The sequence below is a fragment of the Roseomonas haemaphysalidis genome (assembly GCF_017355405.1).
Lineage (GTDB): Bacteria > Pseudomonadota > Alphaproteobacteria > Acetobacterales > Acetobacteraceae > Pseudoroseomonas > Pseudoroseomonas haemaphysalidis.
Genome location: NZ_CP061178.1, coordinates 339046 through 394656, shown reverse-complemented (window position 1 = coordinate 394656; position 55611 = coordinate 339046). Strand labels below are relative to the sequence as shown.

Here is a 55611-nt window from a genome sequence, read left to right as displayed (position 1 = left end):
GGTCCCTTTCTGGCATACAGCCGCTTCATGGACCGGGTGAGCGGCGCCTTCGGTCTGGTCGCCGACTGGATGGTGCTGCTGGCCTGCCTGATCAGCGCCGGCAACGCCACCATGCGCTACACCGTCAACTACAGCTCCAACGCCTGGCTGGAGGTGCAGTGGTACCTATTCGCCGGCATTGTCATGCTCGGCGCCTCCTATACGCTGGTGCGCAACGAGCATGTGCGCGTGGACCTCGTCTACGGCAGCATGGGCCCGCGCGGAAAGCTGTGGATCGATGTCTTCGGCATTATCCTGTTCCTGCTGCCCGCCATGGCGCTGCTGACCTGGATGACCTGGCCCTTCTTTCTCGACGCCTTGCAGCGCAACGAGCATTCCTCCAACGCCGGCGGCCTGCTGCGCTGGCCGGTGAAGCTGCTGCTGCCGCTGGGCTTCCTGCTGCTGACGCTGCAGGGGCTGGCGGAACTGATCAAGCGCATCGCGCTCCTCCGCGGCATTCAGCCGTCGGGCGAGGTGGTGGTCGAATACGTACGCCCCGAACAGTAAGATCCCGGAAGACCACGCCCGATGCTGTCCCTTGAGGTGATGCCGCCGCTGATGTTCGGCGGCCTCGTCGTGTTCCTGCTGATCGGCTTTCCGGTCGCCTTCTCGCTCGCCGCGGTGGGCCTGTTCTTCGGCTTTCTGTCGATCGAGCTGGGCTTCTTCACCACCGCCTATCTAGGCAACCTGCCGCTGCGCGTCTTCGGCATCATGTCCAACGACCTGCTGCTGGCCATCCCCTTCTTCACGCTGATGGGCGCCATCCTGGAGCGATGCGGGCTGGCCGAGGACCTGCTGGAAGGCACCGGGCAGCTCTTCGGCAAGGTGCCGGGCGGGCTGGCCTATGCCGTCATCCTGGTGGGTGCGGTGCTCGGCGCCATCACCGGCACCGTCGCCGCCTCGGTCATCGCCATGGGCATGATCAGCCTGCCGATCATGATCAAGTACGGCTACGACATGCGGATCGCGACCGGCGTCATCGCCGCGTCCGGCACCATCACGCAGGTGATCCCGCCCTCGCTGGTGCTGATCATCCTGGGCGACCAGCTCGGCAAGTCGGTGGGTGACATGTATGCCGGCGCCATCGGGCCCAGCATCATGCAGGTGCTGCTGTTCATCGGCTTCATCGCCGCCGTCTCCATCTTCCAGCCCAAGCGTGTGCCGCCGCTGCCGGACGAAGCGCTGGGTCCTAGAGGCTGGCCGCTGATCTGGCGCGTGCTGAAGGGCATGGTGCCTTGCATCGTGCTGATCTTCCTGGTCCTCGGCACCATCTTTCTGGGCCTGGCCACGCCGACGGAGGCGGGCGCCATGGGTGCCGTTGGCGCCGTGGCGCTGGCCGCCGTCAACCGCCGCCTGACCTGGCCACTGATCAACCAGGCCATGCAGAACACCATGCGGCTGACCGCCATGGTGATCTTCATCCTGGTCGGCTCCACCGTCTTTTCCCTGGTGTTCCAGGGCGTCGACGGCGGCTTGTGGATCGAGCACCTGTTGTCGCACCTGCCGGGCGGTCAGGCGGGGTTCCTGATCTTCGTCAACATCTTCATCTTCTTTCTGGCCTTCTTCCTGGACTTCTTCGAGATCGTGTTCATCGTCGTGCCGCTGCTGGTGCCGCCGGCGATCAAGCTGGACATCAACCTCGTCTGGTTCGGCGTGCTGCTGTGCGTGAACATGCAGACCAGCTTCATGCACCCGCCCTTCGGCTTCGCGCTGTTCTACCTGCGCGGCATCGCGCCCAAGACCGTCCGCTCGCGCGACATCTACTGGGGCGCCATTCCCTGGGTGGGGCTGCAGCTTATCCTGGTCGCCATCGTGATCTTCTGGCCGCAAAGCGTCACCTACTGGCTGGAAGAGGGCAATGGCGTCGATCCGAGCACGGTGAAGATCGAGATCCCGATGTCCGACATCCCCGAGGACAACGCACCGATCACCTTCAAATGACCGGGCGGCGCGCCAGCCGCATCCACAGCGCGGCCAGTGCCGGCGTGGCGAAGACCGGCAGGGCGGTCAGGGCCAGCAGCAGGTTCGCCTGGGGCGGCAGCGCGGCGCCGCAGGCCACCCACACCAGGGTGACGTTGCGGTAGCCACCCATCAGCAGCGCGTCCGGCACCCGCCGGCCGCGCTGCGCCAGCAGCACGGCCACGGTGCCCGCCAGCCCCGGCAGGCAGGCGAGCCCCAGCAGCCTGAGCGTCCCCGCGGGATCGCCGAGCAGCAGGGGGGCCAAGCCGCTCATGCGCCCCATGGCGGTGACGGACAGCGCCACCACCGTCAGCCCCGCGCAGCCACGCCGCGCGCCCACGCCCGACAGCGGCGGCCAGCGGCGCAGCGGCAGTGCCAATAGCGCCGGCAGGGCGGTCAACATCCAAAGCCGCCCCGCCAGGGCTTCCGGCGCCAGCACGCCGCCGGCCCCCAGCAGCATGGCCACCACCGGCAGCAGCACCGGCGCCGCCGCCGTGCTGGCCACCACGCCCAGCAGGCTGCGCCGGCCATCCAGCCCCAGGGCGGCGGCCAACCCGATGGCCCCCGCGCCGGCCGGCGCCGCCGCCGCCAGCGCGGCGGCAATGCCGAGCGGGGCCTCCGCGCCGCTGACCTCCGCCATGCTCCAGGCCAGGGCGGGTGCGCCGAGCCCCAGGCACAGGGCCAGCAGCAAAGGTTGGCCGAGCCCTTCCCGCAGCGGCAGGCTCTGGCCGTCCTTCCAGCCACGCGCCGGCAGCGCCAGCACGCCCAGCAGGGTGGTCAGCGCCAGCAGCGGCGGCGCCAAGACTGCCGCTGCGGCCGCCAGCGGCGGCAGCAGCAACCCGAGCGCCATGGCGCCGACCGGCAGCAGCGCCACCACCCGCCGCAGCGACGCATCGCCCCTGGGCATGACATCCCCGCCGGGGCTGGCCACCACCGCTACCACGGCCGCCCCTCCGCCGCCGGGGCCGGTTGCGCGGGCGGAACCTGGGGAGGCGGTGCCTGGCGTATCCAGGCACCGGCCGGTGCCGCCACGGGGCGGCCGCCTTGCCCCGGTTGCGGCAGGGTGGCCGCGGCCAGGGGCAGCCCGGCCAGCAGCAGAAAGAGGGGTGCGGATTGCATGGGGAGCCTCCGGCCTGCGCCGGCAGGGGTGCCGGCAGGCCGCATGCCACACCCGCGCGGCGCTTTCGGTCCTGAGAAGGCGGTGGATTCCGTCCGAAAGATCGCCGAAATTGTTGCGATCCGACACGAAAGGTACAGCGCCATGCCCCCTGGCGCCTTTCCCTCGCCGTCGCTGCCGGTCGGCGGCTTCACGCTGGACGAGGCCCAGGCCACGCTGCTCGCCCCGGACGGGGCCCGGGTGCCGCTGCGGCCCAAGACCTTCGCGCTGCTGCGGCTGCTGGCGCGGCACCGGGGGCACGTGGTCGAGCGGCAGCAGATCCTGGACGAGGTCTGGGCGGGGCTGACGGTGACGGATGACAACGTCACCCAGTGCATCGGCGAGATCCGCCGCGCGCTGGGGGAGGAAGGCGGCCGCCTGCTGCGCACGGTGCCGCGCCGGGGCTACCTGCTGGCGGCGGAGCCGGCGCCCCCGCCGCAGCACGCCACGGCGGCGCCCCCCCGGCGCACGGCGCGGTGGGCCTGGGTGGCGGTGCCGGTCGTGCTGCTGGTGGCGCTCGGCGCCGGCGGCTGGACCACGCGCCAGCGCCTGGTGGAACCCGCCCCCCTGGCCTTGGCCGGCGGCAGCGGGGCCGAAGCCCGGGCGCTGTTCGACCAGGGCAGGGCCATGGCCTATCGCGGCCAGGGCGGGCGCGCCGACAACTGGCTGACGGCGCGGCGGTTGTTCGAGCGTGCGATCGCCGCCGACCCGCACTTCGCGCAAGCCTATGTGGAAGCGGCCTTCACCTATACGAACATGGCCACCAGCGGCCTGAGCACGGACCCGGCCGGCGACCTGGACAGCGCGGCCGCCCTGGTGTGGGATGCGGTGCGGCTGGCGCCGGACCTGGCCGTGGTGCGGGCTGCGGAAGGGGCCGTGCTGCGGCTGCAGCGCCGCCCGGCGGAAGCGTTGCAGGCATACCGGGAAGCGGTGCGGCTGGACCCGCTGCAATATCCGTCCCGCGCCAATGCGGGGCTGATGCTGATCCTGGTGGGGCGGCCGCAGGAGGCGGCGGAGCCGGTGCTGGAAGCCATGGCGCTGGCCGAAAGCAACCACAGCTTCACCGGCACGTGGCTGACCTACCTGGGCATCGCCGAGCTACAGATGGGCGTGGGCGATTTCGGTGCCGAGCGCTTCCGGCGATCGCTGGAGCGGCAGGCCTTTCTGGCGCCCGACACCCGCCGCCTGTTTCTGGCCGCCGCCCTGGCGCTGCAGGGGCAGGCCGAAGCCGCCGGCGTGCTGGTGCGCGAGGTGCTGGCCCGGCAGCCGGCGATGACGGCCACGCGGCTCCGCCAGGCCGAACTGTCCGACGACCCCGCCTATCTGGCGAACCAGGCCAATCTCTACCGGGGCCTCAAGCTGGCGGGGCTGCCGGACTGACGGCAGGGCTACATGGAGCCGTCGCTGCCGGCAGACCCGCCGTCGCCGTCGCCGCCACCATCGCCGCCGCCGCTGCCGTCATCGCCCCGGGGCTCGTCCAGCTTCTTGCGGATGGTCTTGAGTTCGTCGCGCAGCTTCCGCAACTGGTCGTGCAGGCTGTCGACCTCGGTACGGGTGACGGCCTTGTCCTTGGGCTGCGGGGCGGGCGGTGCGGGAGCGGCCATGGCGATCCTCCATCCGGCGATGGATGGAATGATAGCGAAACGATGGCCGCTGTCACCCCCGATCAATAGGTGCTGAAGATGCGGGCGATCTCCGCCGGGTCCCGCGTCACGGTCAGGGCCATGGCCAGCAGGATCCGGGCCTTCTGCGGGGTCAGGTTGTCCGCCACCAGAAAGCCCAGCTCGCGCAGCCGGGTGCCCTGGAACACGCGGCCGCTGCCGGCCCGGGTGGCCTGCATGACGATGACGCCGTCCTGCACCGCCTGCCGCAGCGGCTCCACCTCGCCCGGGCCGCAAAAGCCGGGGGCGAAGCCGGCGGATACGATGCCCTGCGCGCCCGCTTCCAGAAAGGCGCGCACCGCCGTGCCGTCCGCGCCCGCGTAGGAATAGCTGATGTCGACGCGCGGCAGGGCGTCCAGCCTGCGGATATCGAACTCGGTGTCCGGCGCGCCGCGCCGCAGCGGGCGGCGGTAGAAGGCGATCGTGTCGCCATCCGCGTGGCCCAGCGCGCCGAAGTCGGCGGTGCGGAAGGTTTGCATGCGGAAGGTGGAGGTCTTGGTGACGTCGCGCGCCGCCATGATCTCGTCGTTCAGCACGGTCAGCACGCCGAGTCCGCGCGCCTCCGGACTGGCGGCGACGCGGATGGCGTTGGCGAGGTTCATGCCCGCATCGGTCGACAGGGCCTGCGCCGGGCGCTGCGAGCCCACCAGCACCACGGGGATGGACACCTTCAGCGCCAGGTTCAGCGCGTAGGCGGTTTCCTCCAGCGAGGCGGTGCCATGCCCGATGACGATGCCGGCCAGCCCGGGGTCCCCGGCCACCAGCCGGTCGCAGATCAGCACCAGCTCCTTCCACTCGGTGAAGCCGATGTTGGGGCTGGGCACGGCGCGGAAGCGCACCGGCGTGACATCCGCCCAATGCGCCACGTCCGGGAAATAGGCCAGGATCTCGTCGGCCTGCATCAGCCGGCCCGTCGCGCCGTAGTCCAGCGTATCGAACGGCCCGGCGCCGAGCGAGGAGATGGTGCCGCCGGTGCCGATAAAGGCGACGCGGGGTTTTGCCGATGCGGCCATGGCTGCGCTCCGAAACTGGGGAGCGCAGCCTAGATCGCGGCGGCGGGGGCGCCTACCCGGTGTCAGACGCGCTCGATCACCATGGCGATGCCCTGGCCGACGCCGATGCACATGGTGGCCAGGGCGTAGCGTGCCTTCCGGCGGTGCAGCTCGGCCACCGCTGTCAGCACGATGCGGGCGCCGGACATGCCGAGCGGATGGCCCAGCGCGATGGCGCCGCCATTGGGGTTCACGTGCTCGGCATCGTCCGGCAGGCCGAGGTCGCGCATCACCGCCAGGGCCTGCGACGCGAAGGCCTCGTTCAGCTCGATCACGTCCATGTCCGCCAGCGTCAGCCCCGCCTTGGCCAGCACCTTTCTGGTGGCGGGGGAGGGGCCGAAGCCCATGATGCGCGGTGCCACCCCGGCGGTGGCCATGGCCACCACGCGGGCGCGCGGGGTCAGGCCATGGCGGCCGGCTGCAGCCTCGCTGGCCAGGATGATGGCGGCCGCGCCGTCGTTGACGCCCGAGGCGTTGCCGGCGGTCACGGAGCCGCCTTCCTTGCGGAACGGCGTGCCGAGCTTGGCGAGCCCTTCCAACGTGGTTTCGGGACGCGGGTGCTCGTCCTGCGACACGATGGTGGGGTCGCCCTTGCGGCGGCGGATCTCAACGGGAACGATCTCCTCCGCGAAGCGCCCGGCCTCCATGGCCGCCTTGGCGCGCTGCTGGCTGCGAAAGGCGAAGAGGTCCTGGTCCTGGCGGGAGATCTGGAAGTCCTGCGCCACGTTCTCGCCCGTCTCGGGCATGGAATCGACGCCGTACTGCGCCTTCATCAGCGGGTTCACGAAGCGCCAGCCGATGGTGGTGTCGTAGATCTCGGCGGCGCGGCCGAAGGCCTCGGTGCTTTTGCCCTGCACGAAGGGTGCGCGCGTCATGCTTTCCACGCCGCCCGCCAGCATCAGCTCCGTTTCGCCCGCCTTGATGGCACGGGCCGCCATGCCGGTCGCATCCATGCCGGAGCCGCACAGGCGGTTGATGGTGCTGCCCGGCACGCTGTCCGGCAACCCGGCCAGCAGCGAGGACATGCGCGCCACGTTGCGGTTGTCCTCGCCGGCTTGGTTGGCGCAGCCGAAGATCACGTCCTCGACCGCCGACCAGTCCACGCCGGGGTTGCGGGCCATCAGCGCCTTGATGGGAATGGCACCCAGGTCGTCCGGGCGCACAGCAGCGAGCGCGCCGGCGTAGCGGCCAATCGGCGTGCGGATGGCGTCGCAGATGAAGGCTTCGGTCATTCTTCGTGTTTCCTCGTCGGCTCAGGCGGCGCGGGTCAGCGGGGCGCCGGTCTGCGCCTGCAGCGCTTCCAGCGTCAGACCGGGGATCATGTCCACCACCCCGAAGCCGGAGGGTGTCACCTCGATGACCGCCAGGTTGGTGTAGATGCGCGTCACGGCGCCCAGCGCCGTCAACGGGTAGGAGCATTCCCGCACCAGCTTGGGCTGGCCGTCCTTGGTGGTGTGTTCCATCAGCACCCACAGCCGCTTGGCGCCGGCGGACAGGTCCATGGCGCCGCCCACGGCGGGGGCGCTGTCGGCGGCCGAGGTCGCCCAGTTGGCGATGTCGCCGTTCTGCGCGACCTCGAAGGCGCCCAGCACGCACAGGTCCAGGTGGCCGCCGCGGATGATCGAGAAGCTGTCCGCCTGGTGAAAGAAGCTGCCGCCGGGGTGCAACGTCACCTGCTGCTTGCCGGCGTTGATCAGCCAGGGGTCCGCCTGCTCCGGCGCCGGGGCGGGGCCCATGCCCAGCAGCCCGTTCTCGGAATGGAAGATGACCTCCCGCTCGCGCGGCACGTAGTCGGCCACCAGCGTCGGCAGCCCGATGCCGAGGTTGACGTACCAGCCTTCCGGGATGTCGCGCGCCATGCGCTCGGCCATCTGCTTGCGGGTCATGGGCTGCACGGTGGTGGCGCTCATGCCGCCTGCTCCTGCGCGTTGTCGACGGGCACGTGCACCACGCGCTTCACGTAGATGCCCGGGGTGATGACGGCTTCCGGCGGGATGCCGCCGAGGTCGACGATGCGGTTGGCCTGGACGATGGTCAGCGCCGCCGCCGTGGCCATCACCGGGTTGAAGTTGCGGCCGCTGGAGCGGAAGGTCAGGTTGCCCCAGCGGTCCGCCAGCTCGGCCTGTACCAGCGCCACGTCGCCCTTCAGGGCGGTTTCCAGCACGCAGCCGCGCCCCTCGAACTCGGCGGAGGGCTTGCCCTTGGCGAGCAGCGTGCCGAAGCCGGTGGGGGTGTAGAAGGCCGGGATGCCGGCGCCGGCGGCGCGCAGCCGCTCGGCCAGCGTGCCCTGCGGCACCACTTCCAGCTCGATCTCGTTGTTGCGGAACAGCTCCTCGAACACCACCGAGCCGGCGCTGCGCGGATAGGAGCAGATGATCTTGCGGACACGCCGCAGCTCCAGCAGCTTTGCCAGCCCGACGCGCCCGGCGCCGGCATTGTTGGCCACCACCGTGAGCCCCTTGGCCCCTTGCTCGATCAACCCGTCGATCAGCGCGTCCGGCTGCCCGACGGAGCCGAAGCCACCGACCAGCACCGTGCTGCCGTCCCGAATGCCGGCCATGGCGTCCGCCATGGCGCGCACCGTCTTGTCGATCATGCCGTTCTCCCCGTTTGGACCGGAGCTTGATCCCCTCGGGCGATCCGCGCAACACTGTGCGATATGCGCACAGAATTCGGCGATACCCTGGGTGGCCTGGCCCGTGGCCTTGCGGTGATCGAGGCTTTCAATCCGCTGCGGCCCCGCGCCACGATCGCCGACATCGCCCGGGCCACCGGCCTGACGCGCGCCGCCGCCCGGCGTTGCCTGCTGACGCTGCAGGGCCTGGGATACGCCGAGTTCGACGGCAAGTTCTTTACGCTGACGCCGCGCGTGCTGCGCCTCGGCGGTGCCTACCTGTCAAGCACGGCCCTCCCCGACATCCTGCAGCCGGAGCTGGAAGCGGTGCGCGAGGCTACGCACGAGTCCTGTTCCGCCGCCATCCTGGACGGGCCGGACGTGATCTACGTGGCGCGCAGCGCGGCGCAACGCATCATGTCGGTTTCGCTCGGCGTCGGCAGCCGGCTGCCGGCGCATTGCACGTCGTTGGGGCGGGCGGTGCTGTCCACCTGGGGCGATGCGCGGCTGGACGCCTTTCTGGCCACGGTGCCGGACGGCGCGGCGGCGCATACCCGCGCGGCCGTGCTGGCCGCACGTGCCGCCGGCCATGCGTTGGTGAACGAGGAACTGGAGCCGGGCCTGAGGTCGGTTGCCATGCCAGTGCGGGACATGCGCGGGCGCTGCGTGGCGGCGATCAACATCGGCGCCCATGCCGGGCGGGCGACGGACGCGGTGCTGGAACAGCTTTACCTGCCCGCCCTGCGGCTGGCGGTGCAGCGGCTGGCGCAGCGCATTCCCGGATAAGAAAAAGGCCCGGGCGTTGCCGCCCGGGCCGTGTCGGTCAGGCCAGGAAGGACCGCAGCGCGCGGCCCCGGCGGGACTGCTGCAGCTTCTTCAGCGCCTTGGCCTCGATCTGCCGAATACGCTCGCGGGTCACATTGAAGGTGCGGCCCACCTCTTCCAGCGTGTGCTCATTCTCGGCGCCGATGCCGAAGCGCATGCGCAGGATACGCTCCTCACGCGGGCTGAGGCCGGACAAGACGTTGGTCGCCGCGTCGCGGAGCGAGGAGCGGGCGGCCGCGTCGAACGGCATCACCGCGTTCTCGTCCTCGATCAGGTCGCCCAGGCGGCCGTCATCCTCTTCGCCGATCGGCGCTTCCAGGCTGATCGGCTCGCGCGCCAGGCGCTGCACGGTGCGCACCTTGTCGGGCGACATGCCCAGCTCGCCCGCCAGCTCTTCCGGCGTCGGCTCGCGGCCGGCCTTCTGCGCGAAGCGGCGGCTGGTACGCGCCACCTTGGCCGCCGTCTCCGTCATGTGCACGGGAACGCGGATGGTGCGCGACTGGTCGGCGATCGAGCGGGTGATCGCCTGCCGCACCCACCAAGTGGCGTAGGTGCCGAACTTGAAGCCACGGCGCCAGTCGAACTTCTCGACCGCGCGCATCAGGCCGATGTTGCCTTCCTGGATCAGGTCACCAAACATCAGGCCACGGTTGCGGTAGCGCTTGGCGATATGCACCACGAGGCGGAGGTTGGCCTGGACCAGTTCCTCCTTCGCGCGACGCATCTGGCGCTCGCCCTGGGCCACGGCGTTGCAGACATCGCGCAGGCGCTGCGCGGACAGGCCGTTCTCTTCTTCCAGCAGCGCGATGCTGCCGCGCACGCTGGCCAGCTCGCCCGCCAGATCCACGGCGGGGGCGCCACGGCGGCGGGGCTTTTCCAGCTTCAGCACGGGGGCGATGGCCTTCTCGCTGCCATCCCACAGCCGCAGGAACTCGGCATGCGGCACGCCGGCGGCCTGCGCGGCGCGCGAGGCGCGGCCGTCCAGCGCCATCAGCTTGCGCTTGGCCTCCCGCACCGTGCCCACCAGCACGTCCAGCCGCGCCGGGCGCAGGTGCACGTTGGCCAGCAGGCCGGCCAGCTCCAGCCGCAGCGCTTCCACGCCGGCGGCATCCAGGGTCGGCAGCGTGGCGCGGGCGGCGAACAGTGCCTCGAAGGAGGCAAGCACCTCCGGCTTCATCTTCTCTTCCAGCGTGGAATGCACGCCGGGCTCGGCCTCGTCGCCCTCGGGGCTGGCTTCCACGGACTGCGCGGCGTCGGCGGCGGCCATGGCCTCCACCTCCACCATGTCACGCAGCGGCGCCTGGCCCTGCACCATGGCGTCGTACCAGGCGGTCAGCAGGGTGAAGGTGGCGGGGTGCTCGCACAGCCCGGCCATCATGTCGTCGCGCCCGGCCTCGATCCGCTGGGCGACGGCGATCTCCGCCTCGCGCGTCAGCAGGTCGGTGCCGCTCATCTCGCGCAGGAACATGCGCACCGGGTCGTCGGTGCGGCTCATCGTCGCTTCGTCGACGTTGCCGTCCGAACCGGCGGCGTCGCGGGCCACCACCACGCCGTTCTCGTCGACGGTGGGCTCGGCGCCGTCCTCGCCATCCTCTGCATCCGGGCGCTCGGCATCCGGCTCCGGCTGGCCCTCGTCATCTTCGCCGACCCAGGCGCTCGGCGCCGCGGCGGGGGCATCGCCCTCGCCACGCCGGCCCCAGGCCCCGTCGTTGAAGCCCTCGAAGCCGCCCGTCCGCGCGCGCAGGGCGGGCTCGTTCTCTGCCTCGTCCTGATCCATTGCTGCCTGCGTAAACATCCCGTCCATGCTCAGCCCTGCGCTCCTTCATTGGGGTGCGGAGGACCACTCCGCTCCGCCGCCGGCACGCCGCCCCCCAAAACACAACAGGCCGCCCGGGTCACCGCGAAAGCGGAGCTGAGGCGACACGACGTTGGGAGGGCGCGTTTCGGCTGCCAGGACCTTACATAGGCAGTCCCACGGCGAAGCACACCCTAAAACTGTCATGAAGACCGCGGGTTGCCGTTGGGCAGTCATGCAAAGAAGGCGTGCAGCGGCCAGGCACAGCCCCGGGAACAGCGCGGAGGCATGCTGCCAGGGTCTTAGGCGGAGCCATGGCGGACGCGCAAGAGCGGCGCACTCGAGGTGAAAATGGCGCGGGATCGGCCAGAATGCCTGCGAGGCAGTCAATCGCGTCCGTGGCATGAGAGAAAAGGTGGCAGGGCGGCCAGATCACCGCTTGCCCCTTCCCGGGGGCAGGGCGGACAGTAAGACCTCCTTCCCCGAACTTCCCATTGAGCGAGACGCGTGCCAGCCACCGCCGAGAACGACAGCAGCCTCCGTACCCTGTCACGCGCGTCCAGCCTGCTGCGGCACCTAGCTGGCGCGCCAATGCGCTGCTGGCGCCTGACCGACCTCGCCGCCGCGTCCGGGCTGCACAAGGCCACCGTGCACCGGCTGCTCGGCGGGCTGATCGCGGAAGGGCTGGTGCAGCCCATCCCCGGCGGCTACGCGCTGGGCGCCCAGTCCTGGCTGATCGGCCGCGCGGCGGCGCAGCGCTTCGACCTCGGTGGCTTCGCGGCGCCCCTGCTGCGCAGCATCGTGGCGGAAACCGGCGATGTGGCGCTGCTGGGCGTGATGGCCGGGCACCACGCGCATTGCGTGGCGCGGGAGGAAGGCGATTCCCCTATCCTGCCCACCTCCATCCGCGTCGGCGCGGTGCGGCCGCTGGGCTGTGGGGCACATGCCCTGGCGCTGCTGGCCGCTTTGCCCGACGCCGAGGTGCAGCGCGCCATCACGGCAACGGCCCCCGAACGGACCGGCCGCTACGCGGCGATCACCGATGGCTACCTGGCCGACAGCATCGCGGAAACGCGGGCGCAGGGCTATGCGCTCAACGAAGGGGTCATCGTGCCGGGCATGACGGCCATGGCGATGGTGGCGCGCGATGCCTGGGGCAGGCCGATCGCCGCCATCAGCTGCTCTGCCGTGTCCGACCGGATGCTGCCGGCGCGGCGCCCGGAAGTGCTCGCGCTGCTGCGTCAGGAGGTCGCCAAGCTGGAGCAGCGCCTGCGGCCCAACGGGGAGGCCTGACACGGAGGCCTCGGCACGGCATTCCACGGCAGCGCTCAGGAGATATCTTCCGGGGTGCCTTTGGAAGCACGCCCCCCAAACGTTGATTGACATTTGCCGCGCGTGGTTTGAACCTAATGGCACGTGAAAACGTGTCAAATGGGACACTGTCCCGGAGGGTTCGCCGATGCCGCACCAGCTTCCAGCCGCCCCGACGGCCCGGGCCTGACCATGTCCCTGGCCCTGGCTCCGCCCCCGGCCGATGCCACCCTGCGCGCGCTGTCCGCCGGCTTCGCGGCCCGGGCGGCCCTGCACGACCGCGACGCCAGCTTTCCCCACGAGAACATTGCCGAGTTGCGGCAGGCCGGGGTGCTGGCCCTGACCGTGCCGCGCCGCTGGGGCGGCCATGGCGGCGGGCTCGCCGAGGCGGCGGAGGCCGCCGGGCTGGTGGCCGAGGGATGCGCATCCACCGCGCTGGTGCTGCTGATGCAGCTGACGCAGCAGGCAGGCTTTCTGGGCAACCTGCGGGTGGCCGAGGCGCTGCGCGCGCGGGTGGCGCAGGATGCCGTGCGCTCCGGCGCCTTGTTGAACGCGTTGCGGGTGGAGCCGGAGCTGGGCTCGCCGTCGCGCGGCGGCCTGCCGCAAACCATCATTCGCCGCCAGCCGGACGGCGGGTGGCGCCTGGATGGGCGCAAGATCTATTCGACCGGTGCGCCGGGCCTGAGCTGGATGCTGGTCTGGGCCCGCGACGACGCCGAAAGCCCGCGCGTCGGCCTTGTGCTGGTGCCGGCGGCGGCGGCGGGCGTGCGGATCGTCGAAAGCTGGGACCATCTCGGCATGCGCGCGACCGGCAGCCACGACGTGGTGTTCGAGGACGTGGCCCTGCCGGCGGACTACGCCGCCGACCTGCGCCCGCCCGCCGAATGGGGGGCGCCGGAGGCCACCCAGGCCAGCTGGAACGCAGCCGGCCTGGGCGCGCTGTATTCCGGCATCGCCCGCGCCGCGCGCGACTGGACGGCACGTTTTCTCCGCGAACGGGTGCCGACCGGTCTCGGCGCGCCGCTGGCCACCCTGCCGCGCATGCAGGAAAAGCTGGGCGAGGTGGAGGCGCTGCTGGCCAGCAACGCCCGCCTGGTGGCCTCGCTCGCCGCCGACCATGACGCCGGCCGCCCGGCGGCGCCGGCCGAGGCCAATGCGCTGAAGTCGGTGCTGGTGGAGAACGCCATCCGAGCCGTGGAAACCGCGGCTCAGCTGGCCGGCAACCATGCCCTGAGCCGCGCCAACCCGATGGAGCGCCACCTGCGCGACGTCCTGTGCGGCCGCGTCCATGTCCCCACGGCCGAGGCAGCGCATGTCGCCGCCGGGCGCGCCCTGCTGCAGTCCCGCTGACGGAACCCTGCCATGACCCATTCCCTGCAGTTCATCGGCTTCACCTCGCATCGCGCGGGGTCGGAATCCCAGGCGCCCAGCGGCCCGTTTCTCGACCCCGGCTATGTGGTGCGCATGGCGCAGCTGCATGAGCAGGCGGGCTTCGACCGCGCGCTGATCGCCTGGCATTCCAACGCGCCGGACCCCCTGCTGCTGGCGCAGCTGGCGGCGGCGCAGACCACGCGGCTGGGCTTCATGGTGGCGCACCGGCCGGGCTTCATCGCACCCACGGTCGCGGCCCGGCAATTCGCCACCTTCGACCAGCTCAGCCAGGGCCGTGCCGCCATTCACGTCATCAGCGGCGGCGGTCCGGCCGACCAGCAGGCGGATGGCGACTGGCTGAGCCACGACGAGCGCTATGCCCGGACCGACGAATACGTGCGCGTGCTGAAGCGCGTCTGGACCGAGGACAAGCCCTTCGACCACGAGGGGCCGCACTACCGGGTGAAGGGCGCCTTCTCGGCGATCAAGCCGAAGCAGGCGCCGCACCCGACGGTGTTCTTCGGCGGCTCGTCCGAGCCCGCCATCCGCTTCGCCGGCCAGCACGCCGATGTCTATGCCTTCTGGGGCGAGACGCTGGACCAGGCGCGGGACACCATCGGCCGCGTGCGCCGCGCGACCGCCGAGGCCGGGCGCGACCCGGCGTCGATCCGCTTCAGCCTGTCCTTCCGCCCCGTGCTGGCGGGAACGGAGGAGGCCGCCTGGGCGCGCGCCGACCGCATCCTGGAACAGGTGCGGGCGCTGCGTGGTGGCCAAAGCGGGGCGGCCGACAACAGCAAGCCGGAAAGCGTCGGCTCCGCCCGGCTGCTGGAAGCCGCGAAGGGCGGCCGGGTGCGGGACACGCGGATGTGGACGGAGGTTGCGGCGGCGGTCGGCGCCGGCGCCAACACCACGGCGCTGGTCGGCACGGCCGAGCAGGTGGCGGAATCGCTGCACGCCTATCGCCTGCTGGGTGTCGACACCTTTCTGATCCGGGGCTTCGACCCGGAGGCGGATGTGGTGGAATACGGCCGCGACCTGCTGCCGGCGGTGCGCCGGCTGGACGCGGCGCGCCTGCCGGCGGCGGCCGAATGAGGGCTCAGCCCTCCTCCGGAGCCTGCGTCGCCGCGGGGGGGGGCGGGCGGCGCCAGTACTGCACCACGCGATAGCCCAGGTACAGCACCACCGCCACGCCGATCGATCCCAGGGCGTAGAGGGTACCCTTCTCGCCCAGCCAGCCGACGATGTACCAGCCGGCGGCCACAAACGACCCCGCCCACAGCCCGGCGGCGATGAAGTTCAGCGCCGCGAAGCGGGACCAGGGCATCTTGGCGATGCCGCAGGCCGCCGAGGCGACGTTGCGCACGCCGTACACGAAGCGGAAGGTGAGCACGAACAGCACGCCGTAGCGTTCCAGAAAGCCGATGGCGCTGGCCAGCTTGCGCTCGGCGCCCGGGATCTTCTGCACGGCCTTGCTGCCGTATTTGCGCCCGAGCGTGAACCAGAGCTGGTCGCCCAGGAACGACCCGACCCAGACCGAGAGCATCAGCAGCCAGGGGTCGATGGCACCCGTGGCGCGCCCGGCGGCCGCGGCCAGCAACACGAAAGTCTCGCCTTCAAAGAACGCCCAAGCCGCGGCGGCCAGATAGGCCACCATTCCCCAGTCTGCCCAGAACTCCGCCACGCGTCATGATCTCCCCGGCCAAAGCGGCAGACGGGGGAGGATGACCGAAACGGCGGTGCAGAGGAACAACGGACTCTCGCTCCGGTGCGCCTTTCGACAACAAGATGCCTTTTTTATACCGGCGCGTGAAGCGTGGGGGAGCGGCGGCGTTCGTGCGGTCGACCCGGCGTGTCAGGTCAGTTGCATGGATTGAAACTCATCGCACCCGATATCCCGGCTGGCGCGAATCGGCTCTGAAATTCCGGTCCTGCATCGCTTCCAAACAAATTTTGCCCGGTCATTGGGCGGCTTTGGCGCCAAGATAGGCGAAAATCGTTGTCGGCCAGGTTGCGGCGGCCGGAACTGGCCGAATACCGGGTTGCCCCTGGCGCACCGGCTTGACCATGATGCCGCCATGACCAGCAACGGGGGGCTTGGATGACCAACTGGATGCGGGCGGCGCTGGGCGCCGCCGGGCTGAGCGCCGCGGCGGCCGTGCCCGCGATGGCGCAGGCGCCTGGCCAGATCACCTTGATGACCTATGCGGACAGCATCTTCCGCGACAACTATTCCGCCGCCGTGGTGCAGCCCTTCCAGGCCGGGGGCGGTGCGTCCGTGCAGTACTTCTCTTCCGGCAACAGCGCGCAGATGCTGGGCACGCTGCGGGCGCAGAAGGCCGACCCGCAGGTGGACGTGGTGATCATGGACACCACCACCGCCGCCCTGGCCTGCGCCGAGGGGCTGGTGGAAAAGGTGACCCCGGCCGCCATGCCGGTGCTCAACGAGATCGACAAGCTGGCGCGCGACGCCGGCGGCGAATGCGGGCCCGGCGTCACCTACGACAACCTGGTGATGATCTACAACGCCGAGACGGTGAAGCCCGCGCCCACCCGCTTCGCGGACATGGCCGGCGCGCAATGGCGCGGCCGCGTCGGCCTCGGCGCGCCGCCCAACATCCAGGGGCTCGCGCTGACCGCCATCCTGGCCCACGCCAATGGCGGCCAGTGGACCAACTTCGCCAACGCGCTGCCGACGCTGAAGAGCATCGCGGCCAATGTGCAGACCTTCGACCCCAAGCCCGACAGCGTCACCGCCGTGATGAGCGGCCAGGTGGACTTCACCACCAACTGGAACGCCCGCTCCCAGCTCACCAACATGCAGTCCGGCGGCAAGCTGGGCGTGGTGCTGCCGCAGGAAGGCACGGCCTTCCAGATCAACACCATCAACGTGGTGGCGGGCAGCAAGAACGCCGCGCAGGCGCGGGCCTTCATGGCGCATGCGCTGGGCGCCGCCGCGCAGAAGGCCTTCACGGAGCGGGTCTTCTACGGCCCCACCAACACCACCGCGCAGATCGCGCCCGAGGCCCTGGCCCGCACCGCGCTGGCGCCGGAATACCGCAGCCGCATCGTCGCCATCGACTGGGCGGAGATGCAGAAGCTGCGCGAAACCTGGAACCAGCGCTGGCGGCGCGAGGTCATCACGGCGGCGCCTTGATGAGCGGCCAAACCATGCCGCACCTGCGGCTCGACGGGCTGGTGCGCCATTACGCGGGCGCCCCCGCGCCGGCGGTGGACCGGGTGTCCCTGGACCTGCCGCGCGGTGCCTTGCTGGCGCTGCTCGGTCCTTCCGGCTGCGGCAAGACCACCACGCTGCGTATGATCGCAGGGCTTGAGACGCCGGATAGCGGGCGCATCGTCGTCGGCGGGCGGGACGTCACGGCGCTGCCGCCGCACCAGCGGCACATGGGCGTGGTGTTCCAGTCCTATGCGCTGTTTCCGCACATGACGGCGGCCGGCAACGTCGGCTTCGGGCTGCAGATGCACAAGGTGCCGCGCGCCGAGCGTGGCCTCCGGGCCCAGGCGGCCCTGGAGCTGGTGGGGCTTTCGGCCCTGGCCGGCCGCAAGCCGCGCCAGCTGTCCGGCGGCCAGCAGCAGCGCGTGGCCCTGGCCCGCGCCCTGGCCATCGAGCCCGAGCTGCTGTTGCTGGACGAGCCGCTGTCGGCGCTGGACGCCAAGCTGCGCGAGGGCGTGCGCGACGAGATCCGCGCCCTGCAGCAGCGGCTCGGCACCACCGCCGTCTTTGTGACGCACGACCAGACCGAGGCGCTGGCCATGGCCGACCTGGTGGCCGTGATGAATGCCGGGCGGGTGGAGCAGCTGGCCGCGCCGGAAGACATTTTCGAGCGCCCGGCCACGCGCTTCGTCGCCACCTTCGTGGGCCGCGCCGCGCGCATCGCCGGCCGGCTGGAAGGTGGCAACGTCTTGCGCACGGCCGATGGCAGTGCCCTGCGCACCGCCGGCGGCCCGGCCGCCGGCGGCAGCGTGGAAGCCTTTCTCCGCCCGCACCGCGTGCGCCTGCTTGGCGCGAGCGAGGCGGCGCCGCCCGGTGCAGAGAACCTGCTGGACGGCACCCTGACGCGCCGCGTCTACACCGGCGAGATCGTGTCCCTGGAAGCCGCCACCCCCGCCGGCCCGGTGACCGCCGAGGTGCATGCCGGCGCCGATGGCGCGTGGCGCGACATGCGCGCGGGCGACCCGCTGCGGCTGGCGTTCCGCGCCGCCGACCTCCTGGTGTTTCCCGCATGATCGGCTGGCTGCTCGCCCTGCCGGCGCTGATGATCTTCGCGCTTTCCTTTGTCTGGCCGCTGGCCGCGCTGTTTCGCATCAGCCTGAACCGCACGGCCGAAAGCGGCGCCATGGAAGTGGCCGTCACCGGCGAAAGCTACACCCGGCTGCTGGGCGACGAGTTCACCTGGCAACTGGCGCGCGACACCGTGGTGCTGGCCGGCACCTCCGCCGCCGTGGCGGTGATGCTGGCCCTGCCGGTGGCCCTGATGGTGCGCGCGGCCTCGCCCCGCTGGCGTGGGCTGCTGGCGCTGCTGGGCATCGCGCCGCTGCTCATCTCGGGCACCGCGCGGCTGGTGGGGTGGATGGCGATCCTGGGCGACCAGGGCATGATCAATGTCATCCTGTCCGGCCTTAGCCTGACAAACGGGCCGCTGCGGCTGATCAACAACTGGACCGGCGTGCGCATCGGGCTTGTGGAAAGCCTGATGCCCTATGCGGTGCTGGTGCTGCTGGCCGGCCTCGGGCGGCTGGACGCGCGGCTGGAGGAGGCTTCGGCCACCCTGGGCGCCAGCCGGGCGCGGACCTTCGCCTATGTCACCCTGCCGCTGGCGGCGCCGGCGCTGCTCGCGGCCTGGCTGCTGACCCTGGTGCTGGGCATCTCGGCCTTTGTGACGCCGCGCCTGATGGGTGGCGGCCGCGTCTTCGTGCTGGCCACCGAGATCTACAACCTGGCGCTGGAAAGCGTCGACTGGCCGGCCGCCGCGGCCATGGCCATGCTGCTGCTGGGCGGGCTGCTGGCGCTGATGCTGGCCCGCGCCGGCATTGTCTGGCTGGGGGGTAGGCGCGCATGAAGCCCACTCTCACGCTGCGCGTCTTCGCCGCGCTGGGCTACCTCGTGCTGCTGTCCCCGGCGGCGCTGGTGCTGGTGCTCAGCTTCTCGGCGGGGGATTACCTGACCTTTCCGCCGCCGGGTTTTTCCACCCGCTGGTATGCCGCGCTGCTGTCCAACGGCGTGATGATGTCGGCGCTCGGCACCAGCGCCATCCTGGCCGCCGTGGTGTCCGTGGTGGCGCTGCTGGCGGGCGGCCCAGCGGCCTATGCCATCGCCCGGCTGGACTTTCCGGGGCGCGGCTTCCTGGCCGCGCTGCTGGCGGCGCCGCTGCTGCTGCCGACGCTGGTGCTGGGCCTCGCCCTGCTTCTGGTGCTGCAGCCGCTGGGGCTCACCGCGTCCTGGCCCGGCCTGGTGCTGGGGCACTGCCTGGTGGCCATTCCCTTCGCGGTCCGCATCATGACCACGGCCTTCGAGGGCGTGCCCAAGGAGCTGGAAGCCGCCGCCTGGACGCTGGGCGCCACGCCGTTGCAGGCGGCGCTGCGCGTCACGCTGCCCAACGCCGCGCCGGGTGCCATCGCCGCCGGGGTGCTGACCTTTCTCGTGTCCTTCGACGAGACGGTGATCAGCCTGTTCCTGGTCGGGCCGCGCCTGACCACGCTGCCGGTGGAAATGTTCCGCTATGCCGAGCACCGCACCGACCCGCTGGTCGCGGCGCTGGCGATGAGCCTGATCCTGTTTGCCGCCGTGATGGTGCTCGTGGTCGAGCGCCTGATGGGCTTTTCCAACGCCATGGGACGCAAGTGATGAAGAAGTACGTCGTCGAGAAGATGCCCGGCCAGATCAGCGCCGAGGTGATCACGCTGCTGGAGCAGACCGAGACCGCGACCGTCGGCCACTGGCGCCACTGGGGCTTCGTGAACCGCGGCATCCAGGGCGTGCTGCGCCGGCGCGTGGCCGGCACCGCCGTGACGCTGCAGATCCCCGGCCCGGATTCCACGCTGCTGCACCACGCCCTCGGCCTGCTGCGCCCCGGCGACATCCTGCTAGTGGACCGCCTGGGCGACGACCGGCACGCCTGCTGGGGTGGCGGTGTCACCGTGGCGGCCAAGGCCGCCGGCGCCAAGGCCGGCGTGGTGGACGGCCCCTGCACCGACATCGAGGAAATCGAGGCCTCGGACTTCCCGATGTGGTGCCGCGGCATGGCCCCCATCACCACCCGCATCTACGACCTGGGCGGGCGGATGAACGTGCCCGTCTCGATCGGCGGCGTGGTGGTCAACCCGGGCGACGCGGTGCTGTGCGACGACTGCGGCGTGCTGGTGCTGCCGCCGGACGAGGCCGAGGCCGAGGCGCGGGCCGCGATCGCCAAGCAGGCGGCGGGGCTGAACACCCAGGATCTGGTGGCCAAGGGCGCCAAGCTGGGCGAGCGCTCCGGCGCTTCCGCCAAGGTGATGGCGGGCATCTGACGGCATTGGCCCGGGGGAGCGGTCCCCCGGGCCTTCCGGGGCGTTAGCCCCCTTCGCCCTTTTCGCGTTGCCGCATCGGCATGGTGTCCACCAGCGCGATGGCGTCCTCCAGGTCGGTCGGCTTTTCGGTGCGCCACTTCACCTCGCCGTCCTTGCCCACCAGCAGCACCAGGAAGCCCTGGTCGGCGGGCACCTTGAAGCGGGCGCGGATGGCGGCGGCGTCGCTGTCGCCGCGTTCCTCGCCGAACCAGTGCTCCACCTTGTCGGCGACCACGGCGACCACGGACATGTCCCGTTCGGCCAGGGCTTCCTCGGCCGCCTTGGTGTGGGTGCGCTGTTCGGCCAGGGTGGCGGTGTCGCGGGCCGCGAAAACCAGCACGACGCGGTCGCGCCAGGTATGCTGCTCCAGCGCATGGGCACCGGACGCGGCGAAGACGCAGAAGGTGAGGGCGCCGATAAAGGGGCGCAGGCGCATGGCGGAAAATCCTGGCTCTGGTTCGGTGCCTGCAACGCTGTGGCACGGTGGCAGGATGCGCGGGGCGGTGTAGGGAGGACAAGATGTCCTTTGTGCTGCTGCCCGCCTTGTTGCCGCCCCTGCTGGGGTGGCTCGCCTGCCGCAGGGTGGCGCGGGCGGCGGGTACGGCTGCCTTGTGGCTGGATCTGCTGTTTCCGCTGGGCCTGCCGTTGCTGCTGCTCGGCCTGACGGGGCTGCCCTGGCTGTCCGGCGTGCTGGCGGGCTTGCCGCTGGCCGGGCTGGCCCTGGCGGATGCCACCAAGCGCGCCGTGCTGCAGGAGCCGGTGGTGTTCAGCGACGCCGCCATGCTGCCGCTGGTGGTGCGCCACCCCGGCCTGTACCTGCCCTTCGCCGGCACCGGCTGGGTGCTGGGCGGGGCGGCGCTGGGCGCGGCGGTGCTGGCTGTGCTGGCGGGGCTGGAGCCCGTGGCGCTGCGGGGCACGCCGCGCGTGGTGCTGGCGGTGCTGGGGTTGGGGTTGCTGCTGCTGCTGCTGGTGCCGCCCGCCCGGCTGCGGGCGGCCCTGGCGCGCGAGCCCTTTGCCGATACCCGGCGCTTCGGCACCCTGGCCACGCTGGCGCTGTTCCGCGCCGTGGCCTGGGCGGAGCGGCCGGCGCGGCGGGCGGCCTTTCCCGCCGCCGCCCTGCGCCCGGCGGCGCCGGCGCCGCACGTGGTGCTGGTGCAGATGGAATCCTTCTGGGACCCGCGCGGCACGCTGCCCGGCGCGCCGCCCCTGCCGAACTGGGACCGTCTGGCCGCCGCCGCGATCGGGCAGGGGCGGCTGCGGGTGCCGGGCTTCGGCGCCAACACCATGCGCGCGGAATTCGCCGTGCTCACCGGCATCGGCGAGGGGGCCCTGGGGCTGGACCGCTTCAACCCGTATTTCCGCTTTGCCCGCGCGGGGCTGCGCAGCCTGCCGGGCGGTCTGGCCGCGGCGGGTTATGCCACCGTGGCGCTGCACCCCTTCGACCGGCGGTTCTTCGGCCGGCACCGGGTGCTGCCGGCCCTGGGCTTCGGCCGGTTCGTAGCGGCCGCCGGCTTCGCCGGGGCGCCCCGTGCCGGCGGATATGTGGCCGATGCCGCCGTGGCCGCGCGCATTCTGGACGAGCTGCGCGCCGCGCCGGGTCCGGCCCTGGCCTTCGCCATCACCATGCAGGCGCATGGCCCATGGCCGGGGCACGATCCCCGCGCCCAGTGGCTCGGCCACCTGCGCGATGCCGACGCCATGCTGGGCCTGCTGGCCGATGCCGCGCCCTCGCTCGGCCGGCCGCTGGTGCTGTGCGCCTATGGCGACCATTTGCCGGCCCTGCCGGACACCGCGGGCCTTGGCGACCGCCGCAGCTCCTGGCTGCTGTGGCGGAGCGACGCGGCGGGGGCGGGGGCGCGGCGAGACATCGGGGCGGAGGAGCTGTTTCATGCCCTGGGCGCCGCCCTGACCGGCCAGCCCTGGCGGCCGGCGCCGGCCGACCCCACGTAACCGGGTGACGCGGCAGATGCCGCACTCCACTGCCAGGGGGTTCCCCTCGATGATTCCGTTTTCCGTCCTCGACCTCGCGCCCGTGCCGCAGGGCTCCGACATTTCCCGCGCCTTCCAGAACAGCCTGGAGCTGGCGCAGACCGCCGAGGCCGCCGGCTTCAACCGCTACTGGCTGGCCGAGCACCACAACATGCCCGGCATCGCCAGCGCGGCCACCGCCGTGGTGATCGGCCACGTTGCGGCCGGCACCAAGACCATCCGCGTCGGTTCCGGCGGCATCATGCTGCCCAACCACGCGCCGTTGATGATCGCGGAGCAGTTCGGCACGCTGAACGCACTGTTCCCCGGGCGCATCGACCTGGGCCTTGGCCGGGCGCCGGGCACGGACCAACGCACCGCGCGCGCGCTGCGCCGCAACCTCGATTCGGATGGCGACAGCTTTCCGCAGGACGTCGTGGAGCTGCAGGCCTATTTCCAGCCGGCGGTGCCGAACCAGGCGGTGCGGGCGGTGCCCGGCGCGGGCATGGCCGTGCCGCTGTGGCTGCTCGGTTCCAGCCTCTTCAGCGCGCAGCTCGCGGCCATGCTGGGGCTGCCTTTCGCCTTCGCCTCGCATTTCGCGCCGGAAATGCTCCTGCAGGCGCTGAGCCTGTACCGCGAGGGCTTCCGCCCCTCGGCTACGCTGGACGAGCCCTACGCCATGGTGGCGGCCAACGTGGTGGCCGCCGACACGGACGAGGAGGCGCGGCGGCTGTTCACCTCGCAGCAGCAGCAGTTCGTCAACCTGCGCCGCGGCACCCCCGGGCTGTTGCCGCCGCCCGTGGCGCGCATCGAGGACTATGCCGCGCCGCATGAACTGGCCGGCGCGTCGCGCGCCCTGGCCCGTGCCATGGTCGGCTCGCCCGCCACGGTGCGCCGGGGGATCGAGGGCTTTCTGGCCGAGACGGGCGCGGACGAGCTGCTGGTCACGGCACAGATCCATGACCACGCGGCCCGCCTGCGCTCCTTTGAGCTGGTGGGCGGGCTACGCCAGGAGCTGGCGGTCGCCGCCTGAGGGCTGCGGCTCCGGGTTCCACAGCCGCTCGACGGCGCGGTCGATCAGCCGCGGGTCGAGCGGCTGGACCGCGCGCTCGGCCACGGGCTGGTGCAGGGCGGCGGTGCGGTGCGCCGCCATCAGCGCGACAAGGGTGGCGGTGCCGATGGACCGGTGGTGTTGCATGGCTTCTGCTCCGGGTTGCGGAGACATCTGAATGCGAATGAGACAGATTCGCAAGTAGTCATCCACAGGCTGTGCGGAACTGTGTGACGCGGGGATAACGGCGGATCCGGCGCATTCTGGGATTCACCCCCGCAAAACAGCATGCTAGCGTGCCGCCATGCCGATCCGCCCGGACATGCGCCCGTTCTACCCCGCCGACTGGCCCGCCATCAGCACCGCCATCCGCTTTGGCCGTGCCGGCGGCTGCTGCGAATACTGCGGCAAGCCGCACGGCGCCCGCGTGCGCCAGTTGCGCGACGGCCGCTGGACCGCGGGCGACGGCACCTGGCGCGACCGGCGCGGCCGCACCGCCCGCGCGCCGGACATGCTGGCCTATGGCGAGGCCCGGGCCTGGAAGCGCCCGGTGGTGCTGGCCTGCTGCCATGCCCGCCATGACCCGCGCGACAGCGACCCCAGCCTGCTGGTCGCGGCCTGCAACGCCTGCCACCTGCGGCTGGACCGCGAATGGCACCGGCGGCAGCGTTGGGTGACATGGCGGTCCCGCTATGCGATCGGCGACCTCTTGGAAGGGCTGTACGAAGGCATGCGGCTGCCCCGGCCGCGCCGCCGCAGGGTTGCCGCCGCCGCCTAGCCCGGCAGACGGCGGCGGCGCGATGTGGTTGATTGCCCCGGATCGCTCAAGGATGCCCCGCCCATGGATGCCGAAACCCCGTCGCTGCTGGCCGCCCGCTATGGCACCGCGCCGGACACCGCCCTGCCACTGCCCGCCAACCCGGTGATCGAGGCGCTGCTGGCACACCGCTCCGTCCGCGCGTTTCTGCCCGATGCCCTGCCGGCGGGCACGCTGGAAATCCTGGCGGCGGCGGCGCAGTCGGCCTCCACCTCCTCGAACGTCCAGGCCTGGAGCTTGGTGGCGGTGACAGAGCCGGGGTTAAAGGCGCGGCTGGCGGAGCTGTCGGGGAGGCAGGCGTTCATTGCCCGCGCGCCGCTGTTCCTGGCCTTTGTGGCCGACACCTCCCGCCTGCGCCGCCTTGGCGCACGCCATGGCAACCCGATGGAAGGGCTGGACTACCTGGAAGCCTTTATCGTCGCTTCGGTGGATGCCGCGCTGGCGTCGCAGAACGCGGTGGTTGCGGCGGAAGCGCTGGGCCTCGGCACCGTTTATGTAGGCGCCCTGCGCAACAAGCCGGAGGAGGTGGCGGCGGAGCTGAACCTGCCGCCCGGCGCCGTGGCGCTGTTCGGGCTGTGCGTCGGGCGGCCGGACCCCGCGGCACCCGCCTCGGTGAAGCCGCGCCTGCCGCAGGCGGCGGTGCTGCACCGCGAGCGCTATGATTCGGCGGCGGAGGAAGCCGCCGTGGCGCAGTATGACGAGACGCTGAAGGCTTTCTCGCTGTCCCAGGGCATCGGCCCGGCCGGCTGGGTCGGGCGGATGCTGTCGCGCATGGCGGACGCCGCGGCGCTGCACGGGCGGGACGGCATGAAGCCGGCCCTGCGGCGCCTCGGCTTTCCGCTCCGCTAGGCTAGCTGGCCACGCTGTCCGCCATGGCGGCCCCGCGCGTGCCCATGGGCAGCGGGGGGCCGGTGGTGCTGTCCTGCGCCGTCTGGTGCTCCATCTCGGCGTTCAGCTCGGCGCCGACCAGCACCACGATGGAGGACAGCCAGATCCAGGTCATGAAGCCCATCACCGCGCCCAGCGAGCCGTAGGTCGCGTCGTAATTGCCGAAGCGGGCGACGTAGAAGGTGAAGCCGGCCGACACCAGCGACCACATCACGGCCGCGAACACGCCGCCGTAGCTGACCCAGCGCCAGCGCGCGCGCTGCCGGCTGGGCCCGTAGCGGTAGATGACCGACAGCAGCAGCGTGATGGCCACCAGCAGGATCGGCCAGCGGGCGATCTTCAGCAGCAGCTCGGTGCTTTCGCCCAGCCACAGGAAGTTCAGCACCACCGGCAGCACGACGATCGCCCCCATGGCGATCAGCACGAACAGCAGCGCGCCAAAGGTCATGGACAGCGACAGCGCGGTCAGCTTCAGGAAGGAGCGCTTTTCCTTTTCCTCGTAGACGATGTTCAGCGCGTCCACCAACGCCTTGGTGCCCTGGTTGGCACTCCACAGCGCGGCCCCCAGGCCGATGACGGCCCCGATGCCCAAGGCCTGCTGCGGGCTGGCCAACAGGCGCTCCAGCTGGTCGTTGATGATGGTCATGCCCCCCTGGGGCAGAAAGCCGGCGATGTCGCCCAGGTGCTCGCGCATGGTCGCGCGGTCCGCGAACAGGCCATACAGCGACACCAGCGCCGTCAATCCGGGAAACAGCGACAGCAGGGCGTAGAAGGTGATGCCCGCCGCCTCGGTCATCACCCGGTCCTGGTTGGCTTCCGTCACCGTCCGCTTGGCGATGGCCCACCAGCCCCGGCGGGGGATCTCGGTCGGCGTCGTGGCGTTGTGGCCCGCGTCCGTGGGCACGCCGGCGGCGGCGGGTCGGCCGGGCGCTCGATCCGCCGTCTGCTCGCCGGTGACGCGGTCAAGGCGCTCGCGCAGGGAATGCTCAATGCTGGCGGTTTTCTGGCCCATTGCCAAAGGTCCTTCTGCGCAATCGCTCGTGCCCGGGAAACGCTCTGCTTGCGCCTGGGTTCCATCCCTGCGCAACCGCTTCACCGCCCGGTGTGTTGCTGCTGCAACGAAAGGTTCTCCCATGACCGTCACCTTGCCTGGCCGCCCCACAGCGCTGCCGCCCCTGCCGGCAGCCCGGCAGGTGGCTGAAGCGGCGCGTCGCCGGGGCGCCGCGCTGGACGCCGATGGCGCCTTTCCGGACCAGGAGATCGTGGCCCTGCACCACGCCGGCCTGATGGCGGCGCCCCTGGACTGGCTGCGGCAAGGCGAGGCGGGTGCCGCCACCCTGGCGGGGGTGCTCTGCGCCATCGGCGCCGGCAGCCTGCCCCTGGGCCGGGTGTATGAAGGCCACGTCAATGCCCTGGGGCTGCTGCACCGCCTGGGCGGCGCGCCGCAGCGGGCATTGCTGGAGCCGGAGATCCGCGCGGGCCGCCTGTTCGGCGTTTGGAACACCGATGACCGGGCCGCGCCGCTGCGGCTGGAGCGGCGCGGCACCGGCGGCATCCTCCGCGGTCGCAAGATCCTCGCATCAGGCGCCGGCTGGGTGGAACGCCCGCTGGTCACCGCCGCGACGCCCGAGGGTGCCGTGATGGTGCTGCCCCACCTGCGGCAGGGCGAGCGTGCGGATCTGTCGTCCTGGCAGGCATCCGGCATGCGGGCTTCCGCGACCGGCGCCGTGGACCTGGACGGCATCGAGCTGAGCGAGGGCGAGATCCTGGGCGCGCCGGGGGACTACCTGCGGCAGCCGTATTTCTCCTCCGGTCATTGGCGCTGCCTGGCGGTGCAGACCGGCGGCATGGCGGAGCTGCTGTCGCTGTTGCGGACCCATCTGGTCGGGGCCGGCCGGGACGGCGACGCGCAGCAGCGCGCCCGCGTGGCGGATTGCGCCATTGCCCTGGAAACCGCCCGCCTGTGGGTGGACCGCGCCGCGCGCATGGCGGCCGAGCCGCTGGAAGACGAGGCCGAGGCGCTGGTGGCCTACGTGAACTTGGCGCGCGGCGCCGTGGAGCGCGGTGCGGCGCGGATGATCGAGGACGTGCAGCGCTCGGTCGGCCTGGCCGGGCTGATGCGGCCGCATCCGATCGAGCGCCTGTCGCGCGATCTGGGCACCTATCTGCGCCAGCCGGCACCGGACTACGCGCTGCAATCCGGCGCCGCGCATGTGCTGGGCCAGCCGGGGTGGTGACCACCGCCGGTGCGTTTCTGGCTGCGGCGGAGGCATTGCCGCTGGCGGGCTTCGAGGCGGTGGACCGGCCCGGTGGGCTTCTGGTCGTGGTGCCGCACCCGGATGATGAAAGCCTGGGCTGCGGCGGGTTGATCGCCGCAGCCGTGGCGCGCGGCAAGCGGGTGGGCGTGGTGATGGTGAGCGACGGCGTCGCTTCCCACAACAATTCGCGTCGCTTTCCCCCCGATGCGCGGCGGGCGCTGCGCCGGGCCGAGGCCGAAACCGCCTTGGGCCTGCTGGGCCTGCCGCCCGGCGTGCTGCTGTGCCTGGACCTGCCCGATGCGGCCGTGCCCAGCGGCGGGCCGGTGTTCGACGCCGCCGTGGCCGCCATCGTGCAGGCGGGGCGGGACATCGATGCCGGCCTGGTGGTCACCACCTGGGGCCACGACCCGCATTGCGACCATCAGGCCAGCTTCCGCATGGCACGGGCGGCGATGCCGGGGCTGCCGGGCGCGGCGTTGTTCAGCGTGCCGGTGTGGGCGCATACCCTGCCGCCCGGCATGGCGCTGCCGCTGGACCCGCCGCGTGGGCTGCGGCTGGACATCGCCCCCTGGGCCGGCGCCAAGCACGCCGCCGTGCGGGCGCATCGTTCGCAGCTCGGGCAGGTGATCGACGACGACCCCGAGGGCTTCGTGCTGCCGGAAGCCATGCTGGCGCATTTCGACCGCCCCTTCGAGATCCTGCTGGAGGAAGCCGCATGAACCAGCCCACCGGATCGTTGCCCGCCAGCTATTTCGAGGCGCTCTACGCCTCCAACCCCGACCCCTGGGCCTTTCGCACCAGCGAGTACGAGGCGGCCAAATACGCCCATACGCTGTCGGCCCTGCCGAAGCCCCGCTACGGCAGCGGGCTGGAAGTCGGCTGCTCAATCGGCGTGCTGACCAAAATGCTGGCGGAACGCTGCGACACGCTGCTGGCGCTGGATGCCTCGGCCCGCGCGGTGGGCGAGGCGCGCAAGCATTGCGGCAGCATGCCGGGGTTGTCGGTGGAGGTGCGGGAGGTGCCGCGGCAATGGCCGCGCGGCCGCTACGACCTCCTGCTGCTGTCCGAGGTGGTTTATTACTGGGACGAGGCGGACCTGGCCCTCGTGGCGGAGCTGGCGCGGCGCGACGTGGCGCCGGGCGGCGACGTGCTGCTGGTGCACTGGATCGGCACCACGGACTACCCGCTGTCGGGCGACGTGGCGGTGGAGGGCTTCATCGCGGCCACCGCCGACATCATGCGCGTGGAGCGGCAGGAGCGGACGGAGCGCTACCGCCTGGACCTGCTGCGCCGGAACTGAGCGCCTATTCCGCCGGCGCGGCCGCGCTCACGGCGGGCCGGCGGCGGCGCCAGCCGTCGAGCGCCAGATACACCACGGGCGTGGTGTAGAGCGTCAGCAACTGCGACAGCAGCAGCCCGCCGATGATGGTGACACCAAGCGGCCGGTGCAGCTCCGCCCCCGCGCCGGTCGCGATCGCCAATGGCACGGCGCCGAACAGGGCGGCCAGCGTGGTCATCAGGATGGGGCGGAAGCGGTCGCGGCAGGCTTCCAGGATGGAGGTCATGCCGTCCGCGCCATGCTCGCGCTCATGCTCCAGCGCGAAGTCGATCATCATGATGGCGTTCTTCTTGACGATGCCCATCAGCAGGATGATGCCGATCAGCGCGATCACTGACAGTTCCATGCCGGTCACCAGCAGGGCCACCAGGGCGCCGATGCCGGCGGTGGGCAGGGTGGACAGGATGGTGATGGGGTGGATGAAGCTTTCGTACAGCACGCCCAGCACGATGTAGATGGTCAGCAGCGCGGCCAGGATCAGCAGCGGCATGGAGCTGCCGAAGGCCTGCGCCGCGGCGGCGTTGCCGCCGTACTGGCCGCGGATGGTATCCGGCATGCCGGCTTCCAGTTCCGCCTGCTGCAACAGCGGCGGTACGTCGCCCAGCGCGATGGAGGGGTCGAGGTTGAAGGAGATGGTGGTCGCGGGATACTGGCCGCGATGCGTGACCCGCAGCGGCGCCACGTCGCGCTGCACGCGGGCCAGCGCCTTGAGCGGCACCATGGTGCCGTCCGAGGCGGGCACGAACACATGGTCGAAATCCGTGGCGTCCTGCTGCAGGCCGGGCGTGATCTCCAGCACCACGCGGTACTGGTTGCGCGGGCCGTAGATGGTGGACACCTGCCGCTGGCTGAAGGCATCGTTGAAGGTGTTGCTGATGTCGTCGATGCCGACGCCGAGCCGCGCCGCCGCGTCGCGATCAATGATCAGCCGGTTGACCAGCCCCGTGCGCTCCTGGTCCGAGGACACGTCGTTGATGCCGGACACGGTGCGCAACTTGTCCACCATGCGCTCCGTCCAGGTCCGCAACTCGTCGAGGTCGGGGCCGAGCAGGCTGTAGCTGTAGGCGGCGTTGCCGGGGCGGCCGCCGATGTTCAGCTCCTGCTCCGCCCGCAGGAACACCTGCGCGCCCGCGATACGCGACAGGGGCCCGCGCAGCCGCGCGATGACATCGTTGATCGGCGGCCGCTCGCCCAACGGCTTCAGGGTGATGAAGAACTGGCCGGAATTGGTGGAGCTGTTGAAGCCGCTGCCGATGGAGCCGCTGATGTTCAGGATGGCGGGGTCGGCGCGGATGATGTCGGCGGCGCGGGTGTGCAGCGCCAGCATGGCGTTGAACGACGTGTCGGAAGCCGCCTGCACGGTGCCGCGCAGCAGCCCCGTGTCCTGTTCCGGAAAGAAGCCCTTGGGCACCACCACGTAAAGCCACACCGTCAGCCCGACCAGCCCCAGCGTCCCCACCAGCATCAGGCGCCGGAAGCGCAGCACGGTGCCGAGGCTCCGGAGGTAGCCGCGCTGCAGCCAGCCCAGCACCGCCTCGAAAAAACGGCCGAAGCGGCCGGGGGGGCGGTGCGCGTCGCTGGCCAGGCGGGCCGCGACCATGGGCGTGACGGTGAGCGAGATCACGGCGGACAGCACCACGGCGGTGGCCAGCGTGACGGAGAATTCGCGGAACAGCCGGCCGATGATGCCCGGCATGGCCAGCAGCGGCAGGAACACCGCCACCAGCGACACGGTGATGGAGACGATGGTGAAGCCGATCTCCCGCGCGCCCTGCAGCGCCGCCTGCAATGGCGGCATGCCGCGCTCACGCAGCCGCGCCATGTTCTCGATCATGACGATGGCGTCGTCCACCACGAAGCCGACGGAGATGGTCAGCGCCATCAGCGAGAAGTTGTTGAGCGAATAGCCCAGCCACCACATGACGCAGAGCGTGCCGAGCAGCGACAGTGGCACGGAGATGCAGGCCGCCAGCACGGAGGACTTGCGGCGCAGAAACGCGGCGACGACGAGGATGACCAGCGCGATGCTGATCAGCAGCGTCTTTTCCACTTCATGCACGCTGGCGCGGATGGTGCGGGAGCGGTCGTTCTGGATCAGCAGCCGGGTGCCCGCGGGCAGCAGGTTCTCCAGTTCCGGCAGCATCTCCTGTACGCCGTCCACCACCTCGATGACGTTGGCGTCCGGCTGCTTGTAGACCTGCAGCAGCACGGATGGCGTGTCGTTGTACCAGGCTGCCTGCCGGCGGTTGCGGCTGCCGTCCGTCACGCGGGCGATGCCGGACAGGCGGACGATGCCGGTGTCGGTAGACTTGACCACCAGGGTCGCGAACTGCTCCGCCTCGCTCAGCCTGTCGTTCAGCGACAGCGCGGCGGACTGCCCCGCGCCTTCCACCATGCCGATCGGCGAGGTGACGTTGGCGGTGTTGATGGCGGTCCGCACCTGTTCCAGCGAGATGCCGGCCGCGGCCGCCGCCGCCGGGTCCACCGCCACGCGCACCGCCGGCTGGTCGGCGCCGCCCACCTGCACCTGCGCGATGCCCTGCACGCGGGACAGCTGCGGGGCCACGATGCTGTCGGCCAAGTCGTAAAGCCCGGTGGTGGGCAGGCGGTCGGAGGTGAGGGCCAGGATCATCACCGGCGCATCGGCCGGATTGAACTTGCGCACGCTGGGCGGGTTGGGCAGACCGGACGGCAGGTCCTGCCGCGCCGCGTTGACCGCCGCCTGCACGTCCCGCGCCACGCTGGCCTGGGTGCGGGCGATGTCGAACTGCACGATGATGTTGCCGCTGCCGGTATTGGCGAAGGACGTCATCTCCGTGATGCCGGCGATCTCGCCGATGCGGCGTTCGAGCGGCGCGATCACGGTGGCCGCCAGGGTTTCCGGGTTGGCGCCCGGCTGGCTGACGGAGACCAGCACCGTCGGCAGGTCCACGCGCGGCAGGGCCGAGACCGGCAGCTCGAAGAACGCGGCGATGCCGGCCAGCGCCAGCCCCAGCGCCATCAGCAGCGTGGCGACGGGCCGGCGGATGAAGGGGGCGGAGATGGAGAACATCGGCTCACTCCGCCGGGGCGGCGGCGGGGCGCCGCCAGCGGTCGACGCGGGCGCGGGCGCCCTCCATCGCCAAGTAGATGGCGGGCGTGGTGAACAGCGTGATAATCTGGCTCAGGATCAGCCCGCCGACGATGGAGACGCCCAGCGGCTGGCGCAGCTCGGCCCCCGTGCCGGTGCCGAGCATCAGCGGCAGCGCGCCCAGTAGGGCCGCGGCCGTGGTCATCATGATCGGACGGAAGCGCAGCAGGGCCGCCTCCCGGATCGCGTCGGGCGGTGCCATGCCGTGCTCGCGCTGCGCTTCCAGCGCGAAGTCGATCATCATGATGGCGTTCTTCTTGACGATGCCCATCAGCAGGATGATGCCGATCAGCCCCACCACCGACAGGTCCATCCCCGCCAGCTCCAGCGCCAGCAGCGCGCCGATGCCGGCGGACGGCAGCGTGGACAGGATGGTGATGGGGTGGATGAAGCTCTCGTAGAGCATGCCCAGCACCAGGTAGATCACCACCACCGCCGCCAGGATCAGCCAGGGCTGGCCGGCCAGCGAGCTGTCGAACTCCGCCGCGTCGCCCACGAAGCGCCCGTTGATGGTGCCGGGCATGGCGAGGTCGCGTTCCGCCGCGCGCACGGCGGCCACCGCGTCGCCCAGCGCGGCGCCGGGGGCGAGGTTGAAGCTGAGCGTGACGGCGGGGAACTGGTTTTCCCGCGTGACCAGCAGCGGCCCGTTGGTGCGGGTGATGGCGGCGATCTCGGCCAGCGGCACCTGCGCCGTGCTGCCGGTGATGCGCAGTTGCCCGACGGCCGAAGCATCGGTGCGGATGGCATCACTGGCTTCCAGCACCACGCGGTACTGGTTGCTTTGGCCGTAGATGGTGGAGATCTGCCGCTGGCCATAGGCATCGTACAACGCGTTGACCACGGCCTGCATGGTGATGCCGAGCCGCGCCGCGCGGTCGCGGTCCACGCGGATCTGCAGCCGCAGGCCCCCGTCCCGCTGGTCGGAAGCGACGTCGCGCAGTTCCGGCTGGTTGCGCAGCCGGTCCAGCAGCTGCGGCGCCCACTGCCCCAGCTCATCCGCGTCGGTATCCGTCAGCAGGTACTGGTAGGCGGTTGTGGCGGTGCGGGTGCCGATCTGGATGTCCTGCACCGCCTGGGCATAGGCGGCGATGCCGGGCACGGCGGCCATGCGCGGCTTCAGCCGCTCGATCACCGCGAAGGCGTCGGCGTCGCGCTGCTCGCGCGGCTTCAGCACCGCGGTGACGCGGCCGGTGTTCTGCGCCGGGTTCAACGTGCCGGAGCCGGCGACGGAAGCGACCGAGGCCACGGCCGGGTCCCGCCGCACCACCGCCGCCAGCGCCCCCTGCATCTCGGCGAGGCGGGCGAAGGAGGTGTCCTGCGGCGCCTCGGTGGTGATCAGCAGCAGGCCGGTGTCCTGCTGCGGCAGAAAGCCCTTGGGCATGACCACGTAGAGCCAGCCGGTCAGCACCACACTGGCGGCGGCGACCAGCAGCGTCGCCACCTGGTGCCGCATGGTGAAGGCCAGCGCGCCGGCGTAGCGGTCGCGCAGCCAATCGAAGCCCCGGCCGGTCCAGCGCGCGGCGAGGCCGGGGTTGTCGTGCGCGCCGGCGCGCAGCACCAGCGCGCACATCATCGGCGTCAGCGTCAGCGACACCACCATGGACACCAGCACGGCGGCGGTCAGGGTTTCCGCGAACTCGCGGAACAGCCGGCCGACCACGCCCTCCATGAACAGCAGCGGAATGAACACCGCGATCAGCGACACGGTCAGCGACACGATGGTGAAGGCGATCTGCTTGGAGCCCTCAAAGGCCGCTTGCAGCGGCTTCATGCCCTTTTCCATCAGCCGCACGATGTTCTCGATCATCACGATCGCATCGTCCACCACGAAGCCGGCGGCGATGGTCAGCGCCATCAGGGACAGGTTGTCCAGCGAATATCCCATCGCCGCCATCACGCCGAAGGTGCCGATGATGGACAGCGGCAGCGACACCGCCGGCACCAGGGTCGCGCGCAGGCTGCCGAGGAACAGGTAGATGACGCCCACCACCAGCGCGATGGACAGCACCAGGGTGAACTGCACCTCATGCACGCTGGCGCGGATGGTTTCGGTGCGGTCGCTCACCAGGGCCAGGCGCGCGCCCGCGGGAATGGCGGTGCGCAGCTCCGGCAGGATGGCCTGGATCTGCGCGACGGTGCTGACGATGTTGGCGCCGGGCTGGCGCTGCACGTCGATCAGGATGGCCTCGTGCCCATCGTGCCAGGCGCCGTTGCGGGCGTTTTCCAGCGCTTCCACCGCCGTGCCGACGTCGCGCAGCCGCACGGGCGCGCCGTTGGCGAAGGCGATCACGACATCGGCGAACTCGGCCGCCGTGGTGATCTGGTCGTTGGCCAGGATGGTGGAGGATTGCCGCGGCCCGTCCAGCGAGCCCTTGGGGGAATTCAGGTTGGCGTTGATGACGGCGGTGCGCACCGCCTCCATCCCCAGGCCATAGGCGGCCAGCCGCGCCGGGTCGATGCGCAGCCGCACGGCGGGGCGCATGTTGCCCTGCACCGTCACGCGGCCGACGCCGCTGACCTGCGCCAGCTTCTGCGCCAGCAGCGTGTCGGCGGTGTCCGACAGCCGCGCCATGGGCAAGGTGTCAGAGCTCAGCGCCAGCGTCACGATCGGCGGGTCGGCCGGGTTCACCTTGGAATACAGCGGCGGGTAGGGCAGCGTGCTGGGCAGCGTGCCGCGCGCCGCGTCCAGCGCCGCCTGCACGTCCTGCGTCGCCTCGTCCATGCTCTTGGCCAGCACGAACTGCAGCGTGATGCGGCTGACGCCCGGGCCGGACACCGAGGACATGCTGGCCAGCCCGGAGATCTGCGCGAGCTGCCGTTCCAGCGGCGCCGTCACCAGCAAGGCCGAGGTTTCGGACGACGCGCCGGGCAGCTGCGTGCTGATCTCGATGGTCGGGAAGTCGACGTTGGGCAAGGCCGAGACCGGCAGCCGCAGATAGCCCAGCACCCCCGCCAGCAGCACCGCGATGGCCAGCAGCGTGGTGGCGACGGGGCGGGCGATGAAGGGGGCGGCGATGTTCACGGCGTGGCACCCGTGGTGGCGCCGGGCGCCGATGCGGGGGGCGGGGTGGGCGCCGCGCCGGGGCGGGTGCGCTCGCGCCGCGGGCCGCTTTCGCCGGCCGGCGCCGTGCGGGCGGGCGCGGCCGCGGGCTCGGCCACCGCCACGCGGCTGCCGGGGTTGAGCCGCAGCGCGCCGGAGGTGACGACGTTCTCGCCCACCGCCAGCCCTTCGGCGATCACCGCCTCGTCCTGCGTCACGGCGCCGAGCTTCAGGTCGCGCATCTCCACCGTGTTGTCGGGCTTGACCACGAAGGCGAAGGCGCCGCGCGGGCCCTGCTGCACCGCCACCAGCGGCACCACCACGGCATTCTGCACCACCTCCATGCGGATGCGCAGGTTCACAAAGGCCGCCGGCCACAGCCGCCCGCCGTCATTGGCGAACACGGCCTTGACCTTCACGGTGCCGGTGGTGGGGTCAACCGCGTTGTCCACCGTCAGCACGGTGCCGCCCTCCACCGCCTCGCCCGGCAGGGCGGGCACGCTGCTCACCGGCACGGGGCCGGCGGCCATGGCGCGCAGCAGCCTCGGCAGCTCCTGCTGTGGCAGGCTGAAGGTGACGCCGATGGGCCGCAGCTGCGTGACGGTAACGATGCCGTTGCTGTCGGACGTGCCCACCAGGTTGCCCGCATCCACCTGCCGCAGGCCGACGCGCCCGGCGATGGGGCTGCGGATGGTGGTGAAGTCCAGCTGGGTCTTCGCCGTGTCGATGGCCGCCTGGTCCTGCTGGATCTGCGCCTCGTACATCGCCACCTGCGAGCGCTGCGTGTCCACCTGCTGGCGCGTGACGCCGCTGGCGGCCAGCAGCGACTGGTAGCGGGCAAGGTCGGTGCGGGCATTGGCCAGCTGCGCGGCGTCGAACGCCCGCTTGGCCTCGGCCTGGGCCAGGGCGGCGCGGTAGGTGCGGTCGTCGATGCGCGCCAGCACGTCCCCGGCCTTCACCTCCTGGCCTTCCTGGAACAGCACCTCCATCAACTGCCCCGACACCTGGGAGCGGACGGTGACGCTGGCCAGCGCCGCCGCCGTGCCCAGCGTGTCCAGCGTCAGGGGCAGGTCGCGCCGCGTGGCGGCGGCCATCGTCACGGGAATGGCCTGCGCACCCGGGCCGGCGGCACCGCCCGCCCCGCGCCGCTGCCCTTGGCCCTGGCCCTGGGCCGCCGGCTGCGCGGCGGTGCGGGCGTTCCACCACCACCAGCCGGCGGCCAGGAGGCCTGCCAGCAACAGCAGCAGCATGAAAAGGCGGAACGCTCGGGCCATCGTGGTCTTTCGGCTCATGGTTGCCACCCGCCGCCCAGCGCCCGGAACAGGCCGACGGCGGCTTGCAGCCGCTGCAGCCGCGCCGACACCAGCGCGTTGCGCGCGGTATAAAGGGTCTGCTGGGTGTTCAGCAGGGTGATCAGGTTGATGGTGCCGGCGCGCAGCTGCGATTCCGCGATGCCGGCGGCGCGTGACGCGCGGCCTTCCGCTTCCACCCGCAGCCGCTCCTGCTCCGTGGTTTCGCGCAGCGCCACCAGGGAATCCTCGACATCCGCCAGGGCGGCCACGATGGCGCGGCGGTATTCCACCACCAGCTCCTCGGCCTGCGCCTGCGTCAGGTCCACCCGCCCGCGCAACGCGCCGTTGTCGAAGATGGTCTGCGTCACGCCGGACGCCAGCGACCAGACCTGGGCATCCGGCCGCAGCAGCGTGCCGAACACGGCGCCGCTGAGGCCGCCGGAGGCCGACAGCGTCACGCTCGGCAACAGCGCCGCGCGGGCGGCGGCGATGTCGGCGTTGCTGGCGGCGAGCTGCGCCTCGGCCGCGTAAACGTCCGGGCGGCGGGCCAGCAGCTCGCTCGGCAGGCCGGGGGTGGTGGAGGGCACGCGCAGCGTGTCCAGCCCGCCGGCCGCGACCTCTACTTCCTCGGGCGGGCGGCCCAGCAGCACCGCCAGCGCGTTGGTGCTTTGCGCGATGCCCTGCCGCAGCGAGGGCAGCTGCGCTTCCTGCTGCGCCACCACGGTTTCCTGCTGCGCCAGGTCCAGCCCCGTGGCGATGCCCGCGGCCACCTGGGCGCGGATCACGGTGAGGATGCGCCGCGCGGCTTCCAGGTTCTCTGTTTGCACGCGCAGCTGCTCGCGCGTCGCCACGATGTCGAAATAGGTGTTGGCCACGCTGCTCTGGGTGGTCAGCATCACCGTCACGGCATCGAAGCGCGAGGCCACTGCCGCCAGCCGGGCGGCGTCCGCCGTGTTGCGGTTGCGGCCCCAGAAATCGATCTCGTAGCTGGCCGACAGCGTGGCGTCATAGGCGGTGCTGCGGCGGAAGCCGCCGACCTGGCGGCGCGACGCATTCGCCCCGGCGCTGACAAAGGGCAGTAGCGGAGAGCCCGCGATGCGCGCCTGCGCGTCCGCCTGCCGCACCCGCGCGGCGGCGGCGGCGAGATCAAAGGCGCCAGCGGCGGATTCGGCCATCAGCCGGTCCAGCTCCGGCGCGTTGAAGCCGCGCCACCAATGCGGGTCCGGCCATTGCGCGGGGGCGCGGGCGGCGGCGTCGCGAAAGGCGGCGGGGGTGCTCAGGCCGGATTGCGCGGGGTCGGGGCGGAAGGCGCAGCCGGCCAGCAGCAGCACGGCCAGCAGGGCGGGGGCGGCGCGGCTCATTCGGCGTGCCCCGGCAGGTCCGCCAGCAAGCGGCGGCGGCCATCGGGCGAGATGGCGGCGGTGGCCTTGGTCAGGCTGTTCTCATAGCTTTCGCTGAACGCCCGCCAGCCTTCCCGGCCGGCCTGCAGCGCCGCGCGCAGCGCGTCCTCGGAAAACGGCTCGGCGCCGAGGGCCGCGGCGATGGCGGGGGCCGTTTGCCGCATGCTCTGCTGCGCCGCCTCGTAGCTCGGGCGGTTGGCTTCCATGATGCGGCGGAAGGTGACGCGGTCTTCCTCGCCCAAGGCGCGTTCCATGCGTGCCTCCAGGCCGCGCACGCCGCGCGGCCGGGCCGGGCCCTGCCAGAACAGCAGCGCGGCGAAGACGAGGTTGAGGGCGAGGGAAGCGCCAAGCGCCGCCCTCAGGGCCATCCCGGCGGAAATGCGCATGGTCAGTCGGTGCTCTCGATCATCGCGATCTGGCGCGGCGCGCTGAAGTCCGCCGTGCCGGTGAAAGGGGAAGGCGGCGACAGGCTGAGCCACACGCCGCAGGCCGCCAGCGCCAGCACGGCACCGCCGCCCATGGGCAACAGGGGCCGCAGCCACTGCCGCCAGCCGGGACGCGCCGGCAAAGGCGAGCGTGCCACTTCCCGCGCCACATGGGCGCGCATGCGGGCCAGCGCCGCGTCGTCCGGCCCGGCCCGGCTGGCGCGCAGCCGCGCGTCCAGCCGGGCCGCCGCCCGCAGGCGCCGCTGCGCCTCCGGGCTTTCCGCCAGCAGGGCGCGGGCGGCCGGGGCCTCGGCCGCCGGCCAGCGCGCCAAGTCGGCGCCGTGGCTGTCCAACAGGTCGGCGAAGCGGACCATGCGCATGCTCATCCTCCCTCTCCGCCCAACCGCGCGGCCAGAAACCGCCGGGCCCGCCGCAGCAGCCCTTCCAGCGCCCGGGTGGACACGGACAGTGCGGCGGCGGCCTCGGCCCCCGGCATCTCGTTGTCGTAGAACAGTGCCAGTGCCGCCCGCTGGCGCGCCGGCAGCTCGGCCACCGCTTCCGCCAGGGCCAGGCGCTGCTGGCGGTCGGACAGCCGCTGCTCGGGGTCGGGGCCGGGGTCGCGCAGGGCCTGGTCGGGCGCCACGGCGGGGCGCCAGGCCCGCCGCCGGTCGATCGCGATGTTGGTGGCGATGCGATGCAGCCAGGTCGAGACGCTTGCGCGGGCAGGGTCGAAGCGCGCCGCCGCCTGCCAGGCGCGGAGCATGGCTTCCTGCGCCACCTCCTCGGCCGCGCCGCTGTCGCCGGTGATGCGGCAGGCAACGCGGAACAGCCGGGGCAGGTGGCGCAGCGCCAGCCGGTCAAAGGCCCGGCGGTCGCCTTCCGCCGCCCAGCCGAGCAGCAGCTCGTCCGCCGCCGCGTCCAGGTCGCGGTCCAGCGGCGCGGCGCCGGCGTTCAGGCGCGGGGCGATGGGCGGCTCGGCCCTGCGGGCCCGGAGGAGAAGCGAGACGGACATGCGCGGCCCTGCTGTTCCTCCATGATACGGACCGGGATGGCGGAACCCACGCGGCGGCCTCCGATTTATTTCGTGCCGTACAGCCGGTCCCCGGCGTCGCCGAGCCCGGGGCGGATGTAGCCACGCTCGTCGAGCTGCCGGTCGACCGCGCAGGTGAAGACCGGCACGTCCGGGTGGGCCCGGGTCAGCACCTCCAGGCCCTCGGGCGCCGCCAGCAGGCAGGCGAAGCGCAACTGCGTGGCGCCGGCCTGCTTCAGCAGCGCCAGCGCGGCGGCGGCGGAATGGCCGGTCGCCAGCATCGGGTCCACCACGATCACCAGCCGATCGCCGATGTCCTCGGGCAGCTTGCGATAGTATTCCACGGGCCGCAGCGTCTCATGGTCGCGGAAAAGGCCGACATGGCCGACCCGGGCGGAAGGCAGCAGCTCCAGCATGCCGTCCGCGATGCCGTTGCCGGCGCGCAGGATGGACACGATGCACAGCTTTTTGCCCGCCAGGATCGGCGCCTGCATCACCTCCAGCGGAGTTTCGATCTCGGTCAGCTCGATCGGCAGGTCGCGTGTCAGCTCATAGGCCATCAGCAGGCTGATCTCGCGCGCCAGGCGCCGGAACTCGCTGGTCGCCGTGCCGACCTGGCGCAGCAGGGTCAGCTTGTGACGCACCAGCGGATGGCCGATCACCGTGACCTGGGCGGGGAGGGTGGTGTTGTCGGCCATCGTCGCTCTCCTATGCTGCGGCTGCTCTTCCGCTACCCTGGGGGGGAGTGTCCAGTGTTCAGCATATCGCGCAATGAAACGTGGAATATATGATTAGCCTTCGGTGTTGCGTGTTTTGCCGCGCTGCGGCACGCTCCGGGTTCATCGCCGTTGGAGCCACCCGATGGACCGCCGTGATTTCCTGAAGCACACCGGCCTCGCCGCCGCCGGGCTGCTCGCCGCGCCGGCCGTGCGCGCGCAGGGCAGCTGGCCCAACCGGCCGATCCGCATGATCGTGCCCTACACGCCCGGCGCCGCGACGGACGCCATGGCCCGCCTCGCCGCGCTGAAGATGCAGGAAGCGCTGGGCGTCACCGTGGTGGTGGAGAACCGCTCGGGCGGCAGCGGCACGCTGGGTGGCCAGGCGATGCTGCAGGCCCCGCCCGACGGCTACACCGTGATGGGCTCCGCCTCGATCCATCCCATGGCCCGGTACGTGATGAAAAGCGTGCCCTACGACCCCATCGCCGACTTTCTGCCGCTGGCCCGCACCGCGCGCGGCCCCTGCGTGCTGGTGATGGACCCGCGGCTGGCGCCGAGGTCGGTGGCCGAGCTGATCGCGGCGGTAAAGGCCGAGCCGCGCAGATGGTCCTTCGCCACCTCCTCGCTCGGCGCCGCCGGGCATCTGGCGTCCATCGAGTTCAACCGCGCGGCGGGAACGGAGATCGAGGTGGTGCCGTATCGCGGCTCCGCCCCGGCGCTCACGGATGTGGCGGCCGGCAACGTGCAGCTGATGTTCGACCCCGTGCTGGCGACCCTGCCCATGGTGCGCGGCGGGCAGCTCAGGGGGCTGGGCATCGCCACGCCCACGCGCACGCCGCTGGCGGCGGAACTGCCGACCCTGGCGGAGTCCGGCCTGCCGGGCTTCGAGTTCTATTCCTGGTACGGCATCTGGGGCCCGCGCGGCCTGCCGCCGGAGATCGCGGCGCGGCTCAACAGCGTCATCGTGGAAGGCCTGCACCAGCCGGACATGGTGTCGCGCCTCGCGGCCCAGGGCTTCGAGCCGGTGCGGGAAACCATCCCGCAGGTGGAGGCCGCCATCGCCGAGGACGTTGCCCGCAGCGCCAAGCTGTTGCAGATCGCACAGTTCGAACCGCAATAAAGGTTGCCATGACAGACCCGACCGACCACGCCCTGGTCCGCGACTGGTTCCGCGAGCTGGCCGAGCACGTCCGCGCCGTGGACTTCGCCGCCGCGCGCCATCTCTTCGCCGAGGATTTCATCGCCTTCGGCACCTTCAGCGACTTCGTGCCCGGCCGCGACAACGCCGAGGCCAACCAGTGGCGCAAGGTCTGGCCCACCATCGACGGCTTCACCTGGAAGCTGGACGAGGTGCAGGCGCTGGTCTCGCCCGACCGGTTGTTCGCGGTGGGCATGGGGGTCTGGGATTCCACGGGCTACCACCCGGACGGCACGCCCTTTCCGCGCCCCGGCCGTGCCACCTGCTCCTTCCGGCGCAGTGCGGTGGGGGCACCGTGGGTGGCGACGCACACCCACATGTCGCTGTTCCGCAGCACGCCGGACGTGTCGCACGGCAACAAGCCGTTGGCGAGCTGACGCGGCCTGGCCAGGGGGCGCCCCCTGGCCAACCCCCCGTCAGCCCAGAAAGCGCCGCAGACTGGCCGCGATCCTGCTCCGCGCGTTTCGCGCCTTTTCCAGCAAGGCCGTCTGCCCCAGGAAGCCGTGCGGCATGCCGTCATAGATCACCATCTCATGCGCCACGCCGGCGTTTGTCAGGCGCCGGTCCAGGGCCAGCGTGTCGTCCAGCAGCGGGTCCAGCGCGGCGGCGATGAGCAGCAGGGGCGGCAGGCCTTCCAGCGGCGCGTCCAGCGGGCGGACCGCCGCGTCGTCGCGCCCGGTGCCGGCGAGGTAGGCATCCCAGAACCAGTCCAGCTTGGCGGTGGACAGGCCGAAGCGCCCGTCGCCCAGCTGCAAGTGCGACGGCGTCTGGTGCGCCGTGGACAGCATGCCGTAAACGATGGCGCCGAAGCCGATCACCGGGCCGCCCTCGTCGCGCAGCCGCAGCAGGCTGGACAGCGCCAGGTTGCCGCCGGCCGAGTCTCCGCCGATGCCGATGCGCAGCGGGTCGATCCTCAGCAAGGCGGCCTCGGTGTGCAACCAGCGCAGCACCGCCAGCACCTGTTCCAGCGCGGTGGGGAAGGGGTGTTCCGGGGCCAGGGCATAGTCCAGGCCGGCGACCACGACGCCGGCCTCCTCCGCCAGCTCGCGCTTCAGGCGGTCGGCGGTATCCAGGCTGCCAAAGGCGAAGCCGCCGCCATGGATGTGCAGGTAGACCGGCAACACGCCATCCTGGCCGCGCGGCCGATACAGCCGCACCCGCACCTCCGGCGTGGTGGGCAGCACATGCTCGGTGATGTCGGCGGCCGGGCCGCCCTCGTTGAGGAAGGCCTGGTAGCGGCCGGTATCGGCGCGTGCCTTGGCGGGCGGGTCGCGCAGCATGTCGCCGTTGGCCACGCCGCGCTCGCGGATGCGGGCCTGGGCTTGCAGCACCTCGGCGTCGAGCTGCGGGGCTTGAGGCAGGTCGTTCATCGCCGTCTGGTCTCCGCCTTTTGGGGGCGGAAACCATGGCAGAGGGGCGGGAGCGGCGCTACCCGGCCTTGTGGGCGGCGTCGGCCTGGGCGCGCAGATGCGCCACCAGCTCCGCCGGCAGGGCCAGGCGGTGCGCCAGGGCTTCCAGGTAGGCGCGCTCGGCCGGGTGGTCCGGGTCGATGGCCAGGCAGGTGGCGAGGTAAAGCTCCGCCTTCTGCTCCTGCGTGCCGGCGCTGGCGGCAATGGCGTTGAGGTCGGTGGGCTGGGACAGGGCGTCGAACACAAAGGCCTTGGCCTCGGCATCCATGCCCGCCTGCTCCACATGCGCGAAGATCGCTTCCTGCTCCTGCGCGTCCACATGGCCATCCGCCTTGGCGGCGCCGATCATGGCGCGCACCAGGGCCAGGGCGAAGGGCTGGCCGTCGGCGGCCGGCGCGTCCGGGTGGAAGGACGCGTCCATGGTCTGGGCATCCCGCGCCGTGGCGGGCGTGGCGGCGGCGGGCGCCTGCCCCTGCTGCCAGTTCTGGTAGGCCCGGAAGGCCAGCGCGCCCAGCGCCGCCGCGCCGCCATGGCTCAGCACGCCGCCAATGCCTTTGCCGCCCTTGCCGCCGCCCAGCAGCATTCCGAGCAGCCCGCCGCTGGCGGCGCCGCCCATGAAGCCGCCCGGCAGCTTGCTGCCCAGACCGCCCAGCATGCCGCCAAGGTTGCCCGGCAGGCCCCCGCCGCCGCCCGGCGGTGCCGCGGGCAGGCCCCAGGGGCCGCCGCCGGCACGGGCGGGGGGCTGCGCGCCCCGCTGTCCGGTCACCTGCCCCAGCACATTGCCGAGCTGCGCCCCCGCGTTGGGGCCGAGAAAGCGGTCGAGGAGGGATTTGGGGTCGATCATCCTCAGCAATTCGGCATGGGGTTACGCGAAATCAATATGCGCGCCCGCCTCGCCATCGCGGCCGTGGCTGGGGTCCAGGCAATGGGCGTGGCTGCTGTCGGCCAGCACCTCGATCACGCGGCATTCGCCGATGGTGTGGCAATGCGCTTCCGTCATCCGCTCCAGTTCCGCCTGCAGCGATTGCAGCCGGGCGATCCGGCCGCGCACCGCGTCCAGCTGGCGGCGGGCGATGGCGTCGGCGTCGGCGCAGGGGGTGTCAGGGCCCGCGCTGGCCAGCCGCAACAGCTCGCGGATGGCTTCCATGGAAAAACCCATGTCGCGGGCGTGGCGGATAAAGGCCAGGCGCTTGCGCTGCGCCTCGCCGTAGACACGCTGGTTGCCGGGCGTGCGGCGCGGCGGCGGCAGCAGCCCCACCGTCTCGTAGTACCGGATGGTGCGGACGTTGGTCGCGGTTTCCCGCGCCAGGTCACCGATGGAAAATTGGGCGGTCATGCGGCGCGGGCTCCTTGTGCCGTGCATATGGGTTGCACGATCGCCTCTTGAACCTCCAGTCCCTGGAGGTCGCATAACAGGGCAGGACGAATCGACGGAGGCCGGCGATGGCGCATGATCACGACAGCGAAACCCTGGCCTGGACAGTGGGCGGCATGGACTGCGCCTCCTGCGTGGCCAAGGTGGAGAAGGCCGTGGCCCGCTTACCCGGCGTCAGCGACATCCGCGTCAACCTCATGGCCGAGCGGCTGAGCCTGACCCTGGAGGAGGGCGGCGCGACGGCGGAGGCGATCGAGCGGCAGGTGACGGCGCTGGGCTATACCGCGCGGCGCGTCGCCGGGCCGGTGCCGGTGGACCAGGCCCCGGCCGGGGGTGGTTGCGGGCATGATCACCATGGCCATGATCACCACGATCACGACCACGCCACCCATGACCACGCCACCCAGGACCACGGGGCCCCCGCCGCCGCGCACCAGCACGGCGGCATCCCGCATTCGCATGGTGACGAGGATGCCGAGATGGCGGCCGGCACCCCCTGGTATGCCACCGGCAAGGCAAGGCTGGTCGGGCTGATCGGCGTGCTCGTGCTGCTGGCCTGGGGCGCCTCGGCGCTGTTGCCGGCGCAGGCGCAGTGGTTCTGGCTGCTGGCGACGCTGGCGGGCCTGTGGCCCTTTGGCCGCCGCGCCGTGGCGCTGGCCCGCGCCGGCAGCCCGTTTTCCATTGAAACGCTGATGAGCGTGGCGGCCCTGGGCGCCATCGTCATCGGCGCCGCGCAGGAAGCGGCGCTGGTGGTGTTCCTGTTCGCGCTGGGCGAGCTGCTGGAAAATGTCGCCGCCGGGCGTGCCCGTGCCGGCATCCGCGCGCTCGCCGGGCTGATGCCCAGCACCGCCCGGCGCGAGGCCGCTTCCGGCACGGTGGAGGAGGTGCCCGCCGCCGCGCTGCGCCCCGGCGACACCGTGCTGATCCGCCCCGGCGAGCGGCTGCCCTGCGATGGCGAGGTGCTGGAAGGCCGCAGCGCCATGGATGAAAGCCCCGTGACGGGCGAAAGCGTGCCGGTGACCCGCGGCGTGGGCGATGCCGTGATCGCCGCCTCCATCAGCACCGACGGCGCGCTGCGGCTGCGCGTGACGCGCGGCGCCGCCGACAACACCCTGGCCCGCATCGTACGGCTGGTGGAGGAGGCGACGGCGTCCCGCGCGCCCACCCAGCGCTTCATCGAGCGGTTCAGCACCTGGTGGACGCCGGGCGCCATGGCCGCCGCGGCGGTGACCATGCTGCTGCCGCCGCTGCTGGGCGGGGACTGGGGCACCTGGTTCTATCGCGGGCTGGCGCTGCTGCTGGTAGCCTGCCCCTGCGCGCTGGTGATCTCTGTGCCCGCCGCCATGGCGTCCGGCCTGTCCGCCGGCGCGCGGCGCGGGCTGCTGGTCAAGGGCGGCGCGGCGCTGGAGGCGATCGGCAGCGCCAAGACCATCGCCTTCGACAAGACCGGCACGCTGACGGAAGGCCGGCCGCGCGTGACCGACCTGTTGCCGCTGGGCGGCGCCACGGAGGCGGAGGCGCTGCGGCTGGCGGCGGCGGTGGAGCAGGGCTCGGGCCACCCGCTGGCGCGCGCCATCCTGGAACGCGCGGCGGGGCTGGCGCTGCCGGCGGCGGGCGAGGCCAGCGCCGTGCCCGGCCGGGCCGCGCAGGCGGTGGTGGAAGGCCGGCGCGTGTCCGTGGGCAGCCCGCGCCATGCCGCCGAGGCGGGCGCCACGCTGGACCATGCGCGCATCGGCGCGCTGGAAGCGGAAGGCAAGACAGTGGTGGTGCTGGTGGCGGATGGCACCGCCCTGGCACTTCTGGCGATGCGTGACGAGCCGCGCGCGGATGCCGCCGCCGGCATCGCCAGCCTCAAGGCGCTGGGCCTGCGCCCGGTGATGCTGACTGGCGACAACCCGCGCACCGCCGCCGCCATCGCCGGCGCCCTGGGCCTGGATGCCGAGGCCGGGCTGCTGCCGGAAGACAAGCTGCGCCACATCGGCGCGCTGCGGCAGGCCGGGCCGGTGGCCATGGTGGGCGACGGCATCAACGATGCGCCGGCGCTGGCCGCCGCCTCGGTCGGCATCGCCATGGGCGGCGGGACGGACGCGGCGCTGGAAGCCGCCGACGCGGCGCTGCTGCGCGGCCAGGTGGCGGGCGTGGCGGAGCTGGTGGCGCTGTCCCGCGCCACGCTGGCCAACGTCAAGCAGAACGTGGCGGTCGCGGTCGGGCTGAAGGCGGTGCTGCTGGTCACCACGCTGCTGGGCATCACCGGGCTGTGGCCGGCCATCCTGGCCGATACCGGGGCCACCGTGCTGGTGACGCTGAACGCGCTGCGCCTGCTGGGCTGGCGCCCGCGCCTGGCGTGATGTGGCGCGGCGGCCACAGCGTGGCGGGAATTCCCGGGGGTGATCGCGCCCGATATTGCTGCTGAGAGGCATTCGCATTACGCGGCCGGAAATGCCAGCGCCGAGGCCTGGCCCTTCCAGGAGAGACGCGGATGCTGGCGACCCCCATCGGCCCCACGGCGCGGCGCGCGCTTTGGCTGCTCGCCGCGACCGCGCTGTTTCCCGCCGCCGCCTGGGCGCAGGCGGACGCCGAGCCGCTGCAGCTGCCGACCGTGCAGGTGACCGGCGAGCGTGAGCGCGCGCTGGACCCGGTGCGCGGCTTCGTGGCGCAGCAGGAGATCACCGGCACCAAGACCGACACGCCGCTGATCGAGAACCCGCAATCCATCTCCGTCGTGCCGCGCGACCAGATCGATGCCCGCCAGGCGCAGACGCTGGGCGAGGCGCTGCGCTACACCGCCGGCGTGCGCGGCGAGAACTACGGCACCGACAGCCGCACCGACTGGTTCCAGCTGCGTGGCTTCAACGCGCAGGACAACGGCATCTTCCTGAACGGCCTGCGCTACAACACCGGCTATGCCGGCAGCGTGTTCGAGACCTATGGCCTGGAACGCTACGAGGTGCTGCGCGGCCCGACCTCGGTGCTGTACGGCCAGATCGCCCCGGGCGGGCTGGTCAACATGGTGCAGCGCCGCCCCACCGACTTCGCCCAGGGCGAGGTGCGGCTGACGGCGGGCAGCCACGACCGGCTGCAGGCGCAGGGCTATTCCTCCGGCCCCCTGACGCGCGACGGCGTCTGGTCCTACAGCCTGACCGGGCTGGTGCGCGATGCCGACACGGCGGTGGACGAGGTGCAGGACGACCGCATCTTCCTGGCCCCCAGCCTGACATTCAAGCCGACCGCCGACACCTCGCTGACCGTGCTGGGCTATTATCAGCGGGACCGCACCTCGGGAAACCAGTTCCTGCCCTATGACGGCACGGTGGAGCCCACGCCCTTCGGCCGCATCTCGCGCAGCCGCTTCACCGGCGAGCAAAGCTACGACCGCTTCGACCGCACCCAGTACGGCGTCGGCTACGAGCTGAGCCACCGCTTCAACAACGTCTGGTCGGTGCAGCAGAACCTGCGCTACGGCCACACCGACATCGACTGGAACCAGGTCTATGGCGGCGGGCTGCAGGCGGACCGGCGCACGCTGAACCGCTTCGCCTACCGCGCCGACATCGATGTCGGCACCTTCCAGGTGGACAACCAGGTGAAGGCCGAGTTCTCCACCGGGCCGCTCACCCACACGCTGCTCGGCGGCTTCGACTACAGCCGGGTGAACTACCGCAACGCGCAGTATTTCGACTTCGCGGGCGGGCTGGACGTGTTCACGCCGGCCTATGGCAGCCCGGTGCCGGCGCTGACCACGCCCTATGACAACGTGCGGCAGATCAACAGCCAGTACGGCCTGTACCTGCAGGACCAGATGCGGCTCGACCGGCTGGTGCTGCTGGCCGGCATCCGCCAGGACTGGGCCTATTCCGACATCGACGACCGCGACGCCGGCGGCGCCCGCCGCTACCAGAACGACGACGCCTTCACCTGGCGCGCCGGGCTGCTGTACCTGGGCGAGAACGGCGTCTCGCCCTATGCCAGCTACGCCCGCTCCTTTCAGCCGCAGATCGGCACGGACAGCCAGGGCAACGCCTGGAACCCGCTGGAAGGCGAGCAGTACGAGGTGGGCATCAAGTTCCAGCCCAACGGCATGCGTTCCTTCGTGCAGGTGGCCGCCTTTCACCTGACCCAGGCCAACACCCTGACGCCTGATCTGCGGAGCCCGTTCCTGCAGGTTTCGGTCGGCGAGATCCGCGTGCGCGGCGTGGAGCTGGAAATGGTGGCCGAGCTGGGCGGCGGCGTCAGCCTCGTCGGCTCCTACACCTACCTGGACCCGGAGATCACCCGCAGCAACGCGGCCAACGAGCTGGGCCACCGCCCCGCGGGCGTGGCCAAGAACAACGCCGGGCTTTACGCCGAATACAGTTTCGCGGCCTTCAACGGCCCGCTGGGCGGGCTGACGCTGGGCGCAGGCGTGCGCTACCTCGGCAATACCTCGGCGGTGAACACCGGCGGCGCGGTGGTGCCGGACACGACCTTGTTCGACGCCAGCCTGCGCTACGACCTGTCGCGCCTGAGCGAGCGGATGAAGGGGCTGCAGTTCGCGGTCAACGCCAGCAACCTGGCCGACACCCGCTATGTCAGCCGCTGCGCCGGCGAAACCGGCTGCTTCTACGGCAACAGCCTCAACGTGCTGGGCAGCCTCAGCTACAAATGGTGACGGTCCGCCCCGGTGCCGATGCGGCGCCGGGGCTGGACTTCCCGGCCATGCGCTCGACATGCTGTGCACAGCGCCGGGAGAGCCAGTCTTGCAGCCACAACCACAGCCGACCCCCCAGGCCGACGCGCCGCCCACGGCCCGGACCTCCTTGCAGGAGCGCCGCCCCCGCGCCCTGAAGCACGGCGACAGCTTCGGCCTGTTCGACCGCGCCGGCGACCTGGATGGCGCCCCTGACAGCCCCGAAGGGCTGTTCCACCTCGACACCCGCTACCTGTCGCGCCTGTCCCTGACACTGAACGGCCAGCCGCCGGTGCTGCTCGGCTCGGCGCTCAGCGCGGATAACACGACCCTGACCTGCGACATGACCAACCCCGACGCGGGTCTGGAAATGCCGCGCGGGCAGCTGCACCTGCGGCGCTCCAAGTTCATCTGGAACAATGCCTGCCACGAGCGCGTGGCGGTCCGTAACTTCGGCGACAGCGCGCAGCAGGTGCGGCTCGACTATGCCTTCGCCGCCGACTTCGTGGACCTGTTCGAGGTGCGCGGCCGGCGCCGCCCGGTGCGAGGCGAGGACCAGCCGCCCGTGGTGCGCGCCGATGCGGTGGAACTCTCCTACCACGGGCTGGACGGCGCCCTGCGCCGCACCCGCCTGCGCTTCGCCCCCGCGCCGCACAGCATCGCCCCCGGCGGGGCGGGCTTCGTGCTGGACGTGCCGCCGGGCAAGCAATGCGTGGTGTTCCTGTCCGTTGAGGTGGAGGAAGGCAACCCCGCGCGGGCATTGCCCGAGGCCGGGGCCGACCGGGCCTTCCATGCCGCGCTCCGCACGTCGCGCCGGGCGCTGCGGCGGATGGCATCGCGCGCCGCGCGCATCGAGACGTCGCACGAGATCTTCAACGAGGTGCTGCGGCGCGCCGGCGCGGACCTCGACATGCTGCTGACCGACAAGCCGGGCGGACCCTACCCCTATGCCGGCATCCCCTGGTTCAGCACCGCCTTCGGCCGCGACGCGCTGATCACCGCCTGGCAGGTGCTGTGGTTCGACCCGGCGATCGCGCGGGGCGTGCTGACCTTTCTGGCTGAAACGCAGGCCACAACGGAGGACCCGGCCAACGATGCCGAGCCCGGCAAGATCCTGCACGAGATGCGGGCGGGCGAGATGGCGCGACTGGGCGAGGTGCCCTACGGCCGGTACTACGGCAGCGTTGATTCCACCCCCCTGTTCGTGATGCTGGCCGGCGACTACCTGGACCGCACGGGAGACCTGGCCACGCCGCGCCGGCTGTGGCCGCAGATCGAGGCCGCGCTGGGCTGGATGGAACGCGCGCAGCGGTGCGGCGGTGCCGAGCGCGGCTTTGTCACCTATCAGCGGCGCACGCCGCAGGGGCTGGTGAACCAGGGCTGGAAGGACAGCGGCGACAGCATCTTCCACGCCGACGGCACGCTGGCGGATGGGCCGATCGCGCTGGTGGAGATGCAGGGCTATGTCTACGCGGCGTGGCGCGCCGCCGCCCGCATCGCCCGCGCGCTGGGCCTGCAGCCGCGCGCCGAGGCGCTGGATGCCCGCGCCGCGGCGCTGCGCGAGGACTTCGACCGCGTGTTCTGGGACGAGGCGCTAGGCACCTACGTGCTGGCCCTGGATGGCGAAGGGCGGCCGTGCCGCGTGCGCTCCTCCAACGCCGGGCACGCGTTGTTTTCCGGCATCGCCAAGCCGGAACGGGCGGCGCGGCTGGTGCGGACCCTGATGGACCCGGCGAGCTTTTCCGGCTGGGGCATCCGCACCCTGGCCGCCGGCGAGGCCCGCTACAACCCCATGAGCTACCACAACGGGTCGGTATGGCCGCACGACAACGCCATGATCGCCGCCGGCTTTTCCCGCTACGGCTTTCGCGCCGAGGCCGCGCGGGTGCTGGACGGCATGTTCGCCGCCGCCGAGCATCTGGAGCTGCGGCGGCTGCCGGAACTGTTCTGCGGCTTTCCCCGGCGCAACGGCGATGGCCCGACGCCCTACCCCGTGGCCTGCGCGCCGCAGGCCTGGGCGGCGGTCACGCCCTTGTCGCTGCTGGCCTCCTGCCTGGGGCTGCGCTTTGACCCGTCGGATGGCTGCGTGGGCTTTCAGCGCCCCTCGCTGCCGGCGTTCCTGGACACGGTGGCACTGCGTAACCTCCGGCTGGCCGACAGCCGCATCGACATCGGCTTCCGCCGGGTGGACAGCGAGGTGGGCATGGCGGTTCTGTCGCGCGAGGGTGCCATCCGCGCCACCATGACGAGCTAGCTGGCACGCCGCCGGGTGGCCGCGCCGGTGGACCGCCGCACAGCGGCCGATCTACCATCCGCGCGGCTTTTCCGCAGTGCCGCGAAACAAGAACAAGGAGCGCCGACCATGCCGCATGACGGCCACGACCATGGCTCGCTGGAGGTGCCGCCGGATGGCTGGAAGCATTCCGGCGTCCGCGTCATCCCCGGCGACAAGCTGGACACGAACACCGCGCAGACGCCCGGCATGAACCGGGCCGCCGCCATCAATCTGGCGCGCGTCGGCGCGCAGAAGATCTGGGCCGGCACCGTGCACATCCATGCCAACGCCAAGACCGGCGCGCATCACCATGGGCCGCTGGAAAGCGTGATCTACGTGGTGAAGGGGCGCGCGCGGCTGCGCTGGGGCGAGGCGCTGGAATACGTGGCCGAGGCCGGGCCGGGCGACTTCATCTACGTGCCGCCCTTCGTGCCGCACCAGGAGATCAACGCCCTGGAAGACGAGACGCTGGAATGCGTGCTGGTCCGCAGCGACAACGAGGCGGTGGTGGTGAACCTGGAGATCGAACCGGCGGAGCAGCCGGAGAACGTGCCCTGGATCGACCCGATCCATAAGGGCTAACCGGAATCGGGGGGGGCTTTTGGCCCCCCCCCCGGGCTTCAGGCGACGCGGGCCTTGCCGCGTGCCCAGTCCTGCGTGCGCGCGGCCACCAGCTGCGCCACCCGGGCGGCTTCCCCCAGGCTGCTGAAGGTGGCGCCGTCCAGGTCGTCCACCACGGGATCGACGGCGCGAAAGCGCCAGCCGGCGTGATGAGAAACGGCGACGCCGACAAAGCGGCCCGCAATGTCGATGGGGCGTGAGGCGATCATGAAAGCGAACTCCTGCCGGGGCACGCGGAGGTACCCGGGGATGTGGTGCGTGGCTGTGGGCGAGGCGTGCGGCGCGTCAGCGCCGACAGCGCATTCGGGCCACGGCCAGGGTCGCCATCATCCGGCAGGCAGGATGGCGCTTTAGCATTTGGTGACGCGGTGCAAGCTGCATGGGTCAAATCCCCGCGGGGCCGAAGCCCGGTTGCTGGAATGGCGCGGGGGTGATGCTCCTTAACCAGCACGCACGCAAGCATAATTTTTATAAACACAAAATTTCGGCGTGGAAACTTTGGTCGGGCATCGTGACGGCGGCGCGGCAACGGTCCGGCCCCGCCTAGCGTTGATCCGCAATCACGATGTCGGTGCCGTCGCACCGGCAGGGAGCCTGCTCGCGATGCCGACCGCCCTCCTCCGCTTCCCGCCGCACGGTTTCGCATGCCGGCGGTGTGGCGGTGCGGTGGCCAGTTCTGCACGGCACCCGGTGCATCCGCCCATGCCCCTGCCGACCTGAAGGAAGCCCCCCATGTCCGACGACCCGTCTATCGAGCCCTATGTTGGTCCGGCCGGAGGTTGGGGCTCCCTGAAGTCTGTGGAAGGGATTCTCGCGCGGGAAAACCGCCTCGCCGCCGGCAATGCGCTGCTGTTGAAGCAGAACAAGCATGACGGCTTTTCCTGCGTCAGCTGCGCCTGGGAAAAGCCGGCGCAGCCCGCGGTCTTCGAATATTGCGAGAACGGCGCCAAGGCCACGGCCTGGGAGATCACCTCCAAGCGCGTGCCACCCGAATTCTTCGCCGGGCACACGCTGGCCGAGCTGCGCGGCTGGACCGACCATGCGCTGGAAGCGGAAGGGCGGCTGACTCACCCCATGCGGTGGGACAAGGCCAGCGACACCTATCGCCCCGTCGCCTGGGAGGATGCCTACAGGGAGATCGGCGCCGAACTGCGGAAGCTCGACCCGGAGTCGGTGATCTTCTACGCCTCGGGCCGCGCGGCGCTTGAGACGTCTTACATGTGGCAGCTCTTCGCGCGGTTGTACGGCAACAACAACCTGCCCGACTCTTCGAACATGTGCCACGAGAGCACCTCGGTCGCGCTGCCGGAAAGCATCGGCATTCCGGTCGGCACGGTGACGCTGGAGGATTTCGAGCAGACCGACGCGATCTTCTTTTTCGGCCAGAACGTCGGCACCAACAGCCCGCGCATGCTGCACCCCTTGCAGGAGGCCTCCAAGCGCGGCGTGCCGATCGTCACCTTCAATCCGCTGCGCGAACGGGGCCTGGAGCGCTTCACCAACCCGCAGTCGCCGGTGGAGATGCTAACGGGCAAGGAAACGCGGATCTCGTCCGAATACCACCAGCTCCGGGCGGGTGGTGACATCGCGGCGGTGCTCGGCCTGTGCAAGGCCCTGGTGATGGCGGATGATGCCGGCGCCAAGGTGCTGGACCATGCCTTCATCCAGCAACACACGCATGGATTCGCGGACTTCCAGGACTACGCCCGCAAAAGCGACTGGGCCGAGATCGAGCGTGAGTCCGGGCTGACCCGTGCCGCGCTGGAAAGCGCCGCGCGGGTCTACGCCGCGGCCGATGGCGTGGTGCTGGTTTATGGCATGGGCATCACGCAGCACCGGCGCGGCGTGGAGGCCGTGCAGATGCTGGTCAATCTGCTTCTGCTGCGCGGCAACATCGGCAAGGCCGGCGCGGGCATCTGCCCGGTGCGCGGCCATTCCAACGTGCAGGGCCAGCGCACCGTCGGCATCACGGAAAAGCCCGAGCTGGCGCCGCTGGACAAGCTGGACCAGCAATACGGCTTCAAGTCGCCGCGCAAGCTGGGCCGCAACACGGTCGAAACCTGCGAAGGCATCATCGACGGCAGCGTGCGCGGCTTTCTGGGCCTGGGCGGCAACTTCATCCGCGCCGTGCCGGAAACCGAGGCGATGGAAGAAGCCTGGCCCCGGCTGCGGCTTTCCGTGCAGATCGCCACCAAGCTGAACCGCAATCACCTGATCCCGGGCGAAGTCACCTTTCTGCTGCCCTGCCTCGGGCGCACGGAAATCGACGAGCAGCGCAACGGGCCGCAGCTGGTCTCGATCGAGGACTCCAACGGCCAGATCCATCCGTCGCGCGGCGTGGCCAAGCCGGCCGGGCCGCACCTCCGCTCTGAACCGGCGATCATCGCTGAGCTGGCCAAGGCCACCCTGCCGGACAGCGGCAAGGTGCCGTGGGACGACTGGGTGGCCGACTACGCGCGCATCCGCGACGCGGTGGCCGAATCCCTGCCGGAAAGCTTTCACGACTACAACGCGCGGCTGCGCAAGCCCGGCGGCTTCCCGCGTGCCCGCGCGGCACGCGAGCGGATCTGGAAGACCAAGACCGGCAAGGCCAACTTCATTGTCCCGGCCGGGCTGGTGGCGGACCCGGATGCACCGGCCCTGGGGCCGGACGTGCTGCGGTTGATGACCATCCGCTCCAACGACCAGTTCAATACCACTATCTATGGCTATGACGACCGCTTCCGCGGGGTCAACGGCACGCGGCGGGTGCTGTTCATCGGCCGCAACGACATGGTGCGGCTGGGCCTTTCGGACGGCCAGACGGTGCGACTGACCACGGCGGTGCAGGACGGGCGGACACGCAGCGTCGGCAGCATGCGCGTGGTGGCCTACGACGTTCCCGACGGCTGTTGCGCCGCCTACTACCCGGAATGCAACCCGCTGATCCCGCTGTGGCACCATGCCGAGCGCGCCAAGGTGCCGGCCGCTAAGTCGGTGCCCGTGCGCATCACGCCTGACGCGGGTGCCGCGTGAACATCGGCGCCCGCGCCGCCCCGCGCCGCGCCTGGCGCGCCGGCGGTTGGGTGGAGGGCGACCGCGCCCTGCCGGAGGAGGTCGCCGTCGCCTTCACCTATGACGGCGTGTCCCACGCGGTGATGATGGCGACGCCGGACGACCTGCGGGACTTCGGCATCGGCTTCAGCCTGACCGAGGGGATCCTTGAGGATGCCTCGGAGGTCGAGAGCCTGGAGGTGGTTTCGCTGCCCACCGGCATCGACCTGCGCTTCTGGTTGCGGGCGGACCGGGGCGATGCGCTGGCGGCCCGCCGCCGCCGCATGGCGGGGCCGGTGGGTTGCGGCATGTGCGGGCTGGAAACTCTGTCCCAGGCACAGCGCGCCGTGCCGCGGGTGGGGCAGGGCGCGCGCTTCACACCGCAGGAGGTGGCGGCGGCGCTGGAAGCCCTGCCGCCGGCGCAGCAGCTACACGCCGAAACGCGCGCCGTGCACGCGGCCGCCTTTTGGCACCCCGCGCTGGGGCTGGCGGCGCTGCGCGAGGATGTGGGCCGCCACAACGCCATGGACAAATTGGCGGGCGCGCTGGCAGCCCGGGCGCTGCGGCCGGCTGATGGCATGGTGCTGATGACCAGCCGCATCTCGGTGGAGCTGGTGCAGAAGGCGGCGATGATGGGCGTGGCGGTGCTGGCGGGCGTGTCCGCACCCACCGTCCTGGCCCTGCAGGTGGCGGAAACGGCCGGCATCACCGTGGTCGGCATCGCCCGGCGGGACGGGTTCGAGGTCTTCACCCACCCCTGGCGCATCGAGGAAGCCTGAGCCGGCGCGGCATCCGCCGCGCCGGCCCTGGCCTTCAGGCGGCGAAGCCTTCCAGCACCACCTTGCCGATGCTGCGGCCGCTGCGCAGCAACTCGTGCGCCCGGCGGAGGTTGGCGGCGCTGATGGTGCCGTAGTGCTGCTGCAGCGTCGTCTTCAACGTGCCGGCTTCCAGCAGCGATGCCACCTCGTTCAAAGCCTGGTGCTGCGCCGCCATGTCCGGCGTCTGGAACAGCGAGCGGGTGAACATCAGCTCCCAGCTGACCGTGATGCTCTTGGTCTTCAGCGGCACGATGTCGAAGACCTTGGGGTCGTCGATCAGGGCCAGGTGGCCCTGCGGCGCGATCAGCTTGGCGATGGCCGGCAGGTGCTCGTCGGAACCGGTCAGGCTGGCCACGTATTCCGCCTGCTCGATGCCCGCGTCCTTCAGCGCCTCGTCCAGCGGGCGGTGGTGATCGATCACGTGATGCGCGCCCATGCGCTTGCACCAGTCGATGCTTTCCGGGCGCGACGCGGTGGCCACCACGGTCAACCCGGTAAGCTGCCGCGCCATC

At 71.5% G+C, this 55611-nt stretch carries 51 protein-coding genes (2 of these 51 cut by a window edge); 27 read left to right on the top strand and 24 right to left on the bottom strand.

Translation table 11 applies throughout. From position 1 onward, the window contains the following. Together IAI59_RS19400 and IAI59_RS19395 are read left to right on the top strand one after the other, a co-directional pair. Positions 1 to 546, top strand: the 3' portion of a protein-coding gene (locus tag IAI59_RS19400) for a TRAP transporter small permease subunit (protein ID WP_207416024.1). Its footprint begins 3 nt before the window's first position; the window shows 546 of its 549 coding nt (coding positions 4-549); the start codon falls outside the window, past its left edge; the stop codon is at positions 544 to 546. 21 nt (positions 547 to 567) lie between these two features. Next, complete coding sequence (locus IAI59_RS19395) at positions 568 to 1980, top strand: TRAP transporter large permease (protein ID WP_207416023.1); 1413 nt, start codon at positions 568 to 570, stop codon at positions 1978 to 1980. Here the strand turns inward: IAI59_RS19395 and IAI59_RS19390 are convergent. After that, positions 1973 to 2941, bottom strand: a complete 969-nt coding sequence (locus IAI59_RS19390; protein WP_207416022.1) for a hypothetical protein — start codon at positions 2939 to 2941, stop codon at positions 1973 to 1975. The two genes, IAI59_RS19395 and IAI59_RS19390, sit on opposite strands and share 8 nt — an antisense overlap. Before the next feature lie 318 nt (positions 2942 to 3259). Between IAI59_RS19390 and IAI59_RS19385 the strand changes: the two genes are divergently transcribed. Next, the gene (locus IAI59_RS19385; protein WP_207416020.1) at positions 3260 to 4534 is read left to right on the top strand and encodes a winged helix-turn-helix domain-containing protein; all 1275 of its coding nucleotides are present in this window, start codon (positions 3260 to 3262) and stop codon (positions 4532 to 4534) included. Between the two features lie 8 nt (positions 4535 to 4542). Here the strand turns inward: IAI59_RS19385 and IAI59_RS19380 are convergent, their stop codons facing one another. The 5 genes from IAI59_RS19380 to IAI59_RS19360 all read right to left on the bottom strand — a co-directional run bounded on the left by IAI59_RS19380 (position 4543) and on the right by IAI59_RS19360 (position 8463). Further along, a complete protein-coding gene (locus tag IAI59_RS19380; RefSeq protein WP_207416019.1) occupies positions 4543 to 4758 on the bottom strand; it encodes a hypothetical protein in 216 nt (71 codons plus the stop codon). 62 nt (positions 4759 to 4820) lie between these two features. Continuing rightward, positions 4821 to 5828, bottom strand: coding sequence for an asparaginase (locus tag IAI59_RS19375; protein ID WP_207416018.1), 1008 nt, complete (start codon positions 5826 to 5828; stop codon positions 4821 to 4823). Between the two features lie 62 nt (positions 5829 to 5890). Continuing rightward, on the bottom strand, positions 5891 to 7099 hold the full coding sequence (pcaF, locus tag IAI59_RS19370) for a 3-oxoadipyl-CoA thiolase (protein ID WP_207416017.1): 1209 nt from the start codon (positions 7097 to 7099) through the stop codon (positions 5891 to 5893). 21 nt (positions 7100 to 7120) lie between these two features. After that, positions 7121 to 7777 carry a 3-oxoacid CoA-transferase subunit B gene (locus IAI59_RS19365; protein ID WP_207416016.1) on the bottom strand — a complete coding sequence of 219 codons (657 nt, stop codon included), beginning with the start codon at positions 7775 to 7777 and terminating at the stop codon, positions 7121 to 7123. Then, on the bottom strand, positions 7774 to 8463 hold the full coding sequence (locus IAI59_RS19360; protein ID WP_207416015.1) for a 3-oxoacid CoA-transferase subunit A: 690 nt from the start codon (positions 8461 to 8463) through the stop codon (positions 7774 to 7776). The genes IAI59_RS19365 and IAI59_RS19360 overlap by 4 nt, the downstream gene beginning before the upstream one ends. Before the next feature lie 63 nt (positions 8464 to 8526). On the opposite strand from IAI59_RS19360, the gene IAI59_RS19355 reads away from it, so the two are divergent. After that, positions 8527 to 9267, top strand: coding sequence for an IclR family transcriptional regulator domain-containing protein (locus IAI59_RS19355; protein ID WP_207416014.1), 741 nt, complete (start codon positions 8527 to 8529; stop codon positions 9265 to 9267). Positions 9268 to 9304: 37 nt separating this feature from the next. On the opposite strand, the gene rpoD is transcribed toward IAI59_RS19355, so the two are convergent. Then, positions 9305 to 11110, bottom strand: a complete 1806-nt coding sequence (rpoD, locus tag IAI59_RS19350) for an RNA polymerase sigma factor RpoD (RefSeq protein WP_207416013.1) — start codon at positions 11108 to 11110, stop codon at positions 9305 to 9307. Between the two features lie 498 nt (positions 11111 to 11608). Between rpoD and IAI59_RS19345 the strand changes: the two genes are divergently transcribed. From IAI59_RS19345 to IAI59_RS19335, 3 genes are all read left to right on the top strand, one after another. Then, positions 11609 to 12394 (top strand): IclR family transcriptional regulator, encoded by a 786-nt coding sequence (locus IAI59_RS19345; protein WP_207416012.1) that lies wholly within the window; start codon positions 11609 to 11611, stop codon positions 12392 to 12394. 210 nt (positions 12395 to 12604) lie between these two features. Beyond that, a complete protein-coding gene (locus IAI59_RS19340) occupies positions 12605 to 13762 on the top strand; it encodes an acyl-CoA dehydrogenase family protein (protein WP_207416011.1) in 1158 nt (385 codons plus the stop codon). A 12-nt stretch (positions 13763 to 13774) separates the two neighbouring features. Next, a complete protein-coding gene (locus tag IAI59_RS19335) occupies positions 13775 to 14875 on the top strand; it encodes an LLM class flavin-dependent oxidoreductase (RefSeq protein WP_207416010.1) in 1101 nt (366 codons plus the stop codon). Positions 14876 to 14879: 4 nt separating this feature from the next. Here the strand turns inward: IAI59_RS19335 and IAI59_RS19330 are convergent, their stop codons facing one another. Continuing rightward, entirely contained in the window at positions 14880 to 15464 is a 585-nt protein-coding gene (locus IAI59_RS19330) for a DedA family protein (protein WP_207416009.1), read from the bottom strand. Between the two features lie 417 nt (positions 15465 to 15881). Between IAI59_RS19330 and IAI59_RS19325 the strand changes: the two genes are divergently transcribed. From IAI59_RS19325 to IAI59_RS19305, 5 genes are read left to right on the top strand one after another with little or no spacing between them, the layout of a single operon-like run. Then, a complete protein-coding gene (locus IAI59_RS19325) occupies positions 15882 to 16937 on the top strand; it encodes an extracellular solute-binding protein (protein WP_207416008.1) in 1056 nt (351 codons plus the stop codon). Next, positions 16937 to 18028 (top strand): ABC transporter ATP-binding protein, encoded by a 1092-nt coding sequence (locus IAI59_RS19320; protein WP_237180500.1) that lies wholly within the window; start codon positions 16937 to 16939, stop codon positions 18026 to 18028. The genes IAI59_RS19325 and IAI59_RS19320 overlap by 1 nt, the downstream gene beginning before the upstream one ends. After that, positions 18025 to 18861 (top strand): ABC transporter permease, encoded by an 837-nt coding sequence (locus tag IAI59_RS19315; RefSeq protein ID WP_207416007.1) that lies wholly within the window; start codon positions 18025 to 18027, stop codon positions 18859 to 18861. The genes IAI59_RS19320 and IAI59_RS19315 overlap by 4 nt, the downstream gene beginning before the upstream one ends. Beyond that, a complete protein-coding gene (locus tag IAI59_RS19310; RefSeq protein WP_207416006.1) occupies positions 18858 to 19646 on the top strand; it encodes an ABC transporter permease in 789 nt (262 codons plus the stop codon). The genes IAI59_RS19315 and IAI59_RS19310 overlap by 4 nt, the downstream gene beginning before the upstream one ends. Then, complete coding sequence (locus IAI59_RS19305) at positions 19646 to 20308, top strand: RraA family protein (protein WP_207416005.1); 663 nt, start codon at positions 19646 to 19648, stop codon at positions 20306 to 20308. The genes IAI59_RS19310 and IAI59_RS19305 overlap by 1 nt, the downstream gene beginning before the upstream one ends. Before the next feature lie 43 nt (positions 20309 to 20351). Here IAI59_RS19305 and IAI59_RS19300 read toward each other — a convergent pair whose 3' ends face one another. Then, positions 20352 to 20783, bottom strand: coding sequence for a DUF4174 domain-containing protein (locus IAI59_RS19300; RefSeq protein WP_207416004.1), 432 nt, complete (start codon positions 20781 to 20783; stop codon positions 20352 to 20354). A gap of 83 nt (positions 20784 to 20866) precedes the next feature. Between IAI59_RS19300 and IAI59_RS19295 the strand changes: the two genes are divergently transcribed. Both IAI59_RS19295 and IAI59_RS19290 read left to right on the top strand, forming a co-directional pair. Further along, positions 20867 to 22297: an LTA synthase family protein gene (locus tag IAI59_RS19295; protein WP_207416003.1), complete on the top strand. Its 1431-nt coding sequence runs from the start codon at positions 20867 to 20869 to the stop codon at positions 22295 to 22297. A 49-nt stretch (positions 22298 to 22346) separates the two neighbouring features. Continuing rightward, the gene (locus tag IAI59_RS19290) at positions 22347 to 23348 is read left to right on the top strand and encodes an LLM class flavin-dependent oxidoreductase (protein WP_207416002.1); all 1002 of its coding nucleotides are present in this window, start codon (positions 22347 to 22349) and stop codon (positions 23346 to 23348) included. Here IAI59_RS19290 and IAI59_RS19285 read toward each other — a convergent pair. Continuing rightward, positions 23319 to 23513, bottom strand: a complete 195-nt coding sequence (locus tag IAI59_RS19285) for a hypothetical protein (RefSeq protein ID WP_207416001.1) — start codon at positions 23511 to 23513, stop codon at positions 23319 to 23321. The two genes, IAI59_RS19290 and IAI59_RS19285, sit on opposite strands and share 30 nt — an antisense overlap. A 157-nt stretch (positions 23514 to 23670) precedes the next feature. Between IAI59_RS19285 and IAI59_RS19280 the strand changes: the two genes are divergently transcribed. Further along, entirely contained in the window at positions 23671 to 24144 is a 474-nt protein-coding gene (locus tag IAI59_RS19280) for a hypothetical protein (RefSeq protein ID WP_207416000.1), read from the top strand. A 63-nt stretch (positions 24145 to 24207) separates the two neighbouring features. Next, the gene (locus IAI59_RS19275; RefSeq protein WP_207415999.1) at positions 24208 to 25032 is read left to right on the top strand and encodes an NADPH-dependent oxidoreductase; all 825 of its coding nucleotides are present in this window, start codon (positions 24208 to 24210) and stop codon (positions 25030 to 25032) included. A 1-nt stretch (position 25033) separates the two neighbouring features. On the opposite strand, the gene IAI59_RS19270 is transcribed toward IAI59_RS19275, so the two are convergent. Beyond that, positions 25034 to 26083 carry a YihY/virulence factor BrkB family protein gene (locus IAI59_RS19270; RefSeq protein WP_207415998.1) on the bottom strand — a complete coding sequence of 350 codons (1050 nt, stop codon included), beginning with the start codon at positions 26081 to 26083 and terminating at the stop codon, positions 25034 to 25036. Between the two features lie 121 nt (positions 26084 to 26204). Here IAI59_RS19270 and IAI59_RS19265 point away from each other — a divergent pair, with 121 nt between their 5' ends. From IAI59_RS19265 to IAI59_RS19255, 3 genes are read left to right on the top strand one after another with little or no spacing between them, the layout of a single operon-like run. Then, entirely contained in the window at positions 26205 to 27308 is a 1104-nt protein-coding gene (locus tag IAI59_RS19265; RefSeq protein ID WP_207415997.1) for an acyl-CoA dehydrogenase family protein, read from the top strand. Beyond that, positions 27305 to 28048, top strand: coding sequence for a PIG-L deacetylase family protein (locus tag IAI59_RS19260; RefSeq protein WP_207415996.1), 744 nt, complete (start codon positions 27305 to 27307; stop codon positions 28046 to 28048). Before IAI59_RS19265 ends, IAI59_RS19260 begins: the two co-directional genes overlap by 4 nt. Further along, on the top strand, positions 28045 to 28629 hold the full coding sequence (locus tag IAI59_RS19255) for a class I SAM-dependent DNA methyltransferase (RefSeq protein ID WP_207415995.1): 585 nt from the start codon (positions 28045 to 28047) through the stop codon (positions 28627 to 28629). The genes IAI59_RS19260 and IAI59_RS19255 overlap by 4 nt, the downstream gene beginning before the upstream one ends. 4 nt (positions 28630 to 28633) lie before the next feature. On the opposite strand, the gene IAI59_RS19250 is transcribed toward IAI59_RS19255, so the two are convergent. From IAI59_RS19250 to upp, 8 genes are all read right to left on the bottom strand, one after another. Beyond that, positions 28634 to 31720 (bottom strand): efflux RND transporter permease subunit, encoded by a 3087-nt coding sequence (locus IAI59_RS19250; RefSeq protein WP_207415994.1) that lies wholly within the window; start codon positions 31718 to 31720, stop codon positions 28634 to 28636. Positions 31721 to 31724: 4 nt separating this feature from the next. Continuing rightward, entirely contained in the window at positions 31725 to 34820 is a 3096-nt protein-coding gene (locus tag IAI59_RS19245; protein WP_207415993.1) for an efflux RND transporter permease subunit, read from the bottom strand. Continuing rightward, on the bottom strand, positions 34817 to 36130 hold the full coding sequence (locus IAI59_RS19240; protein WP_207415992.1) for an efflux RND transporter periplasmic adaptor subunit: 1314 nt from the start codon (positions 36128 to 36130) through the stop codon (positions 34817 to 34819). The genes IAI59_RS19245 and IAI59_RS19240 overlap by 4 nt, the downstream gene beginning before the upstream one ends. Then, complete coding sequence (locus IAI59_RS19235; RefSeq protein ID WP_207415991.1) at positions 36127 to 37491, bottom strand: efflux transporter outer membrane subunit; 1365 nt, start codon at positions 37489 to 37491, stop codon at positions 36127 to 36129. The genes IAI59_RS19240 and IAI59_RS19235 overlap by 4 nt, the downstream gene beginning before the upstream one ends. Next, positions 37488 to 37916, bottom strand: a complete 429-nt coding sequence (locus IAI59_RS19230) for a periplasmic heavy metal sensor (RefSeq protein ID WP_207415990.1) — start codon at positions 37914 to 37916, stop codon at positions 37488 to 37490. The genes IAI59_RS19235 and IAI59_RS19230 overlap by 4 nt, the downstream gene beginning before the upstream one ends. A 2-nt stretch (positions 37917 to 37918) precedes the next feature. Beyond that, positions 37919 to 38341, bottom strand: coding sequence for a hypothetical protein (locus IAI59_RS19225; protein WP_207443888.1), 423 nt, complete (start codon positions 38339 to 38341; stop codon positions 37919 to 37921). After that, positions 38338 to 38967, bottom strand: coding sequence for a sigma-70 family RNA polymerase sigma factor (locus IAI59_RS19220; protein WP_207415988.1), 630 nt, complete (start codon positions 38965 to 38967; stop codon positions 38338 to 38340). The genes IAI59_RS19225 and IAI59_RS19220 overlap by 4 nt, the downstream gene beginning before the upstream one ends. Positions 38968 to 39032: 65 nt before the next feature. Continuing rightward, complete coding sequence (upp, locus tag IAI59_RS19215) at positions 39033 to 39683, bottom strand: uracil phosphoribosyltransferase (protein WP_207415987.1); 651 nt, start codon at positions 39681 to 39683, stop codon at positions 39033 to 39035. Positions 39684 to 39846: 163 nt separating this feature from the next. Here upp and IAI59_RS19210 point away from each other — a divergent pair, with 163 nt between their 5' ends. Together IAI59_RS19210 and IAI59_RS19205 are read left to right on the top strand one after the other, a co-directional pair. After that, positions 39847 to 40824, top strand: coding sequence for a Bug family tripartite tricarboxylate transporter substrate binding protein (locus IAI59_RS19210; protein WP_207415986.1), 978 nt, complete (start codon positions 39847 to 39849; stop codon positions 40822 to 40824). 8 nt (positions 40825 to 40832) lie between these two features. Then, the gene (locus tag IAI59_RS19205; protein ID WP_207415985.1) at positions 40833 to 41279 is read left to right on the top strand and encodes a YybH family protein; all 447 of its coding nucleotides are present in this window, start codon (positions 40833 to 40835) and stop codon (positions 41277 to 41279) included. Between the two features lie 39 nt (positions 41280 to 41318). Here the strand turns inward: IAI59_RS19205 and IAI59_RS19200 are convergent, their stop codons facing one another. The 3 genes from IAI59_RS19200 to IAI59_RS19190 are packed head-to-tail and all read right to left on the bottom strand — an operon-like array spanning position 41319 to position 43647. Beyond that, positions 41319 to 42272, bottom strand: coding sequence for an alpha/beta hydrolase (locus IAI59_RS19200; RefSeq protein ID WP_207415984.1), 954 nt, complete (start codon positions 42270 to 42272; stop codon positions 41319 to 41321). Positions 42273 to 42330: 58 nt separating this feature from the next. Continuing rightward, complete coding sequence (locus tag IAI59_RS19195) at positions 42331 to 43155, bottom strand: tellurite resistance TerB family protein (protein WP_207415983.1); 825 nt, start codon at positions 43153 to 43155, stop codon at positions 42331 to 42333. 21 nt (positions 43156 to 43176) lie between these two features. Then, the gene (locus tag IAI59_RS19190) at positions 43177 to 43647 is read right to left on the bottom strand and encodes a MerR family transcriptional regulator (RefSeq protein WP_207415982.1); all 471 of its coding nucleotides are present in this window, start codon (positions 43645 to 43647) and stop codon (positions 43177 to 43179) included. Positions 43648 to 43754: 107 nt separating this feature from the next. On the opposite strand from IAI59_RS19190, the gene IAI59_RS19185 reads away from it, so the two are divergent. The 4 genes from IAI59_RS19185 (at position 43755) to IAI59_RS19170 (ending at position 51209) form a co-directional block, all read left to right on the top strand. Beyond that, positions 43755 to 46034: a heavy metal translocating P-type ATPase gene (locus tag IAI59_RS19185; RefSeq protein ID WP_237180499.1), complete on the top strand. Its 2280-nt coding sequence runs from the start codon at positions 43755 to 43757 to the stop codon at positions 46032 to 46034. 131 nt (positions 46035 to 46165) lie between these two features. Further along, complete coding sequence (locus IAI59_RS19180; RefSeq protein WP_207415981.1) at positions 46166 to 48334, top strand: TonB-dependent siderophore receptor; 2169 nt, start codon at positions 46166 to 46168, stop codon at positions 48332 to 48334. A 58-nt stretch (positions 48335 to 48392) separates the two neighbouring features. Next, the gene (locus IAI59_RS19175) at positions 48393 to 50606 is read left to right on the top strand and encodes an amylo-alpha-1,6-glucosidase (protein ID WP_207415980.1); all 2214 of its coding nucleotides are present in this window, start codon (positions 48393 to 48395) and stop codon (positions 50604 to 50606) included. Between the two features lie 108 nt (positions 50607 to 50714). Beyond that, positions 50715 to 51209, top strand: coding sequence for a cupin domain-containing protein (locus IAI59_RS19170; protein WP_207415979.1), 495 nt, complete (start codon positions 50715 to 50717; stop codon positions 51207 to 51209). A 38-nt stretch (positions 51210 to 51247) separates the two neighbouring features. Here the strand turns inward: IAI59_RS19170 and IAI59_RS19165 are convergent, their stop codons facing one another. Further along, positions 51248 to 51457, bottom strand: a complete 210-nt coding sequence (locus IAI59_RS19165; protein WP_207415978.1) for a hypothetical protein — start codon at positions 51455 to 51457, stop codon at positions 51248 to 51250. Between the two features lie 523 nt (positions 51458 to 51980). Between IAI59_RS19165 and IAI59_RS19160 the strand changes: the two genes are divergently transcribed. Both IAI59_RS19160 and fdhD read left to right on the top strand, forming a co-directional pair. Next, the gene (locus IAI59_RS19160) at positions 51981 to 54263 is read left to right on the top strand and encodes an FdhF/YdeP family oxidoreductase (protein ID WP_207415977.1); all 2283 of its coding nucleotides are present in this window, start codon (positions 51981 to 51983) and stop codon (positions 54261 to 54263) included. Beyond that, a complete protein-coding gene (gene fdhD / locus IAI59_RS19155) occupies positions 54260 to 55060 on the top strand; it encodes a formate dehydrogenase accessory sulfurtransferase FdhD (RefSeq protein WP_237181237.1) in 801 nt (266 codons plus the stop codon). The genes IAI59_RS19160 and fdhD overlap by 4 nt, the downstream gene beginning before the upstream one ends. Before the next feature lie 34 nt (positions 55061 to 55094). On the opposite strand, the gene IAI59_RS19150 is transcribed toward fdhD, so the two are convergent. Further along, on the bottom strand, positions 55095 to 55611 hold the 3' portion of the coding sequence (locus IAI59_RS19150; RefSeq protein WP_207415976.1) for a zinc-binding alcohol dehydrogenase family protein. It continues 485 nt past the right edge of the window; the window shows 517 of its 1002 coding nt (coding positions 486-1002); its start codon lies beyond the right edge, outside the window — the gene reads right to left on this strand; the stop codon is at positions 55095 to 55097.

Coding starts and splice junctions, on each gene's coding strand:
- IAI59_RS19395 (WP_207416023.1), top strand. CDS start 568: ATGCTGTCCCTTGAGGTGATGCCGCCGCTGATGTTCGGCGGCCTCGTC.
- IAI59_RS19385 (WP_207416020.1), top strand. CDS start 3,260: ATGCCCCCTGGCGCCTTTCCCTCGCCGTCGCTGCCGGTCGGCGGCTTC.
- IAI59_RS19380 (WP_207416019.1), bottom strand. CDS start 4,758: ATGGCCGCTCCCGCACCGCCCGCCCCGCAGCCCAAGGACAAGGCCGTC.
- IAI59_RS19375 (WP_207416018.1), bottom strand. CDS start 5,828: ATGGCCGCATCGGCAAAACCCCGCGTCGCCTTTATCGGCACCGGCGGC.
- pcaF (WP_207416017.1), bottom strand. CDS start 7,099: ATGACCGAAGCCTTCATCTGCGACGCCATCCGCACGCCGATTGGCCGC.
- IAI59_RS19365 (WP_207416016.1), bottom strand. CDS start 7,777: ATGAGCGCCACCACCGTGCAGCCCATGACCCGCAAGCAGATGGCCGAG.
- IAI59_RS19360 (WP_207416015.1), bottom strand. CDS start 8,463: ATGATCGACAAGACGGTGCGCGCCATGGCGGACGCCATGGCCGGCATT.
- IAI59_RS19355 (WP_207416014.1), top strand. CDS start 8,527: ATGCGCACAGAATTCGGCGATACCCTGGGTGGCCTGGCCCGTGGCCTT.
- rpoD (WP_207416013.1), bottom strand. CDS start 11,110: ATGGACGGGATGTTTACGCAGGCAGCAATGGATCAGGACGAGGCAGAG.
- IAI59_RS19340 (WP_207416011.1), top strand. CDS start 12,605: ATGTCCCTGGCCCTGGCTCCGCCCCCGGCCGATGCCACCCTGCGCGCG.
- IAI59_RS19335 (WP_207416010.1), top strand. CDS start 13,775: ATGACCCATTCCCTGCAGTTCATCGGCTTCACCTCGCATCGCGCGGGG.
- IAI59_RS19325 (WP_207416008.1), top strand. CDS start 15,882: ATGACCAACTGGATGCGGGCGGCGCTGGGCGCCGCCGGGCTGAGCGCC.
- IAI59_RS19320 (WP_237180500.1), top strand. CDS start 16,937: ATGAGCGGCCAAACCATGCCGCACCTGCGGCTCGACGGGCTGGTGCGC.
- IAI59_RS19315 (WP_207416007.1), top strand. CDS start 18,025: ATGATCGGCTGGCTGCTCGCCCTGCCGGCGCTGATGATCTTCGCGCTT.
- IAI59_RS19310 (WP_207416006.1), top strand. CDS start 18,858: ATGAAGCCCACTCTCACGCTGCGCGTCTTCGCCGCGCTGGGCTACCTC.
- IAI59_RS19305 (WP_207416005.1), top strand. CDS start 19,646: ATGAAGAAGTACGTCGTCGAGAAGATGCCCGGCCAGATCAGCGCCGAG.
- IAI59_RS19300 (WP_207416004.1), bottom strand. CDS start 20,783: ATGCGCCTGCGCCCCTTTATCGGCGCCCTCACCTTCTGCGTCTTCGCC.
- IAI59_RS19295 (WP_207416003.1), top strand. CDS start 20,867: ATGTCCTTTGTGCTGCTGCCCGCCTTGTTGCCGCCCCTGCTGGGGTGG.
- IAI59_RS19290 (WP_207416002.1), top strand. CDS start 22,347: ATGATTCCGTTTTCCGTCCTCGACCTCGCGCCCGTGCCGCAGGGCTCC.
- IAI59_RS19285 (WP_207416001.1), bottom strand. CDS start 23,513: ATGCAACACCACCGGTCCATCGGCACCGCCACCCTTGTCGCGCTGATG.
- IAI59_RS19280 (WP_207416000.1), top strand. CDS start 23,671: ATGCCGATCCGCCCGGACATGCGCCCGTTCTACCCCGCCGACTGGCCC.
- IAI59_RS19275 (WP_207415999.1), top strand. CDS start 24,208: ATGGATGCCGAAACCCCGTCGCTGCTGGCCGCCCGCTATGGCACCGCG.
- IAI59_RS19270 (WP_207415998.1), bottom strand. CDS start 26,083: ATGGGCCAGAAAACCGCCAGCATTGAGCATTCCCTGCGCGAGCGCCTT.
- IAI59_RS19265 (WP_207415997.1), top strand. CDS start 26,205: ATGACCGTCACCTTGCCTGGCCGCCCCACAGCGCTGCCGCCCCTGCCG.
- IAI59_RS19255 (WP_207415995.1), top strand. CDS start 28,045: ATGAACCAGCCCACCGGATCGTTGCCCGCCAGCTATTTCGAGGCGCTC.
- IAI59_RS19250 (WP_207415994.1), bottom strand. CDS start 31,720: ATGTTCTCCATCTCCGCCCCCTTCATCCGCCGGCCCGTCGCCACGCTG.
- IAI59_RS19240 (WP_207415992.1), bottom strand. CDS start 36,130: ATGAGCCGAAAGACCACGATGGCCCGAGCGTTCCGCCTTTTCATGCTG.
- IAI59_RS19235 (WP_207415991.1), bottom strand. CDS start 37,491: ATGAGCCGCGCCGCCCCCGCCCTGCTGGCCGTGCTGCTGCTGGCCGGC.
- IAI59_RS19230 (WP_207415990.1), bottom strand. CDS start 37,916: ATGCGCATTTCCGCCGGGATGGCCCTGAGGGCGGCGCTTGGCGCTTCC.
- IAI59_RS19225 (WP_207443888.1), bottom strand. CDS start 38,341: ATGAGCATGCGCATGGTCCGCTTCGCCGACCTGTTGGACAGCCACGGC.
- IAI59_RS19220 (WP_207415988.1), bottom strand. CDS start 38,967: ATGTCCGTCTCGCTTCTCCTCCGGGCCCGCAGGGCCGAGCCGCCCATC.
- upp (WP_207415987.1), bottom strand. CDS start 39,683: ATGGCCGACAACACCACCCTCCCCGCCCAGGTCACGGTGATCGGCCAT.
- IAI59_RS19210 (WP_207415986.1), top strand. CDS start 39,847: ATGGACCGCCGTGATTTCCTGAAGCACACCGGCCTCGCCGCCGCCGGG.
- IAI59_RS19205 (WP_207415985.1), top strand. CDS start 40,833: ATGACAGACCCGACCGACCACGCCCTGGTCCGCGACTGGTTCCGCGAG.
- IAI59_RS19200 (WP_207415984.1), bottom strand. CDS start 42,272: ATGAACGACCTGCCTCAAGCCCCGCAGCTCGACGCCGAGGTGCTGCAA.
- IAI59_RS19195 (WP_207415983.1), bottom strand. CDS start 43,155: ATGATCGACCCCAAATCCCTCCTCGACCGCTTTCTCGGCCCCAACGCG.
- IAI59_RS19190 (WP_207415982.1), bottom strand. CDS start 43,647: ATGACCGCCCAATTTTCCATCGGTGACCTGGCGCGGGAAACCGCGACC.
- IAI59_RS19185 (WP_237180499.1), top strand. CDS start 43,755: ATGGCGCATGATCACGACAGCGAAACCCTGGCCTGGACAGTGGGCGGC.
- IAI59_RS19180 (WP_207415981.1), top strand. CDS start 46,166: ATGCTGGCGACCCCCATCGGCCCCACGGCGCGGCGCGCGCTTTGGCTG.
- IAI59_RS19175 (WP_207415980.1), top strand. CDS start 48,393: ATGCTGTGCACAGCGCCGGGAGAGCCAGTCTTGCAGCCACAACCACAG.
- IAI59_RS19170 (WP_207415979.1), top strand. CDS start 50,715: ATGCCGCATGACGGCCACGACCATGGCTCGCTGGAGGTGCCGCCGGAT.
- IAI59_RS19165 (WP_207415978.1), bottom strand. CDS start 51,457: ATGATCGCCTCACGCCCCATCGACATTGCGGGCCGCTTTGTCGGCGTC.
- IAI59_RS19160 (WP_207415977.1), top strand. CDS start 51,981: ATGTCCGACGACCCGTCTATCGAGCCCTATGTTGGTCCGGCCGGAGGT.